Origin of the sequence: uncultured Senegalimassilia sp. (genome assembly GCF_934636665.1) — a bacterium.
GTDB lineage: Bacteria > Actinomycetota > Coriobacteriia > Coriobacteriales > Eggerthellaceae > Senegalimassilia.
The window spans coordinates 1-57,671 of sequence record NZ_CAKUAT010000013.1 but is presented as its reverse complement, the minus strand read 5'-3'; the positions used below and the strand labels follow the sequence as shown (position 1 = coordinate 57,671).

46 protein-coding genes, 1 tRNA gene, 1 other RNA gene and 1 riboswitch are annotated in these 57,671 nt (G+C 63.3%); of the genes, 41 read left to right on the top strand and 7 right to left on the bottom strand.

Annotation, left to right across the window (positions count from 1 at the left end; genetic code table 11):
* Nucleotides 1–13: 13 nt before the first annotated feature.
* Nucleotides 14–2,560, top strand: coding sequence for an ATP-dependent helicase (locus Q0G75_RS06575; protein ID WP_294416314.1), 2,547 nt, complete (start codon nucleotides 14–16; stop codon nucleotides 2,558–2,560).
* A gap of 251 nt (nucleotides 2,561–2,811) precedes the next feature.
* Here Q0G75_RS06575 and sdaAA read toward each other — a convergent pair whose 3' ends face one another.
* Nucleotides 2,812–4,437, bottom strand: a complete 1,626-nt coding sequence (gene sdaAA / locus Q0G75_RS06570) for an L-serine ammonia-lyase, iron-sulfur-dependent, subunit alpha (RefSeq protein WP_294416311.1) — start codon at nucleotides 4,435–4,437, stop codon at nucleotides 2,812–2,814.
* A 481-nt stretch (nucleotides 4,438–4,918) separates the two neighbouring features.
* Between sdaAA and Q0G75_RS06565 the strand changes: the two genes are divergently transcribed.
* Nucleotides 4,919–5,857: a manganese-dependent inorganic pyrophosphatase gene (locus Q0G75_RS06565; RefSeq protein WP_294416310.1), complete on the top strand. Its 939-nt coding sequence runs from the start codon at nucleotides 4,919–4,921 to the stop codon at nucleotides 5,855–5,857.
* 224 nt (nucleotides 5,858–6,081) lie between these two features.
* On the opposite strand, the gene Q0G75_RS06560 is transcribed toward Q0G75_RS06565, so the two are convergent.
* Nucleotides 6,082–6,957 (bottom strand): LysR family transcriptional regulator, encoded by an 876-nt coding sequence (locus tag Q0G75_RS06560; protein ID WP_294416309.1) that lies wholly within the window; start codon nucleotides 6,955–6,957, stop codon nucleotides 6,082–6,084.
* A gap of 146 nt (nucleotides 6,958–7,103) precedes the next feature.
* Here Q0G75_RS06560 and Q0G75_RS06555 point away from each other — a divergent pair, with 146 nt between their 5' ends.
* From Q0G75_RS06555 to Q0G75_RS06490, 14 genes are all read left to right on the top strand, one after another.
* A complete protein-coding gene (locus Q0G75_RS06555; RefSeq protein ID WP_294416306.1) occupies nucleotides 7,104–7,433 on the top strand; it encodes a hypothetical protein in 330 nt (109 codons plus the stop codon).
* Between the two features lie 172 nt (nucleotides 7,434–7,605).
* Nucleotides 7,606–8,718: a M20/M25/M40 family metallo-hydrolase gene (locus Q0G75_RS06550; RefSeq protein WP_294416304.1), complete on the top strand. Its 1,113-nt coding sequence runs from the start codon at nucleotides 7,606–7,608 to the stop codon at nucleotides 8,716–8,718.
* Nucleotides 8,719–9,087: 369 nt separating this feature from the next.
* Nucleotides 9,088–9,459: a 30S ribosomal protein S12 gene (gene rpsL / locus Q0G75_RS06545; protein WP_042433264.1), complete on the top strand. Its 372-nt coding sequence runs from the start codon at nucleotides 9,088–9,090 to the stop codon at nucleotides 9,457–9,459.
* Nucleotides 9,460–9,579: 120 nt separating this feature from the next.
* The gene (gene rpsG, locus Q0G75_RS06540; protein ID WP_042433267.1) at nucleotides 9,580–10,050 is read left to right on the top strand and encodes a 30S ribosomal protein S7; all 471 of its coding nucleotides are present in this window, start codon (nucleotides 9,580–9,582) and stop codon (nucleotides 10,048–10,050) included.
* Between the two features lie 13 nt (nucleotides 10,051–10,063).
* A complete protein-coding gene (gene fusA / locus Q0G75_RS06535; protein WP_294416302.1) occupies nucleotides 10,064–12,169 on the top strand; it encodes an elongation factor G in 2,106 nt (701 codons plus the stop codon).
* Between the two features lie 37 nt (nucleotides 12,170–12,206).
* Entirely contained in the window at nucleotides 12,207–12,515 is a 309-nt protein-coding gene (gene rpsJ / locus Q0G75_RS06530) for a 30S ribosomal protein S10 (RefSeq protein ID WP_042433704.1), read from the top strand.
* Nucleotides 12,516–12,530: 15 nt separating this feature from the next.
* Nucleotides 12,531–13,151 (top strand): 50S ribosomal protein L3, encoded by a 621-nt coding sequence (gene rplC / locus Q0G75_RS06525; protein ID WP_042433272.1) that lies wholly within the window; start codon nucleotides 12,531–12,533, stop codon nucleotides 13,149–13,151.
* A 31-nt stretch (nucleotides 13,152–13,182) separates the two neighbouring features.
* The gene (gene rplD / locus Q0G75_RS06520; RefSeq protein WP_042433275.1) at nucleotides 13,183–13,809 is read left to right on the top strand and encodes a 50S ribosomal protein L4; all 627 of its coding nucleotides are present in this window, start codon (nucleotides 13,183–13,185) and stop codon (nucleotides 13,807–13,809) included.
* The gene (rplW, locus tag Q0G75_RS06515) at nucleotides 13,809–14,096 is read left to right on the top strand and encodes a 50S ribosomal protein L23 (protein WP_042433278.1); all 288 of its coding nucleotides are present in this window, start codon (nucleotides 13,809–13,811) and stop codon (nucleotides 14,094–14,096) included. Before rplD ends, rplW begins: the two co-directional genes overlap by 1 nt.
* A 115-nt stretch (nucleotides 14,097–14,211) precedes the next feature.
* On the top strand, nucleotides 14,212–14,913 hold the full coding sequence (locus Q0G75_RS06510) for an ABC transporter ATP-binding protein (protein ID WP_294416301.1): 702 nt from the start codon (nucleotides 14,212–14,214) through the stop codon (nucleotides 14,911–14,913).
* 2 nt (nucleotides 14,914–14,915) lie between these two features.
* Entirely contained in the window at nucleotides 14,916–18,212 is a 3,297-nt protein-coding gene (locus tag Q0G75_RS06505) for an FtsX-like permease family protein (protein ID WP_294416299.1), read from the top strand.
* Between the two features lie 195 nt (nucleotides 18,213–18,407).
* A complete protein-coding gene (locus Q0G75_RS06500; protein ID WP_294416298.1) occupies nucleotides 18,408–19,709 on the top strand; it encodes a trigger factor in 1,302 nt (433 codons plus the stop codon).
* Nucleotides 19,710–19,928: 219 nt separating this feature from the next.
* Entirely contained in the window at nucleotides 19,929–20,384 is a 456-nt protein-coding gene (gene rpmE, locus Q0G75_RS06495) for a 50S ribosomal protein L31 (RefSeq protein WP_042433290.1), read from the top strand.
* 305 nt (nucleotides 20,385–20,689) lie between these two features.
* Nucleotides 20,690–21,367 (top strand): flavin reductase, encoded by a 678-nt coding sequence (locus Q0G75_RS06490; RefSeq protein WP_365910878.1) that lies wholly within the window; start codon nucleotides 20,690–20,692, stop codon nucleotides 21,365–21,367.
* Nucleotides 21,368–21,657: 290 nt separating this feature from the next.
* Here Q0G75_RS06490 and Q0G75_RS06480 read toward each other — a convergent pair whose 3' ends face one another.
* Nucleotides 21,658–22,545, bottom strand: coding sequence for an NAD(+)/NADH kinase (locus tag Q0G75_RS06480; protein ID WP_294416296.1), 888 nt, complete (start codon nucleotides 22,543–22,545; stop codon nucleotides 21,658–21,660).
* A gap of 63 nt (nucleotides 22,546–22,608) precedes the next feature.
* Here Q0G75_RS06480 and murJ point away from each other — a divergent pair, with 63 nt between their 5' ends.
* Nucleotides 22,609–24,345 (top strand): murein biosynthesis integral membrane protein MurJ, encoded by a 1,737-nt coding sequence (gene murJ, locus Q0G75_RS06475; RefSeq protein ID WP_294416294.1) that lies wholly within the window; start codon nucleotides 22,609–22,611, stop codon nucleotides 24,343–24,345.
* Nucleotides 24,346–25,415: 1,070 nt separating this feature from the next.
* On the opposite strand, the gene Q0G75_RS06470 is transcribed toward murJ, so the two are convergent.
* On the bottom strand, nucleotides 25,416–26,897 hold the full coding sequence (locus Q0G75_RS06470; protein ID WP_294416291.1) for a DUF1846 domain-containing protein: 1,482 nt from the start codon (nucleotides 26,895–26,897) through the stop codon (nucleotides 25,416–25,418).
* Nucleotides 26,898–27,323: 426 nt separating this feature from the next.
* Here Q0G75_RS06470 and Q0G75_RS06465 point away from each other — a divergent pair, with 426 nt between their 5' ends.
* The 21 genes from Q0G75_RS06465 (at nucleotide 27,324) to Q0G75_RS06365 (ending at nucleotide 51,228) form a co-directional block, all read left to right on the top strand.
* Nucleotides 27,324–28,925: a CTP synthase gene (locus tag Q0G75_RS06465; protein WP_294416289.1), complete on the top strand. Its 1,602-nt coding sequence runs from the start codon at nucleotides 27,324–27,326 to the stop codon at nucleotides 28,923–28,925.
* 137 nt (nucleotides 28,926–29,062) lie between these two features.
* The gene (locus Q0G75_RS06460) at nucleotides 29,063–29,986 is read left to right on the top strand and encodes a site-specific tyrosine recombinase (protein ID WP_294416287.1); all 924 of its coding nucleotides are present in this window, start codon (nucleotides 29,063–29,065) and stop codon (nucleotides 29,984–29,986) included.
* A 591-nt stretch (nucleotides 29,987–30,577) separates the two neighbouring features.
* Nucleotides 30,578–31,027 (top strand): division/cell wall cluster transcriptional repressor MraZ, encoded by a 450-nt coding sequence (locus Q0G75_RS06455; RefSeq protein WP_114620302.1) that lies wholly within the window; start codon nucleotides 30,578–30,580, stop codon nucleotides 31,025–31,027.
* An 18-nt stretch (nucleotides 31,028–31,045) separates the two neighbouring features.
* Nucleotides 31,046–32,005 carry a 16S rRNA (cytosine(1402)-N(4))-methyltransferase RsmH gene (rsmH, locus tag Q0G75_RS06450; RefSeq protein ID WP_294416285.1) on the top strand — a complete coding sequence of 320 codons (960 nt, stop codon included), beginning with the start codon at nucleotides 31,046–31,048 and terminating at the stop codon, nucleotides 32,003–32,005.
* Between the two features lie 95 nt (nucleotides 32,006–32,100).
* Complete coding sequence (locus Q0G75_RS06445) at nucleotides 32,101–32,565, top strand: hypothetical protein (RefSeq protein ID WP_294416283.1); 465 nt, start codon at nucleotides 32,101–32,103, stop codon at nucleotides 32,563–32,565.
* A 6-nt stretch (nucleotides 32,566–32,571) separates the two neighbouring features.
* A complete protein-coding gene (locus tag Q0G75_RS06440; RefSeq protein ID WP_294416282.1) occupies nucleotides 32,572–34,620 on the top strand; it encodes a penicillin-binding protein 2 in 2,049 nt (682 codons plus the stop codon).
* Between the two features lie 9 nt (nucleotides 34,621–34,629).
* A complete protein-coding gene (locus tag Q0G75_RS06435; RefSeq protein ID WP_294416280.1) occupies nucleotides 34,630–36,123 on the top strand; it encodes a UDP-N-acetylmuramoyl-L-alanyl-D-glutamate--2,6-diaminopimelate ligase in 1,494 nt (497 codons plus the stop codon).
* A gap of 3 nt (nucleotides 36,124–36,126) precedes the next feature.
* Nucleotides 36,127–37,608: a UDP-N-acetylmuramoyl-tripeptide--D-alanyl-D-alanine ligase gene (gene murF / locus Q0G75_RS06430; protein ID WP_294416278.1), complete on the top strand. Its 1,482-nt coding sequence runs from the start codon at nucleotides 36,127–36,129 to the stop codon at nucleotides 37,606–37,608.
* 2 nt (nucleotides 37,609–37,610) lie between these two features.
* Entirely contained in the window at nucleotides 37,611–38,648 is a 1,038-nt protein-coding gene (mraY, locus tag Q0G75_RS06425; RefSeq protein WP_294416277.1) for a phospho-N-acetylmuramoyl-pentapeptide-transferase, read from the top strand.
* 3 nt (nucleotides 38,649–38,651) lie between these two features.
* The gene (murD, locus tag Q0G75_RS06420; RefSeq protein WP_294416275.1) at nucleotides 38,652–40,166 is read left to right on the top strand and encodes a UDP-N-acetylmuramoyl-L-alanine--D-glutamate ligase; all 1,515 of its coding nucleotides are present in this window, start codon (nucleotides 38,652–38,654) and stop codon (nucleotides 40,164–40,166) included.
* A gap of 12 nt (nucleotides 40,167–40,178) precedes the next feature.
* Nucleotides 40,179–41,558: a putative peptidoglycan glycosyltransferase FtsW gene (locus Q0G75_RS06415; protein WP_294416274.1), complete on the top strand. Its 1,380-nt coding sequence runs from the start codon at nucleotides 40,179–40,181 to the stop codon at nucleotides 41,556–41,558.
* Between the two features lie 4 nt (nucleotides 41,559–41,562).
* Nucleotides 41,563–42,672, top strand: coding sequence for an undecaprenyldiphospho-muramoylpentapeptide beta-N-acetylglucosaminyltransferase (gene murG / locus Q0G75_RS06410; protein ID WP_294416273.1), 1,110 nt, complete (start codon nucleotides 41,563–41,565; stop codon nucleotides 42,670–42,672).
* Nucleotides 42,673–42,803: 131 nt separating this feature from the next.
* On the top strand, nucleotides 42,804–44,207 hold the full coding sequence (gene murC, locus Q0G75_RS06405; protein ID WP_294416270.1) for a UDP-N-acetylmuramate--L-alanine ligase: 1,404 nt from the start codon (nucleotides 42,804–42,806) through the stop codon (nucleotides 44,205–44,207).
* 6 nt (nucleotides 44,208–44,213) lie between these two features.
* Nucleotides 44,214–45,143 carry a UDP-N-acetylmuramate dehydrogenase gene (gene murB / locus Q0G75_RS06400; protein WP_294416267.1) on the top strand — a complete coding sequence of 310 codons (930 nt, stop codon included), beginning with the start codon at nucleotides 44,214–44,216 and terminating at the stop codon, nucleotides 45,141–45,143.
* Between the two features lie 88 nt (nucleotides 45,144–45,231).
* Nucleotides 45,232–46,056: an FtsQ-type POTRA domain-containing protein gene (locus tag Q0G75_RS06395; protein ID WP_294416266.1), complete on the top strand. Its 825-nt coding sequence runs from the start codon at nucleotides 45,232–45,234 to the stop codon at nucleotides 46,054–46,056.
* A 175-nt stretch (nucleotides 46,057–46,231) separates the two neighbouring features.
* On the top strand, nucleotides 46,232–47,353 hold the full coding sequence (gene ftsZ / locus Q0G75_RS06390; RefSeq protein ID WP_294416265.1) for a cell division protein FtsZ: 1,122 nt from the start codon (nucleotides 46,232–46,234) through the stop codon (nucleotides 47,351–47,353).
* Nucleotides 47,354–47,374: 21 nt separating this feature from the next.
* A complete protein-coding gene (locus tag Q0G75_RS06385; protein ID WP_294417908.1) occupies nucleotides 47,375–48,226 on the top strand; it encodes a polyphenol oxidase family protein in 852 nt (283 codons plus the stop codon).
* Between the two features lie 2 nt (nucleotides 48,227–48,228).
* Nucleotides 48,229–48,930, top strand: coding sequence for a YggS family pyridoxal phosphate-dependent enzyme (locus Q0G75_RS06380; RefSeq protein WP_294416261.1), 702 nt, complete (start codon nucleotides 48,229–48,231; stop codon nucleotides 48,928–48,930).
* Between the two features lie 75 nt (nucleotides 48,931–49,005).
* Entirely contained in the window at nucleotides 49,006–49,920 is a 915-nt protein-coding gene (locus Q0G75_RS06375; RefSeq protein WP_294416259.1) for a cell division protein SepF, read from the top strand.
* Between the two features lie 69 nt (nucleotides 49,921–49,989).
* Nucleotides 49,990–50,250, top strand: a complete 261-nt coding sequence (locus tag Q0G75_RS06370; RefSeq protein ID WP_042433343.1) for a YggT family protein — start codon at nucleotides 49,990–49,992, stop codon at nucleotides 50,248–50,250.
* A gap of 45 nt (nucleotides 50,251–50,295) precedes the next feature.
* Nucleotides 50,296–51,228: a DivIVA domain-containing protein gene (locus Q0G75_RS06365; RefSeq protein ID WP_294416257.1), complete on the top strand. Its 933-nt coding sequence runs from the start codon at nucleotides 50,296–50,298 to the stop codon at nucleotides 51,226–51,228.
* Nucleotides 51,229–51,710: 482 nt separating this feature from the next.
* Here the strand turns inward: Q0G75_RS06365 and rnpB are convergent.
* Nucleotides 51,711–52,058, bottom strand: an RNA gene (gene rnpB / locus Q0G75_RS06360) — RNase P RNA component class A.
* Between the two features lie 43 nt (nucleotides 52,059–52,101).
* On the opposite strand from rnpB, the gene Q0G75_RS06355 reads away from it, so the two are divergent.
* The 3 genes from Q0G75_RS06355 to thiD all read left to right on the top strand — a co-directional run bounded on the left by Q0G75_RS06355 (nucleotide 52,102) and on the right by thiD (nucleotide 55,054).
* Nucleotides 52,102–52,761 carry a thiamine diphosphokinase gene (locus tag Q0G75_RS06355; RefSeq protein ID WP_294416255.1) on the top strand — a complete coding sequence of 220 codons (660 nt, stop codon included), beginning with the start codon at nucleotides 52,102–52,104 and terminating at the stop codon, nucleotides 52,759–52,761.
* Between the two features lie 14 nt (nucleotides 52,762–52,775).
* Nucleotides 52,776–52,900: riboswitch (TPP riboswitch) on the top strand.
* Entirely contained in the window at nucleotides 52,889–54,211 is a 1,323-nt protein-coding gene (gene thiC, locus Q0G75_RS06350) for a phosphomethylpyrimidine synthase ThiC (protein WP_294416253.1), read from the top strand. (Overlaps the previous riboswitch by 12 nt.)
* 33 nt (nucleotides 54,212–54,244) lie before the next feature.
* A complete protein-coding gene (gene thiD / locus Q0G75_RS06345) occupies nucleotides 54,245–55,054 on the top strand; it encodes a bifunctional hydroxymethylpyrimidine kinase/phosphomethylpyrimidine kinase (protein ID WP_294416251.1) in 810 nt (269 codons plus the stop codon).
* A gap of 415 nt (nucleotides 55,055–55,469) precedes the next feature.
* Here thiD and Q0G75_RS06340 read toward each other — a convergent pair whose 3' ends face one another.
* Both Q0G75_RS06340 and Q0G75_RS06335 read right to left on the bottom strand, forming a co-directional pair.
* Nucleotides 55,470–57,110 (bottom strand): amidohydrolase, encoded by a 1,641-nt coding sequence (locus Q0G75_RS06340; RefSeq protein ID WP_294416250.1) that lies wholly within the window; start codon nucleotides 57,108–57,110, stop codon nucleotides 55,470–55,472.
* Between the two features lie 370 nt (nucleotides 57,111–57,480).
* Nucleotides 57,481–57,557, bottom strand: a tRNA-Glu gene (locus Q0G75_RS06335).
* Nucleotides 57,558–57,671: the final 114 nt, after the last annotated feature.

Genomic DNA, 57,671 nt, shown 5'->3' with positions numbered 1-57,671 from the left:
GTTAGGAAGCCCTATGCCCGTCGACATCACCACGCTCAACGGCCCCCAGCGTCAGGCCGTCGAATGCACCGAAGGCCCGCTTTTGGTCTTGGCTGGTGCTGGATCAGGCAAAACGCGCGTGCTCACGTACCGCATCGCGCACATCCTGGAGGATTTGAACGTGGCCCCGTGGGAGATCTTGGCCATCACGTTCACCAACAAGGCGGCCGCCGAGATGCGCGAGCGCCTGCAGGGCCTGGTCGGCCCGCGCAGCCGCGGCATGTGGGTGTCCACCTTCCACAGCATGTGTGTGCGCATGCTGCGCGCCGACGCCGAGCGCCTGGGATTCTCGAAGAGCTTCACCATCTACGACACCGACGACCAGAAGCGCCTGTACAAGGAAATCATGGCCGAGCTGGACATCGACCCGAAGCGCTTCCCCATAAACGCCCTGATGAACCGCATTTCCACGGCGAAAAACGAGCTGAAGGTGCCCGGCAACTTCGCGAAGGAGGCCAACGACCCGGTGGGCAAGGTGGCCGCGCGCGTCTACGAGAAGCTGCAGGAGCGCTTGAAGCAGGCCAACGCCTTCGACTTCGACGACCTGTTGCTGTACGCGTACCTGCTGCTGAAGAACCACCCCGACGTGCTCGAGGCTTACCAGCTGCGCTTCCGCTACATCATGGTGGACGAGTACCAGGACACCAACCACGCACAGTACGAGATCACGCGCCTTCTGGCCGAGCAGCACGGCAACATCATGGTGGTGGGCGACGACGACCAGTCCATTTATAGCTGGCGTGGCGCCGACATCCGCAACATCCTGGAGTTCGAGAAGGACTATCCGCAGTGCACCACGGTGAAGCTGGAGCAGAACTACCGCAGCGTGGGCAACGTTCTGGCCGCGGCCAACGCTGTTATCGCGAACAACCAGCATCGCAAGGTGAAGAAGCTGTTCACCGACCAGGAAGACGGCGAGAAGATCCACGTGTACATGGCCTCCGACGAGCGCGACGAGGGCCGCTGGATCGCCGGCGAGATCGAGAAGCAGCGCCAGAAGGGGCTGTCCTACAACCAGGTGGCGGTGTTCTACCGCACCAACGCCCAGTCGCGCATGCTTGAAGATATGCTGCTGCGCGCCGGCGTGCCGTACCGCATCGTCGGCGGCACGCGATTCTTCGACCGCGCCGAGATCCGCGACGTCATGGCCTACCTCACGTTGGTGGTCAACCCCGCTGACGACATCGCCGCCAAGCGCGTCATCAACACGCCGCGCCGCGGCATCGGCAAGTCCACGGTGGAGCGCATCGAGCAGTTCGCGCGCGAGATGGACATGACGTTCATGGAGGGCGCCGAGATCGCCATCGCCGACCCCGAGCTGCGTGCCGCCACGCGCCGCAGCGTGGGGGAGTTCGTGCAGATCATCAAGGACGCGCAGTCCTACTCGGGCGATCTGCGCAAGTGTATCGAGGCCGTCATCGACAAGTCCGGCCTGATCAGCGCCTTGCAGGCCGAGAACACCGACGAGGCGCGCGGGCGCGTGGAGAACATCCAGGAGTTCCTGTCCGTAGTCGACGAGTTCGTGGACACCCACGAAGAGGAGGACGCCGATTACGCGGCACCTCGGCCTTCCGCCGTTCTGCCGAACGGCGGCGTACTCGACGCTGCGGCTTCCCCCAGTACCCAATCCGCGGCCGCTGACGAAGGCTTGCGTACCGAAGTACGCGGCGCCTTCGCCATCGACCACGGCTCGGGCACTGGGGAAACCCTCGCTGACTCTGCGCTACCTGCGGCGAGTTTGCAAGGATCTGAAGAGCCTGTGCGCGTGCTGCGCGGCGATTCGCTGGCTGACTTCCTGGAGTGGGTGCGCCTGCGCACCGACCTCGACACCATGGACGAGGATGGTCAGGCGGTCACCATGATGACGGTGCATGCCTCGAAGGGCCTGGAATTCGATTGCGTGTTCGTGGCGGGCATGGAGGAGACGCTGTTCCCGCACATGAACAGCGTCGGCGACGCCGCCGGCATCGAGGAGGAGCGCCGCCTGGCCTACGTCGCCATCACGCGCGCCCGCAAGGTGCTGTTCCTCACCTGCGCCTACACGCGCCAGATTTTCGGCCAGACGCAGGCTAACCCGGTGTCGCGCTTCATCCATGAGATCCCCGGCGAGCTTCGCCAGACCATGGGCGTGGGCAGCCAGGGCTTCTCCGGCACCGGTTGGGAGAAGCGCGGCAGCCGCAAGGGCATTTCCGGCAGCGGCGTGGAGGCCGGTGGCGGCCGCGTGTTCGGCCGCTCAAGCGCCAGCGCCCCCGGCGGAAGGTCCGAGCGCGAGCGCCGCGAGGTGCGAACGAATCGCATCGGGGCAGGTCGTTCGGTATCGGGCGCCTACGTGCGCCCCGGGGCGGAGAAGAAGGCGGCAGCCAAGATGACCTTCGCCGCCGGCGACACCGTCGACCACAAGACGTTCGGCCGCGGCAAGGTGACGAAGGTGGACGGCGACACGCTCTACGTCCGCTTCTCCAAGTCCGGTCAAACGAAGAAGCTGCTGAAAGACTACGCACCCATCGTCAAGATCGGGTAGGGCGCAAGCGGCTACGATCGGGTCGCTTGGTGCAGCCTGCATATGGAAGCGCCCCGCAAACCTCGGTGGTTTGCGGGGCGCTTCGTTCATTAAGCAGGGTTGAACGGGGGACGGGGGTGTGTTCACGCTTGGGCCCCGCGGGGCGGCCGGGCAAGCGGCCGGTGGCGTTGACGTGGGTCGCTGCGCCGGCGCATGAACAGGGGATGGAGGTGTGTTCACGCTTCGCCGCGGAAAGCCGGTGTCGCAGCCCCTTACTTCCCGCACATGTGCGATTCGCACCAGGCGCAGGCGTCGGGGGTTGCCGCTAGGCCGCCCAGGGCCGATTCGCGTAGCTCGAAGGGAAGGCTGCGGCCGACCTTGTACATGGCCTCCACCGTTTGGTCGAAGCCCACCAAATTGCCGATGCCCGCAAGCGAAGTTTGAGCGCTCACCAGCGCCGTTGCCGCGCCGGCGGCGTTGCGTTTCTGGCAGGGCACCTCCACCAGGCCCGCAACAGGGTCGCACACCAGGCCCATCATGTTGGTGAGCGCGTTGCCAGCGGCGTTCAAGCACTGCTCGGGCGTGCCGCCCTCAAGCTCCACGCATGCCGCCGCGGCCATTGCGGCCGCCGACCCGATCTCGGCTTGACAACCGCCTTCGGCGCCGGAGACCGTGGCGTTGCGGGTGATCAGGTAGCCCACGGCGGCGGCGCAAGCCAGTGCACGCTGAAGCTGCTCGTCGGAATACCCCTTCGCCTTCTGCAGGGATAGCAGCACGCCGGGGATGACGCCGGCCGATCCGGCAGTGGGGGCTGCCACGATGCGGCCCATGGAGGCGTTGGTCTCAAGCACGGCCATGGCATAGGCGCAGGCGCTGGCGATGGGCTCGCCGAGCACGTCGGCGCCCGAGTCGCGCACCTTCGCGATGCGCTGCGCCTCGCCGCCCAAAAGCCCGCCCATGGATGCGGCCGGCGCGTCGAGCGGCAGGAACGCGGCGTCTTTCATGACGCGCAGCGCGTAGGCAAGGTATGCGCTCGTGCCGTCGGCATGCCCGCCGGCTTGCTGCACGGCGGCTTCGCGGCGTAGGAACACCTCGGAGATGCCGGCTTTTTGCGCGGCGCAAAGCGCGAGCAGCTGCGTCCCGTTCGTAAAATCAAGCGTGCGCAGGCGTTCGAGCGCCGCTGCCTGCTCGGCTTCCCCGACGGTTGCCTGGGCCTGGCCGAGCGAGGCGGCGGGGATGACTCGTACGCCGCGGATCAGGGGATTTTCCAAAATGGTTGCCTGCGCATCGTCGTTGATGCGCTGGTCGGTCTCAAGCACGGTCCATGCCGTGTCGCCGCGCTGCTCGCGGTACATGCGGGCCGTGGCGATGTTGACGCCGTGCGCCGAAAGGCTGGTGGCGATATGCGCGAGCACGCCCGGCAGGTCGCGCTGCTGCACCACGATCGAGTGGTTCTCGCCGGTGATGTAGACGTCCACCCCGTCGATCTTGCGGATGACGGCAGCGCCGCCGCCCACGCTCTCGCCGCGCACCTCCATGCGCCCGCCCTCGGCGGTTTCGATGACGATGTCGATGGTGTTGGGATGCTCGTAATCGTCGCAGTCCGGCAGGGGAGTGAAGGTGAAGTCGAGTCCCGCCTCGCGCGCGTGCGCGAACGAGTTGCGGATGCGTAGGTCATCGGGTGCGAAGCCGAGCATGCCGGCGACGAGCGCCTTGTCCGTGCCGTGGCCGGTCAGCGTATGCGCGAAGCTGCCGAGCAGGCGGAACTCCACGTGCGCCGGCAACGCGCCGGCCAGCTTGCGCGCCATGTACGCGATGCGCAGCGCGCCGGCGGTGTGGCTGCTCGACGGCCCCACCATCACCGGCCCGATGATATCGGTCAACCCAATCGTCTCCATGTTCGCTCCTTCGCGCATCGCCGCCTCATGCGGTCGTTTCCGTTTCCGTACACTATACCGGCTTGCCGCCGGCGCGCGTAGCGGTTTACGCACGGTTAACGGTTCCAGCATGTAGAGGAAACCGTGCCTGCGGGCATCAGGGCTGCATGATGGCAGCCGTCGTTCCCGGCTCCGCTCGGCCGTTCGGCATGGTTTTCCGCGTCAGGCACTGTTTCCCGACCTTCGTTTGCGCTGCATGACGGCGGGGGTTGTCTTGTTCGATGCTGTATCGGCGCGATATAGGGGCGGCGCATGCTACGTTCGAATGCTGCTTTCGCCGGCCGTTTGCGCCCGGTTCGTGGCAGTTCCCTAGGGTTTTGAACATGTTCGGCAAGCGAGGTTATAATGAATGGTCGGCGTCGCGTCATTTTGCGAACGCTTCGCCGAAAAGGGTAGGACGATGAAGGGCCGGGCGCGACCCGGCTAGCGAAGGAGCGATCACATGGCGGCACCCATCCTGGTGTTCGGTCACAAAAACCCCGACAACGATGCCATCAGCGCAGCTGTTGGCTATGCGTACCTGAAAAACGAGCTGGCCAAGCGCGCCGGTTCCGACGCCGTCTACGAGGCGTGCCGTCTGGGCGGCTTTCCGCCGGAGACCGAGTGGATCCTGGGCGAGAACGGCATCGAGGCTCCGCGTCTGATCGAGTCCCTTTCCGAGGGCCAGCAGGTCATCCTCGTCGACCACAACGAGGCTCTGCAGTCCGCCGACGGCCTTGACTCTGCCGAGATCGTCGAGATCGTCGACCATCATCGCCTGGGTGGCCTGGTCACCGCGCAGCCGCTGCGTTTCAACGCCAAGCCCGTCGGCTCCACCGCCGCCATCGTGGCGCGCGAGTTCGAGATCGAAGGCGTGGAGCTGCCGCGTGGCATCGCCGCGCTGCTGCTCGGCGCCATGCTCACCGACACCGTCATCATGAAGTCGCCCACCACCACCGACTTCGACCGCGACATCATCGCCCGCACGGCAGCCGCCGTGGGCGTTGACCCGGTCGAGTACGGCATGTCCATCTTCAAGTGCCGCTCCAACCCCGCAGAGCTCCCCGTCGACAAGCTGGTCAACGCCGACGCCAAGGAGTTCGAGCTGTCCAACGGCAACAAGGTCTACATCGGCCAGTACGAAACGGTCGACCTGCAGGCCGTGCTCGGCCGCGAGGTCGAGATCCGCGAGGCCATCAAGGGCCTGGTCGCGGACAAGGGCTACCAGTTCGTGCTGTTCTTCGCCACCGACATCCTGGCCGAGGGCAGCCAGTTCATCTGCGAGGGCGACACCGACTTCGTCAACCGCGCCTTCGATATCGACTGCACCGGCAAGTCCGTCTGGATGCCCGGCGTGCTCTCCCGCAAGAAGCAGGTCGCCGCACCCATCTTGTCGCTCTAGTCTCGCGTAAGCAAACGTCAACGCACAAGAAAGCCCTCGCGCAACCGCGCGAGGGCTTTCTCTCGTTTCCGGGCGCTTTGCATGCCCGCTCGCTGACGTTTCGGGGACGTAGCGCTATCTGTCAGGCCCGGTTCCGTTCGGTCTTCGCCAGCCGGCTGCCTATATCATGCTACGCGATTCTCGTCTCCCGGCGCCCGCTTCTTCTTGCGAAGCCCCATTCCGCCTTACGCGCTCGCTTCGCCCATGCGCCGCCGTATGAAGTCGAGCAAAAAAGCGTGGAACTCGGCGGCTTTCTGCCCAAGCGGGTGCTTGGCCGTCTCCACCACGATATCTCGTTCGAACCCCGCATCCGCGATCGGCGCCAGCACCACATCCGATCCTTCCAGCGCACCCCAGCTGCGCTCGGGCCAAAACCCCACGCCAAGCCCTAGCGCGATGAACTTGCGCACCACATCGGGGCTGTCCGACTCGAACACCACGTTCGGTGCGAACCCCGCCTTCAGGCACAGCTCGTCGCACACCCCGCGGAATCCGCGCGTCCCCGCCAGGCATACGAACGGTGCGTCGGCGAAATCCGCCAAAGACGCCGCGTTGCCTTTCGCCTGCTCCTTGGGGATGGCCAGGCATATGCGTTCTCGGAACAGCTGCGATGTGCGTGCATCCGGCTTGCCGGCGCCTCCGGGAGTCACCGTGCGCACCCGCACGTCCCAGCGAGCTTCGCTGTTGGCTTGGTTGATGGTGAAGGCTGCCTGCGGAACCGTTGCGCGAAACGCTGCGATGGCGTCGACGGTCATGGACGTTGCGGCCTCGACGTCGATGCGCACCGTGTTGCGCTCCTGGCCCTTTGTCTGGGCAATGACCTGGGGAATCTCGTCGAACGCGGCAAGCAGCGGGGCGGCCTTGCTCTCAAGCGCCTCGCCGCAGGGGGTGAGGCGTATGTTGCGTCCGACGCGCTCGAACAGCTTCGCGTCCAGCTCGCCCTCAAGGCGCCGGATCGCTTGCGTCAGCGCGGGTTGGGCCACGCCCAGCCGCTTGGCCGAGTTCGTCATATGCTGGGTTTGCGCCACCTCGTGAAAATAGCGCAGCTGCAAAAGCTCCATGCGCACCTCCTTGGCGTCAATGTGACGATAACGCGCAGATTATGGAAAACGCTTAACCTATAACGTAGACAGTTTTACCATAGCGAATCGCCGAGGGCATGCGTCCGCGGCGAACCTGCAGAATACCACCAAGGGAGATGACGGAAATGGCAGAGGCGCTTGAGGCGATCATGCTCATTTGCTTCGGGCTTTCGTGGCCTATGAACGCGTACAAGAACTTCAAGGCCCGTACGGCCGCGGGTACCAGCTGGCAGTTCATCCTGCTGATCACGCTGGGCTATTTCGCGGGCATCGCCGCGAAGTTCGTGTCCGGCAACATCAACTGGGTGCTCGCCGTGTACTTCATCAACGTGGTCTGCATTGCCGCTAACTGGTTCGTCTACTTCCGCAACTGCGCCATCGACCGCGAACGCGATCGCCTGCGCCAGGAGGAGGACGCGCAGGACGCCATGGCGCAAGCGCGCGCCGCACGCTAACGGCGGCTGCCTGCATCGACATGGTCGTTTCGAGCATTCCTTGCGTTGCCGCGGTCGCTGCCCTATATCTATATATATGAACCATTTCGGAAAGCCGCCCGAGCGCGGCTTTTCGCTTATCCCGGCGAATCAACATCCCGATGAACCGACATCCCGACTGAAAGGGGAACCTGTGAAGCCCGACCGTCTGCTCGATCTGTTCTGCGAACTTGCGCGCATCGAAAGCCCGTCGCGTCATGAGGCCCCTTTGGCGAAACGGTGCAAAGCCGAGCTGGAGGGCTTGGGGTTTTCCGTTCGTTTCGATGATTCCGCCGAACAGACCGGTTCCGATACGGGCAACCTCATCGCCTTCCGAGCCGGAAGCGTCCCCGGTGCTGTGGCGTTGTGCGGGCATATGGACACCGTGCGTCCATGCAAGGGAATCGAACCCGTGGTGGAAGACGGCGTGATCCGCAGCGCGGGCGACACCATCTTGTCAGCCGATGATAAGGCCGGCGTGGCCGCCATCTTCGAGGGGCTGCGTAGCCTCATCGAAGCGGGGGAGGTGCTTCCCGATGTGCACGTCATCCTGACCACCTGCGAGGAGATGCACCTGCTGGGGGCCGGCGCGTTGGATACGTCGTTCTTGCCTGAAGGTACGCCCTGCTACGTGCTCGACGCCGACGGCGATCCGGGCACCATCATCAACCAAGCGCCGTGCCACTGCACGTTCACGGCGACCTTCCGCGGAAAGTCGGCGCACGCCGGCGTCGAGCCCGAGCGCGGCATCTCGGCGCTCGCCATGGCGGCGCAAGCGGTGTGCCATATGCCCCTGGGACGCATTTCCGCGCATACCACATCGAACGTCGGCGTCATCGAGTGCGACGGCGCCACGAACGTGGTGCCCGGTACCTGCTGGCTGTCGGGCGAATGCCGTTCCACCTCGCTTGAGCGCGCCCGTGCCGAGCGCGCCGCCATGGACGAGGCCATGCGCGCAGCCGCCGCGCAGGCCGGCGGCAGCGTGGACATCGAGTGGCGCACCGACTACCTGCCCATCTCCTATGCCGCCGATCATCCGGTGGTCGAAGGCGTCGTGCGCGCAGCCCAGGCAGCCGGGCTTCGCCCCAGCCTTGCCTCATCGGGCGGCGGCGCGGATGCCAACATCCTGGCCGGGCGCGGCGTGTCGGCGATCACGCTTGCCACGGGCATGGCCAACTACCATTCGTGCGACGAATACATCACCGTCGACAACTTGAACGGCTGCGCGCGATTGGTCGAGCAGCTGGTGCTCGAGGCCCGCAAATAACCCTTTGGCGGCGCAAATACGTTGATTTCGACGGCAGGGAAGGGCTTGGGGCTTGCTCGCTCCGACTGGCAAAACCAACCGGCGCACCGTTTCGCAACTTTTGCAACAACTTTTTGCGAATTTGTGTGCAAAACGTGCATCGCGGAAGGGCAAAACGTTGCATGACCTGCCAAAACGCGGTAGAATACCAATAGACACACCCGGGTGCGTGGCGTTTGACAGCCCCTATACCCGGTGATAAAGTTCCAACTCGCGCTCCGAAAGGGGCAGGGTTTTCGCGTGCGTATCAGCTGAACGCACTTGGAAACCCGAGAGTAATGCGGCGGTGGTCTCGTACACCGCCGGAGGCAAATATAGAAGGAGAAGATTTTGCCTACCATCAACCAGCTGGTCCGCAAGGGCCGCAAGAAGTCGGTCGACAAGAAGAAGACGCCGGCTCTGAAGGGCAACCCGCAGAAGCGTGGCGTGTGCACCCGCGTGTACACCACCACCCCCAAGAAGCCGAACTCGGCTCTGCGTAAGGTCTGCCGCGTGCGCCTGGTCAACGGCATGGAGGTCACGGCCTACATCCCCGGCATCGGCCACAACCTGCAGGAGCACTCCATGGTGCTCATCCGCGGCGGTCGTGTTAAGGACCTCCCCGGTGTGCGCTACAAGGTCATCCGCGCTGCGCTGGACTGCGCCGCCGTGGACAACCGCAAGCAGGCTCGCAGCCGCTACGGTGCCAAGCGCCCGAAATAAGTAACCGTTAAGACGCGCGGGTTGCATGAAAGCGCCTCTCCCGAAAGGGTCGGGAAGGCGGCAACCTAATGGGAAGGAGAAAGCTTCCCCGAAGCGCGCAGGAATCAGAAGGAGTTTTACATGCCGCGTCGTGCAGCAGCAGTCCGCCGTGAAGTTCAGCCGGACGCCGTCTACAACAACCGCCTTGTCACCCAGTTGATCAACAAGATCCTGCTGGACGGCAAGAAGTCCACCGCCGAGGGCATCGTCTACGGTGCTTTCGAGCTGGTCCAGGCCAAGACGGGCGAGGATCCGCTGGCTATCTTCAAGAAGGCCATGGACAACGTCCGCCCCACCCTCGAGGTCAAGCCGAAGCGTGTCGGCGGCGCCACCTACCAGGTGCCGATGGAGGTCAACTCCCGTCGCGCCACCACGCTGGCCATCCGCTGGATCGTGGACTTCTCCCGTAAGCGCAAGGAGCACACCATGAAGCAGCGCCTGGCCGCTGAGATCATGGACGCCGCCGAGAACACCGGCGCCTCCGTGAAGAAGCGCGAGGACCTGTACAAGATGGCCGAGTCCAACCGTGCGTTCTCGCACTACCGCTTCTAGGGCGTGACCTAACATGGCTAAAGCTAACGATCTGAAACTCACGCGTAACTTCGGCATCATGGCCCACATCGATGCCGGTAAGACCACCACTACCGAGCGCATCCTGTACTACACGGGCAAGACGCACAAGATCGGTGAGGTGCACGACGGCGCCGCTACCATGGACTGGATGGTTCAGGAGCAGGAGCGCGGCGTAACCATCACCGCCGCCGCCACCACGTGCTTCTGGAAGAAGGACGACGAGACGTACCGCTTCCAGATCATCGACACCCCCGGCCACGTGGACTTCACCGCCGAGGTCGAGCGCTCCCTGCGCGTCCTCGACGGCACCGTCGCCGTCTTCGACGCCGTTGCAGGCGTGCAGCCGCAGTCCGAGACCGTGTGGCGTCAGGCCGAGAACTACGGCGTGCCGCGCATCGCGTTCATCAACAAGTACGACCGCGTCGGCGCAGACTTCGAGCATGCTATCCAGACCATGAAGGATCGCCTGCATGCCAACGCCGTCGCCGCTCAGCTGCCCATGGGCGCCGAGGACAACTTCTGGGGCGTCATCGACCTGGTCACCATGACCGCTTGGGACTTCAAGGCCGACGACAAGGGCATGACCTACCCCGAGCCCATGGATGCCATCCCCGCCGAGTTCGTCGATGAGGCCGAGCTGGCTCACCAGGAGCTGGTCGAGGCCGCCGCAGACTGCGACGACGAGCTCATGGAGAAGGTCCTCATGGAGGAGGAAGTCTCCGTCGAGGAGTTGAAGGCCGCTCTGCGCAAGGGCGTCATCTCCTGCAAGATCAATCCCGTGTTCGTGGGCTCCGCCTACAAGAACAAGGGCGTCCAGGAGCTGCTCGACGCCGTCGTCGACTACCTGCCGGCTCCCGTCGACGTTCCCGCCATCAAGGGCACCACGCCCGGCACCGGCGAGGAGGACGAGCGTCCTTCCGACCCGAAGGCCCCGTTCAGCGCCCTGGCGTTCAAGATCATGACCGACCCGTTCGTGGGTAAGCTGACTTACCTGCGCGTGTACTCGGGCTCTCTGGACGCCGGTTCCTACGTGACCAACGCCACGAAGGACAAGAAGGAGCGCGTCGGCCGTCTGCTGCAGATGCACTCCAACCAGCGCGTCGACATCGACTCCTGCTCCGCTGGCGACATCGTCGCCGTCGTCGGCCTGAAGAACACCACCACCGGCGACACCCTGTGCGACGACAACGCTCCGATCATCCTGGAGTCCATGGAGTTCGCCGACCCGGTTATCGACATCGCCGTCGAGCCGAAGACCAAGGCTGACCAGACCAAGATGGAGATCGCCCTGCAGAAGCTGGCCGAGGAGGACCCGACGTTCCGCGTGTCCACCAACCACGAGACCGGCCAGACCATCATCGCCGGCATGGGCGAGCTGCACCTGGAGATCATCGTCGACCGCCTGATGCGCGAGTTCAAGGTCGAGGCTAACGTGGGCAAGCCGCAGGTTGCTTACCGCGAGCGTCCGGGCCACGAGGTCCTCTCCGCCGAGGGCAAGTTCGTCCGCCAGTCCGGCGGTCGCGGCCAGTACGGCCACGCGGTCATCAACATGTACCCGCAGGAGGCCGGCAAGGGCTACGAGTTCGAGAACAAGATCGTCGGCGGCGTCGTGCCGAAGGAATACATTCCTTCCATCGACAAGGGTATCCAGGAAGCCCTCAACACGGGTGTTCTGGCCGGTTACCCCGTCGAGGACGTCCGCGTCGAGCTCATCGACGGTTCTTACCACGACGTCGACTCTTCGGAAGCTGCCTTCAAGGTTGCCGGTTCCATGGCCATCAAGGAAGCTCTGCGCAAGTCCGATCCGGTCATCCTCGAGCCTGTCATGGCCGTCGAGGTCGAGACCCCGGAGGAGTACACGGGCTTCGTCATGGGCGACATCCCGTCTCGCCGTGGCATGATCCAGGGTCAGGAGCAGCGCACCGGTTCCGTCGCCATCTCCGCGAAGGTGCCGCTGGGCATGATGTTCGGCTACGCAACCGATCTGCGTTCCGGTACGCAGGGTCGCGCTACCTACACCATGCAGTTCGACTCTTACGAGCCGGTTCCCAAGAACGTCGCTGCAGAGATTATCAGCAAGGCCGGCGGCAACGCTTAAGCGTTGAACGTCCGAAAGCTTAACGGAGGAAATGAAAGTGGCTAATCAGAAGATTCGCATCCGCCTCAAGGGATACGATCATGAGATCGTGGACCAGTCCACGAAGCTCATCGTCGATACCGCTCAGAAGACGGGTGCCAAGGTGTCCGGTCCCATCCCGCTGCCGACGGAGCGCAACCTGTTCACCGTCGTCAAGGGCCCCCATGTGGACAAGGATTCGCGCGAGCAGTTCGAGATGCGCACCCATAAGCGCCTGATCGACATCCTGGAGCCCACCCCCAACACGGTGGATTCCCTGATGCGTCTGGACCTCCCTGCCGGCGTCGACATCGAGATCAAGCTGTAAGGGGTGTCAATTAGCATGATTAACGCTATTTTTGGTAAGAAGATCGGCATGACCCAGATCTTCAACGAGGAGGACAAGCTCATCCCCGTGACCGTGATCCAGGCTGAGCCGAACACGGTGTGCCAGGTCAAGACGAAGGCCACCGACGGCTACGAGGCCGTGCAGCTGGGCTTCGGCGAGATCAAGGCCAAGAAGGTCAACAAGCCCATGGGCGGCCATTTCGCCAAGCAGGGCATCGAGCCTACCCGCTACCTGCGCGAGGTGCGCGTCGAGGACGCCGCCGAGTACAAGGCCGGCGACCAGCAGACCGTGGCGGCTTTCGCTGAGGTCAAGAAGGTCGACGTCACCGGTACCTCCAAGGGTAAGGGCTTCGCCGGCGTTATGAAGCGCTACGGCTTCGCCGGCGGTCCGGGCGGCCATGGTGCTCACTTCCACCGCGCTCCCGGTTCGGTGGGCATGTGCGCCACGCCTTCCCGCGTGCTCAAGGGCATGCGCCTGCCTGGTCACATGGGCTGCGACACCGTCACCGTCAAGAACCTGACCGTGATGCGCGTCGACGAGGAGCAGAACCTGATCCTGGTCAAGGGCGCCATCCCCGGCGGCAAGAACGGCATCGTGCGCGTGCGCATGGCGTAACCTGGACTATCTATAAGGAGTTTTCACTACCATGACGACTATCGAGATCAAGGACGCAAGCGGTAAGAAGGCCGGCGACGCCGAGCTTTCCGCTTCCGTGTTCGGCATCGAGCCGAACGTGCCCGTCATGCACCAGGTTGTGCGCGCTCAGCGTGCGTCTTGGCGTGCCGGCACCAGCAATACCCTCACCCGCGGCCAGGTCCGCGGCGGCGGCAAGAAGCCGTGGCGCCAGAAGGGCACCGGTCGTGCTCGCCAGGGCTCCATCCGCTCCCCTCAGTGGGCTGGCGGCGGTACCGTGTTCGGTCCGCATCCCCGCAGCTACGCCTTCCGCGTGAACAACAAGGAAGTCAAGCTGGCCATGCGCTCCGCTCTGTCCGCCAAGGTGGCTGACGGTCAGTTCACCGTTGTCGACGAGTTCAAGTTCGAGAAGCCCTGCACCAAGGACGCCAAGGCGTTCATCAAGGCTATGGGCTTCGAGGGTCAGCGCACCACGCTGGTCATCGGCAACGACGACGTCACCACGTGGCTGTCCTTCCGCAACCTGGAGAAGGTCAACATCCTGCCCGTCGCCGAGGCCAACACCTACGAGCTGCTCGACAACAAGCAGCTGGTGTTCACCGCTGAGGCCCTGAAGCGCATCGAGGAGGTGCTCGCATAATGAAGGATCCCCGCGAGGTCATCATCCGTCCTATCGTGACGGAGCACAGCTACGACCAGATGGAGAACAACGTGTACACCTTCGAGGTGGCCAAGGACTCCAACAAGGTTGAGATCCGCCAGGCCATCGAGGCTATCTTCAACGTCTCCGTGGTCAAGGTGAACACCCTGAACGTCAAGCCGAAGCCCAAGCGCGTGCGTTATCAGGTCGGCCAGACCCGTACGTGGAAGAAGGCCATGGTCACGCTGAAGGAAGGCGATACCATCGAGCTGTTCGGCGCCAACTAAGGTTGACGTTACACCAAGCTAACGCTTGAGCCGCTTAGAGCGCCCCGGCATCTATGCCGGGGCGCTCTTTTGTATAATCAGGGGAAGGAAAGCACCCGAAGAGCAAGGTGGGAACATGGCGTTCGTGGAATTCAACAATGTTCGCAAGGTGTACAAGATGGGCGAGGTGGAGGTTGCCGCTGCCGATGGCATGACCTTCACTGCCGAAGCCGGCGAGTTCGTGGTGGTCGTCGGTCCTTCGGGCGCTGGCAAGACCACGCTTTTGAACATGCTCGGCGGCATGGACTCGTGCACGTCCGGCACCATCATGCTTGATGGGCGCGACATCAGCCGTTTCTCCGAGCGTCAACTCACGCAGTACCGCCGCCTGGACATCGGCTTCGTTTTCCAGTTCTACAATTTGGTACAGAATCTCACAGCGCTCGAGAACGTCGAGCTTGCCAGCCAGATTTGCCCGCATCCGCTGGATGCGGCGCAGGTGCTTGCCGAGGTGGGCCTGGGGCATCGCGTGGATAACTTCCCCGCACAGCTTTCCGGCGGCGAGCAGCAGCGCGTAGCCATTGCCCGAGCGCTTGCGAAAAACCCCAAGCTGCTGCTGTGCGACGAGCCCACCGGCGCCCTGGATTACAAAACGGGCAAGGCTATCCTGAAGTTGCTGCAGGACACGTGCCGCAACACCGGCAAGACGGTGGTCCTCATCACCCACAACTCCGCATTCGCCGATATAGCCGATCGCGTCATCCATGTACGCGAAGGTCGCGTTGCCAGCTGCTTCGTCAACCCGAGCCCGGGCAACGCCGAAGATTTGGAGTGGTAGCCATGGGAGCCTTTCGCAAAGAGGTTCTGCGCTCCATCACGCATTCGTGGGGGAGGTTTCTGGCCATCGCCGTGATGGCGGCGCTCGGTTGCGGCTTCTATGCCGGCTTGCGCATGACCGGCCCCGATATGCGTTTGGCGGGGGATGAATATTATGACGCCACCGAGCTGTGCGACCTTCGAGTAGTGTCGTCTTTGGGCATGTCCGATGAGCAGGTCGACATGCTGCGCGGCGTCGAGGGCGTATCAGGAGTCATGCCCGCCTACGAGGCGGATGCCATATCGCAGCTGGCGGGAACGCAGTACACGCTTCGCTATCATTCGCTCGATATGGATGCGGCGAAGGCGAGCAGCTGCGACGATGGCCTGCACGTGGATTCCGATAACGCCGATTACGTGAACCGGCCTATCTTGGTGGAGGGCACCTGGCCGGAATCGGACGACGAGTGCTTGCTTTCCGCCGACAACGTGTGGACGTCCCCGGTGCATATCGGCGACACCGTCGAGCTGCTCGAGGGCACGCAGGATCTTGACGGCGTGTTCACCACCCACACCTTCATCGTCACGGGTTTCGTGCGGTCCTCGTATTACACGTGCACCACCAATACCGGCGCCACATCCCTTGGGTCGGGCGAGCTTTCGTCCTTCGTGTTCGTGCCCGAAGGGGCGTTTGCGGCTGATTACCCCTATACGGAAGCATTCCTCACCGTCGACGGGGCGGCTGGGGAAGCGTGGCCCGAGGATGCTTATCAGCAGCGCGTCGACGCAGTGGCGCAGCGGTTGAACGACCTTTCCCCGCAGTTTTCCGCATCGCGCATCGAGCAGCTGCAGCGCGACGCGCAGGCCGAGCTCGACGATAAACGTGCGGAGTTCGAGCGCGAGAAGGCCGACGCCGTCGCGCAGATGGACGACGCCCAAGCGCAGTTGGATGACGCGAGCGCGCAGCTGGATAGCGCTGCGGCGCAGCTTTCCTCCGCGGCGGCTCGGCTCTCCAGCAGTCAAGCGCAGCTTGCCCAGGGCGAAGCGGAGATTGCAAGCGGTCGGGCGCAGCATGAGAGCGGCACGGCTCAGCTTGCCGAGCAACGCGAACAGGCTCAGTCGGCCATAGCGCAGGCCCAGGCCCAGCTCGACGCCGCACAGGCGCAATACGATCAGGCCATGGCGCAGCGCAGTCAACTTGAGACGCAGCTTGAGCAGGCCCGTGCGGCCCAGCTTGCCGATGTTGCCGCTCAGCTGGAGGCCGCCATCGCGCAAATCGACGCGCAAACCGCCGGCGCGTCTGATCAGATTGCTGCCGGTCGGGCTGAGCTCGACGCGCAGCGCGAACAGGCGGCGGCGCAGCTTTCCGCGGCACAGGCTCAACTTGACGCCGCGCAGGCCCAGCTCGATGACGCCGCGGCGCGTCTGGCTTCGGGGCGCGCGCAATATGCTGCGGGGCAGCAAAGCTATGAGCAGGGTCGCGCCGAGTACGAAAGCGGCTTGGCTGAGCAGCGAAGCGGCCAATCCGAGCTTGACGGGAGGCGTGCCGAGGCACAACAGCGCTTCGCTGATGCCGAACAGCAGCTGGCCGATGCCCAGGCCGAGATCGACGCCATCGCCGACAAGGATGCCAACGTGTACGTGCTCGATCGCTCGAAGAACCTGGGCGCGGAGAGCTTCCGCAGCGATGCGGGCCGCATGGACCAGATCGCCGCGGTGTTCCCGCTTATGTTCTTCCTGGTTGCTGCGCTGGTGTCGCTGACCACCATGACCCGCATGGTGGAGGAGGAGCGCGTGCTCATCGGCACGTACAAAGCGCTGGGTTACTCCAATGCGCGCATCACATCGAAGTACCTTGTTTACGCGGTGGTGGCATCGGGCGTGGGCGCGGCCGTGGGCATCGCGCTGCTTTCCCAGTTCCTGCCATGGTTCATCATGAAAGCGTATTCCATCATGTACATGGTGCCTTGCATGCCTACTCCCGTGAACCCGGGCGTGGCCGCAAGCGCCGCTGCCTTGGGCGTGGGCATCACCGTTGCTGCAACGTGGTTCGCAGCGGCGGCCACCTTGCGCGAGTGCCCGGCGTCGCTCATGTTGCCGCGTGCGCCGAAGGCCGGCAAGCGCATCCTGCTTGAGCGAATCCGCCCGCTGTGGAGCAGGATGACGTTCAGCTGGAAGGTGACGGCGCGAAACCTGTTCCGCTACAAGCGTCGCTTCTTCATGGCCATCATCGGCATCGCCGGCTGCACTGCGCTGTTGCTCACGGGCCTGGGGCTGCAAAACGCCATCAACGACATCATCGACAAGCAGTACGGCGAAGTGTACAGCTTCAACACCATCGTGCGCATGGATGCCGACGAGGCCGACCAGAAAGCAAAGGATGCGGTTTCGAATGCGGTGGGCTCGGATGGGCAGCAATTCGTCTGGGTTTCCACCGAGAACAAGATCGCGTGCGCCCCTGATGACGGTGCGGAGCATCGCTTTGAGTTGGTATGCGCTCAGGATCCCGAGCAGCTGCAGCGCTTCGTGCAGATGCGCGAGCGCGTCGGGGGCCGGGCCCTCACGCTCGACGGGAGCGGTGCCATCATCAGCGAGAAGCTTGCCAGCCAGCTGGGGGTTTCCGTTGGCGATACCCTGACGTTCTACGACGAGGACGACATCGGCAACCTGGTGGGGGATGGGCGCGCGGTGACCGTCGCCGGCATCATGGAGAACTACGTGGCGCAGTACGCCTACGTCACCGCCGATGTGTACAAGCAGGCTATGGGCCAGCCGGCCGAGTTCGCCACCGTCTACGCCGATCTTGGGAACGGCGTAGACCGTGATGCGTTCTCCGACCAGCTGCTTTCCATGGACGGCGTGAAAACCGTCACCTACAGCGATGAGACCATCGACAGCTATCGCACCATGCTCAAGTCGGTCAATAGCGTGGTGGTGGTGCTCGTGGTCGCCGCGGCGCTGCTGGCGTTCGTGGTGCTGTATAACCTCACGAACATCAACATCACCGAACGCGCTCGCGAGATCGCCACGCTCAAGGTGCTCGGCTTCACCTCGCGCGAGGTGGATGCGTACATCTTCCGCGAAACCATCCTGTTGTCGATTATCGGCGCCGCGATCGGCCTGGTGCTCGGCATCTTCATGGAGGGTTTCGTCATCACCACTGCAGAGGTCGACCAGGTCATGTTCGGCCGCGATATCCATGCGGCAAGCTTCGCCATCGCGTTCGCGCTCACCATGGTGTTCTCGGGCATCGTGGCCCTTGCCATGCGCGGCAAGCTGCGCCGCATCGATATGGTGGAAAGCCTGAAGTCCAACGAGTAGCGGACGGTACCGCGGGTGCCATGCCTTGCGCGCCGGTTGCTTGGCGCGACGATGCGGGGGGGGGCGTGGGGTTAACCGAGCCGGTTTGCGCGCCCTGCGCGGCACGACGGCTTGCGGCCTTGCCGCATCAGGGGTCGCATGCCGCCGGGTTGCGTTACAATGTGAGCGTTTCATCATCAATCAGAAGGGGATCCCATGAAGGTTACCGAGAAGAAGCTCGAGGACGGTCTTATCGAGCTCACCGCCGCCGCCGCAACCGCCGAGGTGGCGCAGGCGTTCAACGTGGCGCACTATTCGTTCTGCGCGAGCATGGGCGTGGAAGTGCCGCAGGGTCAGACGCCGGCCCAGGCCGCTGAGGACAAGCTCGGCATCAAGGACCTGGATTCCGTTTCCCAGCAGATGGCCATCGACTACCTCGTGCCGTTCGCCGTGGACAAGCGCAACCTGTGCCCGGCGTTCCCGCCCACGCCCATCATCGACCAGCCCATCAAGCGCGGCCAGGTCTTCGAGTTCAAGGTGCAGGTGACCCCCAAGCCCGATTACGAGCTGACCAGCTACGAGCCGGTTTCCATCACCGTGCCGCCGCTGAACTTCGACGAGTCCATGGTCGACCAGCAGATTCAGCAGCTCGCCGAGAGCTTCGCCACCTATGAGAAGTGCGACGCCAAGCCGCTCGACGCCTCCGGTGCCGCCAAGATCGCCCTCGAGGTCTCCCAGGCCGGCAAGCGCCTGGACAACCTGTGCACCGACGGACGCACCTATATCCTGGGTATGGGTCTTATGCCCGACGAGTTCGAGAAGAACCTCATCGGCATGAACGAGGGCGACGTCAAGGAGTTCGCTTTCGATATGCCCGGCGCGCCCGAGGGCGAGGCGCCGCTTGACTGCAAGGTCACGGTGATCGAGTGCCAGGAGAAGCGCGTGCCGGAGGTGGACCAGGAGTTCATCGAGAAGAACATGCCCATGGCCCGCGACGTGGAATCCCTGCGTCAGGTTGTTTCCGAGCGCCTGCAGGCCGAGCAGCGCGCCCAGTACCAGGAGATGCAGCTGACCATGGTGGCCGACGAGCTTTCCCGCCGCTTCCAGGGCACCATCTCCGACGAGGTGTACGAGTCCATGCGCGACACGCTTATGCAGAACGTGCGCGGTTCCCTTGCCCAGCAGGGCATCCCCTTCGAGCAGTTCGTCGAGTCGCAGGGCGGTGAGCAGCAGTTCGGCATGATGCTCATGATACAGGCCCGTCAGATGCTCGTGCAGGGCTACGCGTTCGACGCGGTGTTCCGTCACGAGAAGATGACGCTCGACGACGAGGACATCATGGCCGCCTGCCGCGCCATGAACCCCGCCGATCCCACCACGGCGCGCCGTCAGATGGAGGGCAACGGCCAGGCCTTCGTGCTGCGCGAGACTGCTGGCCGCCTGAAGGCAAACCGCTGGCTGCTCGAGCATGCCGACATCACCGTGTCTGAGGAGCCTGCCGCCGAGAAGGGCGAATAGGGCGCAACATCGGTCACGGGCGAGGCTATGCGGGGGAGCGTTGACTTGGTGCCGGCCTGCGGTTGGCATGGGCAATCTTTCCCTGAGGCTCTCATTCGCGGAAAACATGTGAACGCCGCGCGCGAACGTCATCGTGTGCGGCGTTTTCCGTGCTATAATGCAAAGGCTTGTCTTCCGCCTTGGTCGGAAACCAAGGCACGGTAAAAGGAGTACCAGACTATGAAACAAGGAATCCATCCGGAGTACGTGGAGTGCACCGTCAAGTGCAGCTGCGGCAACACCTTCACCACCCGCTCGACGAAGTCCGAGCTGAAGGTCGACATCTGCAACGTGTGCCATCCGTTCTACACCGGCCAGCAGCGCTTCGTCGACACCGGCGGACGCGTCCAGCGCTTCGCCGACAAGTTCGGTTCCGCCAAGGAGCAGGTGGCTGCTCGCGAGGCCGCCAAGAAGGCCGAGCGCGCCGCTAAGGCCGCCGAGATCGAGGCCGCCAAGAAGGCCGAGCGCGAGGCTAAGGCCGCCGCTAAGGCCAAGCGTGCCGAGGAGTTCGCCAAGAAGGCTGCTGCCGAGGCTGAGAAGGCTGCCGAGATCGAGGCCGCTACCGCCGCTGCCGAGGCCGTCGAGGCTCCCGCAGAGGCCGAGGTTGAGGCTGCTGCCGAGACCGCTGCCGAATAGCACCACAGCGTTAAGCACAAAAAGCACTGCACAAAAAGCAACAGGGAGGCCCGCGAAAGCGGGTCTCCCTGCATTTTGGGGCGTTCTCGTATGCAGCATGTCGGTAACGCTTTGCTTTTGCGCCGCAATCGGGACGCTGAGCGGCGTATAGTCGAAGGCGTGGAGGGGTGAAGAGCGCTGTGCGGCGTGTAGTTGATTTTCGTCATCCCGCCCTTCCCGTCAATGGTACAGGAGTGATAAGCTAACGCTACTAGGATACATTATCATTTATCATAAACGAGTAACGCGGGACTAAGGAGGCTCTTATGTTCGACAAGCAGGCATTCCATTCGCTCAGCTACGGCATGTATGTCATCGGCACGCGTTTCGATGGCAGGGACTACGGATGCGTAGCAAACACGTTCGCCCAGGTCACTTCATCTCCGTTGCAGGTGAGCGTGGCGCTCAACAAGGAAAACGCCACTACAGCAGCCGTGCGTCAAGCTGGTCGGTTCACGGCTTCTTGCTTGTCCGAGCAGGCCGACATGCAGTTGGTTGGCACGTTCGGATTCCATACTTCCACTGAGCTTGACAAGTTTGCCCAACATGCCAGCGCGCGCGATGAAGCCGGCATGCCCTATGTGGCCGAGCAGTGCTGCGCTTGGTTTTCCGCGAAGGTGGTCTCCGAGCTTGATTTAGGCACGCATGTGCTGTTCGTGGGGGAGGTGCAGGAGTGCGCCAAGATCGCCAATGCGGGTTCCCCGATGACGTATGCGTTCTATCATCAGGTCAAGGGCGGCAAAACGCCTCCAAAGGCATCCAGCTATCTGGGGGACGATCAACCTGCTTCAGCGCCCGTCGTATCGAATGGCGCCGAACAGCCTAAGGTTGCCTGGCGTTGCACTATCTGCGGGCATATGGAGTACGTCGACGAACTGCCCGATGATTTCGTTTGCCCCGTGTGCGGTGTCGGCAAGGAGTTCTTCGAGCGCGTTGAACTGTAAGGTTCCGGGTTCGTTTTTCTGTTTGCAGCAAGCGCTGTTGTCGTCTTCCCTAGTAAAGCGCTTGACTGCATCGTGCCAGCTGGTTGGTTGCCGCAGAATCGCGGACGTTCGTTTGCGCGCTCTTCTGCATATGCCTGCTCAGGATGTTTCCGTGCGCTATTGCGAAAGCCTTTTACGGAATCCGTCAACGGTATGGGGTTCGCTTCTGGCGTTTCCGCATGCTATGGCAAAGGGCTCGCAAGCCTATTCGAGGCCTGCGAGCCCTTTGCCCTTTTCACCGGGTGTGTTTCCTAGAAGAACACCTTTGCTGCGTGGTTGTAGAACCCTTCGTCCTTGTAGCGCAGCAGGGTGGTGGGTACATCCCCGCGTCGCACGTATAGGCGGCGCAAAGGTCGGTCGAGCTCCACCAGCTCGCCGTCTATGAACAGGGTGGCGTCGCGATCGTCCTGGTTTTCGGACAGGTCCATTTCAACCACGTCGGAAGGTGCCGTGACCACTGCGCGGGAGTGCAGCGTGTGCGGCGCTATGGGAACGGCAACCAGGCCTGTGAAGCCCGGTGCCACCAGCGGTCCGCCTGCCGACAGCGCATAGGCCGTGGAGCCCGTGGCGCTTGCCACCACCAAGCCGTCGCCGCGCATGTTCGCCAGGTGCGACCCCGAAACGCCCAACCCGAAATCGATGATGCGGCCGTTGGCGCCGCGGGTGACCGCCACCTCGTTCAACGCGAAGAATTCACGCGGCTCGTCGGGCTCGACGCCGGCGCCGTCATCGGCGTAGGGGTCGGCTTCGCCTTCGCACACCACCCGTATGTCAAGGTTGGTGCGCACCTCGTGGGCCGCGTCGCCGGAAAGCGCCGCAACCAGCGGTTCCATGACCCCTGATTCGTTCGGGTTCGCCAAAAAGCCCAGGCGACCGTAGTTGATGCCCAGGATGGGAGTGCCGTGGAAGCCCACCTGACGGGCCGTTCGCAGGATGGTGCCGTCCCCGCCTAAGGCCACCGCCATGTCCACGCCGTGCTCGAACAGCTCGGAAAGCTCCGGGGCTGCCAGGGGGGAGGCAAGCTTCGAGGAATCGACCACGGTATAATCGATTCCCTGCGTGGCCAGGTACGTTACCAGCAGCAACGATGCGTCGATCGCCTGCGAGTTGGAATTATTACGCACGATGAGGATGTGCATGCGGGGCCTCTTTCCGTGTTTGCTATGATGAGCAATCATACCATCACGAGAAAGCGCATTTTCATGTCCGACAAGCTCGCACGAGCTCGACACACTCGTTCTGCCGATCTCGCGGCCTCTGCCGCTTCCCCGCAAACCCAGCAAGCCATGCATGAAGAGGGTTCCGCGCCCGGCGATCCTCGCCCTTCTCAGGGCGGCGCCGACCAAGGCTCCACCGCCGCCATCGGCGGGTCTGCGGCCCTTATCAGCATCTGCACCATCGTCTCCCGCATCACCGGTTTCGTGCGTACTTGGGCCATGGCCTTCGCGCTGGGTTCTACGCTGCTGTCAAGCTCCTACCAGGTGGCGAATAACCTTCCCAATCAGCTCTACGAGCTGGTGTGCGGCGGCATGATCGTCACCGCGTTTTTGCCGGTGTACGTTTCGGTGAAGAAGAAGCTGGGGCAGCGTGCCGGCAACGAATACGCGTCAAACTTGCTTACGTTGGTGGTGCTGTTGCTTGGAGCGGTTTCGCTTCTGTGCATGCTGTTCCCCTCGGCGGTCATCTACACGCAAAGCTTCTATTCCGATCAGTCGCAGATGGCCACTTCGGTGTTCTTCTTCCAGTTCTTCGCCATACAGATCGTGTTCTATGGCTGTTCGGCTATTGTGTCGGGCTTGCTTAACGCGAGCCGTGACTATCTGTGGTCCTCTATCGCTCCGGTGGCGAACAACCTGATTGTTATCGTCACGTTCTTGGTATACTCGTTCGTGGCTCCGTATGATCAGCAGCTTGCCTTGTACATCATCGCTATCGGCAATCCCGCCGGTGTGTTCATTCAGATGGCCATTCAGCTGCCCGCGCTCAAGCGCAATGGCATTCGTATCCGCCCGCGTGTGAACCTGCGCGACCCGGCGCTTCGCGAGACGTTGGGCATCGGCGTTCCTGCGGTGCTTGTCATGCTGTGCTCCTTCGCCATCGTATCGGTGCAAAACGCTGCTTCTTACAACTTCGCCGATAACGGTCCTTCCATTCTGGCGTATGCGCGCCTGTGGTTCACGCTGCCGTATTCGTTTTTGGCCGTGCCCATCACCACCGCTATGTTCACCGAGCTTTCGGATATGCAGGCGGAAGGGAATATGGATGGTGTTAAGCGCGGTATCGTTTCGGGCACCAACCAGATCCTGTTCTTCATGATCCCGTTCGCCATGTACCTGGCCGTGTTCAGCATGCCGCTGGTCACCCTGTATCATGCCGGCGCCTTCACCATGGAGAACGTGTCCGCTATCGCCACGTACTTGGCCGTGTGGGCTGTTGCCTTGCCTCTGTACGGCGTGAACACCTACTTGCAGAAGACGTTCTCCAGCCTTCGCCGCATGGGCGTGTTCGCTGGCTTTAATTTCGTTGCAGGCGCTGTGCAGATCGGCTTGACCATGTTCGCCGCAAGCCATTCCGACGTTATGCCTATCAGCTCCATTGCCGTTGCCGAGGCGCTGTTCTATTTGGTTTTGGACGTGTGCCTGTTTGGATATCTGCGACGCACCTTGGGGCCGTTCGGTTTGCGCTCTGTGGCGCGTGCTTTGGCTACGGCGGTGGTTCTCGGCGGTGTCGGTGCCGCTGCCGGCGGTGCCGTGCTTTGGCTGCTGCAGACGATGGTGTCCCCGCTTTCCGGATCTATCGTGCAAGCCCTGGCGTATGTTGTGGCGGGCGGCCTTGTTGCCCTGGCGGTGACGTTCGTGCCGGCTTGCAAGCTCAACGTTCCCGAGGCCGCTTTCGTCAACACTATCGTTCGCAAGATCGGCGGGAAGCTGGGCCGGTAGCGCTTGCCGCGTACGGTAGGGCTCGCTGCGTACGGTAGGGCACGCCGCTTGCAGTGGGATGCTCTGCATTCAACAGGGCGGTGCGCTTGCCGTGTGCAGCAGGGCTTACCGCTTTCGGTAGGATGTTCTGCAAGCAATTGGGTGGCGTGCTCTCCGTCTGCTTGGTTTTTCAATTAGTTTTGTTTACGCCCCTGCGCTCATAAGAGTGCGGGGGCGTTTGCTTTGCGACCCGCTTCTGATGGTTTGGCTCGAATTCTCGTAGCTTCGTTTTGCGGCCCTGCGCCCGCCTTCTTCTCTTGCGAGTAAGCGGTTCGTTCCGCGCTCCCTGTGCTTGTGGAAGGGTTAGGGTACTTGTGCAGCGCGCAGTCGGTCTCGCGCAGCATTCCGTCCTTACTGCGGAAGCGCGGGATGATCTGTTTGGACCTTCTAGGAAGGCGCTAAGACGACATCGTCGTTCGCGTGGGCTTGCCATTCCTGGCGTCTCGTAGCTCGTCTCAGAAACGATTCCATGGGCTATGCGGACCCTTACGATTTCTCTGATATCAGCTTTAGATGCGTGGTTTGCACATGAGCCTAGCGTTTCAGATGCGGCTTGCTTGCGGTGCTCGGTTTTCCGAATCCCTTTCTCTGATGCTCTCTTTTTCCTATAGACGCTAACGGTATTTCGTCTATTCAGCTGTGTATCAGAAACTTAAGCATCTATCTGGGAAAATAGGAAATATCGAACCAATACGAATATCCATAGAAGCACCCGATATACACCAGGTAAAGCATGCATTCAAGCTAAGAAATGCTGGAGTGCATTACGCGCTTTGCAACCACATATGAAGTCTTGCCAACGCGCTTGTCTTCGCGTTCGTTGCGGCGCCTTGCGGGCGTTTACGGCATAGGCTATGTGCTCGCCTTCGCATATGTTGTCGCGCCTTGTCGCCATCTGCGATTGCTCACGTGCTTGATTCCCTGGATGCTGCAGTTTGAGTAAATGGTTGATGACGCAAAAAGCCCCGCGAGATTCTCGCGGGGCTTCGATGGCTTGGCGCATCTACGCCAAGCAAATATGTAGCAAGGTCCTACTTGTGGAAGTACCTGCGCTGCTCGTACTTCGGCTCGCAGCAGATGTTGATGCCGAGCGTGCGGTAGAGCTTCTCGTCGGTGGGGCTCAAGATCACGCTGAAGAACGCGTCGCAACCGCGCAGCTGGTCGGCTGCATCCACCAGCTGTTTGGCAACCGGGTCGGTGGCGCTGGACACGGAAAGCGCCAGCAGCGTCTCGTCGGAATGCAGGCGCGGGTTCTTCGCGTGCAGCGTGGAAGTCTTCAGGTCGCAGATGGGCTCGATGACCTCGTCGGAGATGACGAACAGGTCCTCGTCGACGCCCGCCACGCCCTTGAGCGCGTTCATGAGCAGCGAGGAGGCTGCGCCCAGCAGGTCCGACGTTTTGCCGGTGACCACGCGGCCATCGGGCAGCACCATAGCGCCGGCAGGCGCGCCGGTTGCCTCGGCCTTGAGCAAAGCGGCCGAGCGTGCGGGCGAGAAGTTCGTGTCCACGCCAACCTGGTTCATCAGCAGCTCAAGGTGCTCCACGTACTCGTGATGCAGACCGGTGCGGCGTTCGTCGACCGCGGCCTGGAAATAGCGGCGCACGATCTCCATCTTCGCGGCCTCGCGGCACGCGTCGTCGTCAACAATGGCCATACCCGCCATGTTCACGCCCATGTCGGTGGGAGACTGATAGGGGCTCGTGCCCAGGATGCGCTCCATCATGGCCTTGAGCACCGGGAAGATCTCAACGTCGCGGTTGTAATTGACGGTGGTTTCCCCATATGCCTCAAGATGGAAGGGGTCGATGGTGTTGGCATCGTCCAAGTCAACGGTTGCAGCCTCGTACGCCACGTTCACCGGGTGCTTGAGCGGAAGGTTCCAAATGGGGAAGGTCTCGTACTTCGCGTAGCCCGCCTCGACGCCGCGCTCGTGCTCATGGTAGAGCTGGGAGAGGCACGTGGCCATCTTGCCCGAACCGGGGCCGGGGGCGGTGACCACTACCAAGGGATGCGTGGTCTCCACGAACTCGTTCTTGCCGTAGCCCTCCGACGACACGATGCGCGCCGTGTCGTAGGGATACCCGGCGATGGGGTAGTGCAGGTAGCTTTTGATGCCCAGGCTGTCCAGACGATGGCGGAACGCCAGCGCGTTAGGCTGGTTCTCGAAGCGGGTGATCACCACGCCGGCCGTGGCGAAGCCCATGGACCGGAAGATGTCCAGCAGACGCAGCACGTCCTCGTCGTAGGTGATGCCCAGATCGCCGCGCACCTTGTTCTTCTCGATATCGTTGGCGTTGATGGCGATGATGATCTCAACGTCCTCGGCCATCTGCTGCAGCATGCGGATCTTGCTGTCGGGCTGGAAGCCGGGCAGCACGCGGGAGGCATGGTAGTCGTCGAACAGCTTGCCGCCGAACTCCAGATACAGCTTGCCGCCGAACTGGCCGATCCTTTCGCGGATATGCTCGGCTTGCAAAGCCAGGTATTTATCGTTGTCGAAACCGATGCGCATGGGCGCAACCCCTTTCCATGACGGTAGGTTTAACCGAACCAGTATAAGGCTCGCGCGCGAAAGCGTGAAGACAAGCGCACATCATCACGCGAAAAGCGAACGAAGTCCTATCGACTGCGCCCGACGAAGAAGGCGAAGGGGAGCACCCGGCGGCATGTCCTTGGGCCCGGTTTGCCGCCGTTGGGCTCCGTTGCGCCGGTTCCGCAAAAGCAGGCGAAACGACGCCGTCGCCCTTGCCGTCCATCTCGTTTCAGTTTCGTTTCCCCTCTGTTAAAAGGCTCGCGCGGGGCTGGGGAAGAAGTTGCGTGGCGCGTACAATAAACCAACGTTTGGAGTTTGCCGTTGGCGTGCTGCAGGCGTATCGGCCTGGGCGCAGCGCGATCGGCGGTGGGGAAATACACCGGTTTCTAAGCGCGAAGGAGAACTATGGCCAAGCATATTTTCGTAACCGGCGGCGTCGTGTCGTCTTTGGGCAAGGGCATCACGGCCGCCTCCCTTGGACATCTGCTGAAGGCCCGCGGCTACAAGGTGACCATGCAGAAGATGGACCCGTACCTCAACGTCGACCCGGGCACCATGAGCCCGTTTCAGCATGGCGAGGTCTTCGTCACCGAAGACGGCCACGAAGGCGACCTTGACCTGGGGCATTACGAGCGCTTCATTGACGAGAACCTGTCCCGCGAATCAAACTTCACGCAGGGCTCCATTTACAAAACCCTGATCGCCCGCGAGCGCCGCGGCGACTTCCTCGGCGGCACCGTGCAGGTTATCCCGCACGTCACCGAGGCCATCAAGGAGCGTCTGCGCCGCATTGCCGACCAGTCCGGAGCCGACATCGTCATCTCCGAGATCGGCGGCACCATCGGCGACATCGAGTCGCAGCCCTTCATCGAGGCCGCGCGTCAGTTCAGGAAGGAAAAGGAGCGCGGTGACGTGCTGTTCATCCACGTCACGCTGGTCCCGTACATCGCCGCAGCCCATGAGGTCAAGACCAAGCCCACGCAGCATTCCGTCAAGGAGCTGCGCTCCATCGGCGTGCAGCCCGACTTCATCGTATGCCGCAGCGATCACGAGATCTCGGATAAGGTGCGCGAGAAGATCGCCCTGTTCTGCGACGTGCGACCCGACGAGGTGCTCGCATGCACCGACAGCCCCTCCATCTACGAGGTGCCCTTCGGCTTGTACGACCAGCACTTCGATGTGAAGGTGCTCGAGCGCCTGGGTCTTCCCGAGCGTCAGATCGACCTGAGCCCCCTGCGCTCGTTCGTGGATGCGGCCGCCCATGTGGAGCATGACTGCGATGTGGCCATCGTGGGCAAGTACACCAGCCTGCCCGACGCGTACCTTTCGGTCATCGAGGCGCTGCATCATGCGGGCGTGTACAACAACACCCAGGTCAACGTGCATCTTATCGATGGCGAGGAGCTCAACGACAGCAATGTCGAAGAGGTCCTGGGATCCATGGACGGCATCCTGGTGCCCGGCGGCTTCGGCCAGCGCGCCTTCGAGGGCAAGATCTGCGCGGTGCGCTACGCCCGCACGCACGACGTGCCGTTTTTGGGCATCTGCCTGGGCATGCAGGCGGCGGTGTGCGAGTTCGCGCGCGATGTGGCGGGCATGCCCGGAGCGACGTCGGCGGAGTTCGACGAGAACGCCGAGTTCCCCGTGATCGACCTGATGCCCGAGCAGGAAGACGTCGAGGACAAGGGCGGCACCATGCGACTGGGCGCCTACCCGTGCAAGGTCGCTCCTGCATCCATGGCCTTCAAGGCCTACGGCGAGGAGCTCATCTACGAGCGTCATCGCCATCGCTATGAGGTGAACAACGCGTTCCGCGACCGTTTGGCAGAGGCGGGTCTGGTCATCTCCGGTGTTTCCCCTGATAGTCGCCTGGTGGAGATGGTCGAGCTGCCCGACCATCCGTGGTTCGTGGCAAGCCAGGGCCACCCCGAGTTCAAAAGCCGTCCCACCAGGCCGCATCCCCTGTTCCGCGACTTCGTCGCCGCAGCCCTCGATCATCGCGAGTAGTTCGGCAGCTTCCGGGGTTCGGACTAAACCGGTTAAAGGTTTACATAATGTTGTTGTTGCGAAAAGGCCGCCGCATCGGGCGGCCTTTTCCGTATGGTGGGATATATAAGGATAAGCCGATAGGGAAGGGAGCGCTCGTGGACGAGAGCATCGATACCGACGATCTGATCGATTTGGCAGCGGAATACATCGCCTACCTGCGCATCGAGCGCGGCAGCTCGCCGCGCACCATCGAGGCCTACGAGGCCGATCTGGAAACCTATCGGGATTTCCTGTTCTCGCAGGGCATCGAGAAGCTCTCGCAGGTGTCGCGCGAGTCCATCGTGGCGTATCAGGAGCATCTGTTCGCGCAGGGCTATGCCGCTTCCACGGTGTGCCGAAGGGCGTCGGTGGTGAAGGGGTTTCACCGGTTTTGCGTGGCCGAGGATTACACCGAAAGCAACCCTGCGGCGGGGCTGCCGCTGCCGAAAACCCCGGAGCGCCTTCCCGACGTTCTGTCCATTGATCAGGTGCAACGCCTGTTCGAAGAGCTTGAGGGGCAGGAAGGCGGCCCTACGGCCCTGCGCAACCGCGCCATGCTCGAGGTGCTCTACGGATGCGGCCTGCGCGTCAGCGAACTGTGCGGCCTGGACCTGTCAGATGTGGTGCTCGACCAGGGGTATCTGCTCGTGCTCGGCAAAGGCGGCAAGCAGCGCATCTCCCCGATATCGGGTGCGGCGGCAACCGCGTTGGCTGACTATCTGGAAAACGCGCGCCCGCAGCTGTGCAAGCCTTACGCCAAGCCTACCGACGCCGTGTTCCTGAACGCCCGCGGCGGTCGCTTGACGCGCCAAAGCGTGTTCAAGGTGGTGTCGCGCGCGGGCCTTGCCATCGGCGTGGACAACCTGCACCCGCACACGCTGCGCCATTCGTTCGCCACGCATATGCTGCAGGGCGGGGCGGATTTGCGCGTCATCCAGGATATCCTCGGCCATTCCGACATCTCCACCACCCAGGTCTACACCCACGTCGATCGCAGCCATCTGCGTGAGGAATACCTGCACGCGCACCCGCGCGCCTAAAGGTCGGGGAGCGAAGGCGCGAGCGCCGACCAGCATAGCGGGTCGGTTCTCATCGCGCCCAGGTGAGCTTTGCCTGCGCGGGGTAAGCCTATGCGCCCAAATGCTGTCCGGGCAGCGGCCCCTGGCGCCTATCTTTGCGACTCTAACGCCGTAAACCGCCTGCAACCGTTTGTAACCGGTTCCGGCATCGGTTAAAGACGGTAACCGGTATCATCTTTCGCAATGAACCGATGGACGACGGGCAACGTCTCCCGCGGCGCGGTGGCAACCGCTGCGCCAACGTCTCCCACTTCGCCCCACCCATCCCACATCGCCCCACGCCACCGAATCCGCACAAATGCAATCCCACTTCATCCCACCCGATTTTCGCCCAAACGTAAATCTATATATTGTGGTTGGCGAACCACCTTGCGCACCATATGGAAACCACCCCTGAAACTGCCTGTTTTACGAATGAATCAGGCAGGTTACAAGGGGTCAACGCCTGTGCAAAACCGCCCAAAACGTGCCGCAAGATGTTGCGAAGTGGGATGAAGTGGGGTAGAATCCCAAACACCGAACGGAACAAACGGAAAGCAGCGGAAGGAAGGCATGGCAGAAGGCGTCGACAAGCCGATCGACATGAACGGCTCCTACCGACACAAGGTAGACGCCAAGGGCCGTATGTCCCTGCCCGCCGCGTTTCGCAAAGTCCTTTCGGAAGATCTGGTGGTAACCCTCAGCCCCGATGACGAGTGCCTGTACGCATTCGAGCCTCAGGCGTTCGAGGACTGGATCGTGTCGCTGTTCGATAGCAAGTTCGGCGGTTACGACCCCACGTCCAAAGCCCACGTCGGCTTGCGCCGCAAGCTGAAGAGCCGCGCCAACAACGTCAGCGTCGACAACGCCGGGCGCATCGGCATCCCCGCCGAGCTGCGTCAGAAGGCCGGCATCGACAAGGACGTCGTCGCATTGGGCAACACGGGCTACTTCGAGATCTGGGACGCAAAGCGCTTCGATGAGCAGGATGACGACATCGACTTGAGCGTGTTGTTCAGCTAATCGGAAGGCGTGAGCGAATTGGCAAACCAAGAGTTTCGGCATATACCGGTCCTGCTCCCCGAGTGCCTCGAGCACTTGAACCTCAAACCGCAGCAGACGTTCGTGGACGCAACGCTCGGCGGGGCAGGGCATTCCTTCGAAGTTGCCCAGCGCATCGGATGCGGGGGCACCCTCATCGGCATCGATCAGGACGACGTGGCGCTTGCCGCGGCCGCCCGCAAACTCGGCTCGCTGCCCGATGAGTTGCGCCCGCATCTGGAACTGGTGCGCAACAACTTCGGCAACATGGACGAAGCGCTTCTGAGCGTGGATGTTCCCGGTGTGGACGCGTTCTTGTTCGACATCGGCGTATCCTCCGTTCAGATTGACACGCCATCACGGGGCTTCTCCTTCAAGGAGGACGGCCCGCTTGATATGAGGATGGATCCGGGGAAAAACACCCTAACCGCAGCAGAGGTCGTGAACACCTACAACGCAGCAGACCTCACTCGGATCATCCGCTCCTACTCCGATGAGCGGTGGGCCAGCCGCATCGCGGACTTCATCGTCCGCGCCCGTGAGAAGGCCCCGCTTGAAACGAGCGCGCAGCTGGTCGACGTCATCAAGGCGTCCATCCCGGCAAGCGCGCGCCGCGCTGGCGGACATCCTGCCAAACGCACGTTTCAAGCTCTGCGCATCGAGGTCAACGGCGAGCTCGACGTTCTGAAAAGCGGCCTGGAAGCTGCCATCCGCTGGGCGAACCCCGGCGGGCGCATCTGCGTGATCAGCTACCACTCGCTTGAGGACCGCATCGTGAAGGATATGTTCCAAAGCTTCGCGAACCGTTGCACCTGCCCGCCCGATCTTCCGGTGTGCATGTGCGGCAAGGAGCCGATACTCAAGGTGCTTACCCGAAAGCCCATCGTCCCCACGGCCGATGAGATAGCGCGCAACCCCCGCGCCCGCAGCGCCAAGCTGCGCGTGGCGCAGAAGCTGTAGCGCAGCACGACGACAGCAACAACACGACAACCGAGCGAACCCGTTCGCGCAACGTGCCACCGTAAACGAAGCAGAAACACGAAAGGAGGTGGAGCATGAGCGCCCAGCCTGCGTATTCCCTGTATCCCGAACGCGCCGTCGAGCGCGCCCCACGCACGCGCATCTCCGTCGTGCCTGGCCAGCGCACCCGCTCCGCCGCTCCCGCCTCCACCGTCACGCCCGGCCTCGTGCTGAAGGCGGCGATCATCGTCATGGCGGTTTTGGCCCTGGTGGGCATCGCAAGCCTCACCCTTTCGGCGGCCACCGTGACCACCTCCATGCAATCCCAGGCGCTTTCCAGCCAGATCGACGATGCCCGCGCCGAGGGCAGCTCGCTCGAGGTCACGCAAAGCCTGCTTTCCAACTCCACCCGCGTGCGCATGCAGGCCGAGAAGCTCGGCATGGCGGCGCCTGCGGAAGTGGGTACCATCAACATGCCCGAAGACGTGGTTTCCACCAACGACGATGGGTCGCTTTCCCTGTCCCGCAGCGTGGAGACCGCCACCAACGCCGGGGAGTAGCCCGTTATGCAGAATCGAAACCGCCCGCCTCGCAACGACGGCGGCGCCCGCGATGCCCAGCGTCGCGCGAACAACAGCAGATCCGGCCGTTCGTCAGGCCAACACGCAAGCCGCACCGACGCCCGCAGCGCATACCGCTCCGGGCGTCACGGCGCTTCGGGGCAGGGCCGTTCCCGCAACGCGCGCTCCGAGCGCGATGCGCGCACGTCCCGCTCGCGAAACGGAGCATCCCACCGCCAGCCCGTCCAGCCCAAATCGGGCATTGCGGGCTTCCTCGCGTTCCTCAATGCCGAGCGCGCGCTTGCGCCCCTGTTCCTGTTCGGCCTTGTCGTGGCGCTGTTCTTCGGCAAGCTCGTGTGGCTGCAGGTCATCAAGGCCCCCGAGTTCACCGAGCAGTCCCAGGCGCAGCGCACGTCCAAGATCGTGCTCGAGCCGCGCCGCGGCACCATATACGACCGCAACGGCGTGGTGCTCGCCACCAGCGTCGACGCGACCACCATCTACGTCAACCCCGTCGAGGTGAGCGACCCCAACCTGACCGCGGGCATCCTGGCGCAGGTGCTCGGCGGCGAGGCGAAGGACTATCTGGAAAAGGTCACCGCCAGCGACACGTACTATTCGATCATCAAGCGCAAGGCTGACACCTCCGTCGGCGACGAGGTCAGGCAGCTGGCCTCCGAGCGCGTCGAGGAGGCGCAGAACAAGGAGACGGCCGACGCCAAAGCGGCAGGCCGCAAGGCCGAAACCATCGCCTCGGGCATCCACTACGTTTCCGAAAGCCGTCGCGAGTACCCGAACGCCCAGGTGGGCGGTCAGGTGGTCGGTGCGTGCAGCATCGGCGTGGATTCGGACACGAACCGCGAATACTATTACGGCATCTGCGGCCTTGAGGCTCAGTACAACGACGTGCTCTCCGGTACGCCGGGCTATATGGAGCAGGAATACGGCCAGACCGGCCAGCTCATTCCCAGCGGCACGCACGAGAAGGTGGACGCCATCGACGGGCAGGACATCGTCGTGTCCATCGACATCGAGCTGCAGCGCCAGGTGGAGGATTCCCTGACGTCGGGTTGCAAGGGTCTTAACGCCACGGGCGGCTCCGCCGTGCTCATGGACGGCTCCACCGGCGAGATCTACGCCGCCGCATCCCTTCCGCTGTTCAACCCCGCCGACCGAAGCGAGGTCAAGGAAGGCGCCATGCAGCTCAAGTGCGTCACCGACCTGTTCGAACCCGGCTCCATCTTCAAGTCGGTCTCGGCCATGGCCATCTTGGAGACGGGCACGCTCACGCCCGATTCCGAGCTGTTCTGCCCGGCCTCGATCACCGCGGACGGCTACACCATCTCCGACGCACACGAGCGCGGCGACGCCACGTTCACGTTGCGCCAGATCCTCGACCAATCCTCCAACATCGGCATCTCGCTTGCCACGGAGAAGATGGGCTTCGAGGAGTTGTACAACCACATCGTCCGCTACAACCTCCACTCCGACACCGGCGTGGACTATCCCGGCGAAGGGGAGGAGGGCACCGACGTGCTCGGCATGCTCGCGCCCTATGACCAGTGGTCGGCCGTGCAGGCGTACAACGTCTCGTTCGGTCAGGGCGTGTCGGTCACCCCGCTGCAGATGACGCGATTCTACGGCGCCATCGTGAACAACGGCGTCGAGTGCGTGCCGCACTTCCTCATCGGCATGCCGCAAAGCGGCACCACGCCCACTTACGACACCACGCAGGTCATCGAAAACACCGATGCCCTCGGCGACATGCAATCGATGCTCAAAACCGTCGTTACCGATGGCACGGGTCAAAAGGCCGCCATCGACGGGTTCAACGTGGCCGGCAAGACCTCCACGGCCGAGATCTACGATGAGGAGAACGGCGGCTACCGCAAGAACGTGTACAACTTGGCGTTCACGGGCTTTTTGGCGGATTCGTCAAGCAAACTCGTGTGCTTTGTGGGCGCAAATGAGGTTCCTGGGGACGGTGTCGTCACGCCTATCTTTAAGGATATAATGACTGCAGCAATCGATCGATTCGGGATTACGTCTGAGTGAGGTATCCAAATGGGTAAGACCTGCACCGAACTGTTTGAAGGCATGGACTGCACCATCATCGGCAACGCGCAAGATGAGGTTGAGGGCATCGCCTATCGAAGTGATAAAGTCAAGCCCGGCGACGCGTTCTTCTGCATCGTCGGCATGAAAACCGACGGCCACACCTTCGCCCAGGACGCCATCGACCATGGCGCGAAGGTGCTCGTGGTGGAGCGCAAGGTCTACCTGGCCGACGCCACTGACGTCACGGAAGTGGTCGTTTCCGACACGCGCAAGGCCATGGCCGAGGCGTCGGCGCGCTTCTACGACGATCCGTCGCGCGCGCTTTCGCTGGTGGGCGTCACGGGCACTAACGGCAAAACCACTACCACCTACCTGGTAGAGCATATCGCCCGCGTGGCGGGCAAGCGAACGGGCGTCATCGGCACCGTGGGCACCGTCATCGGCGATGTACATGAGAAATCTTCGCACACCACGCCGGAATCGCCCGACCTGCAGCATCTGCTCGCCCGCATGCGCGACGCGCGCTGCGACGTGGTGGCCATGGAGGTCTCCAGCCACGCGCTCGACCTTGAGCGCACGTACGCCTCGTCGTTCGCGGTCACGGCGTTCTCCAACCTGACGCAGGACCACCTCGACTACCATCACACCTTCGAGGCGTACTTCGAGGCGAAGGCGCGCCTGTTCAGCAAAGATTACCCTGCCCGCCGCGTCATCTGCATCGATGACAAGTGGGGCAAGGAGCTGCTGCGCCGATGCTCGGAGGCCGGCGACAGCGTGGTCACCACGGGCTTTGACCGCTCGGCGCTCATCCATCCCAAGGATGTCCAGTACTATCCCACGCACACCTCCATCACGCTCAACGTGCGCGGCTCCTACTATGAGTTCGACTACCCGCTCGTGGGCAAGTTCAACGTCGAGAACATCATGTGCGCGTTCGGCATCGGCATCCAGCTGGGCATCGGCGTGTCCACCATCATCGACGCGCTTCGCGAGGCCCCGCAGATCCCGGGTCGCCTCGAGCGCGTGCACACGCTGCATGACGGCGGCGTGTCGGTGTTCGTGGACTATGCGCACACCCCCGATGCCTTGGAGAAGGCCCTCGGGTCCATCATGACGCTCACGCCCGGCCGTACCATCTGCGTGTTCGGCTGCGGCGGCGACCGCGATGCATCCAAGCGCCCCATCATGGGCCGCGCCGCGCTTGCGGCCGACCATGCCGTGGTCACGTCCGACAACCCTCGCACCGAGGATCCCGATGCCATCATCGCCGATATCGTGGCGGGCATGGGGCAGGGCGAGGGCCGCTTCGACGTGCAGCCCGATCGCCGCGCCGCTATCGCGCACGCCATCCAGCTTGCAAAGCCCGGCGATTCCGTCCTGGTGGCCGGCAAGGGCCACGAGGACTATCAGCTGGTAGGCAAGGAAGTGCTCTCCTTCGACGACCGCGTCGTCGCCCGCGAGGAGCTTGAACGTGCATTCGGCGAAGGAGCTTGTGAGTAACCAATGCGTTTCACCATCGACGAAGCCGCCCGTGCCACGGGTGGCTCCTTTTCCATCGACCCCGTAAACCATCAGAGCGAGATTACCAGCTTGACCTGGGATTCCCGTAACGTCGAACCTGGAGCGCTGTACGTAGCGCTGCCCGGCGAGCGGGTGGACGGGCATGCGTTCGCCGCTGCAGCCGTGGCTGCGGGCGCGGTGTGCGTGCTCGCGCAGCATGCGCTCGACCAGGATTCGGCCGACGAAATCGCAGCCGCCGGGGCCGCCGTCATCGAAGTTCCCGATACCCAGGCCGCCGTTACAGCGCTTGCGCGCGCATGGCGCGACCGCCTTGAAGGCCGCGTTATCGGTATCACCGGGTCCACGGGCAAGACCACCACGAAGAACCTCGTGCGCGACGTGCTCGCCGCAGCCGGCAGCGTGTGCGCCACGAAGGGCAACCAGAACAACGAGCTCGGCGTCCCCAACACCGTGCTGGCAGCCCAGGCCGACACGCGAAACGTCATCGTCGAGATGGGCATGCGCGGTCTGCACCAGCTCGAGGAGTTGTGTGGTTTCGTGCGCCCGCAATGGGGCCTTGTCACCAACGTCGGCGAAAGCCACATCGAGCTTCTCGGCAGCCGACGCAACATCGCGCGTGCCAAGGCCGAGCTTCTCGAGGCGCTGCCCGCAGGCGGCATGGCGTTCGTAAACGCCGCAAACGATATGACGCCTGAGCTGCTCGAGTTCGCCGATCTGGATTCCCGCGGCGTCACGTGCGTGCTCTACGACGGCACTGCTCAGGCCGCCGATCGCCGCGCGGCCCTTTCCGCCGTCGATGCGGAGCGTCCGGCCGTGTGGTCCGAGGACGTGTGCCTCGATGCGGCTGGTTGCCCGCGCTTCGCGCTGTGCGCCTGCGGGTTCGACGGCATGCCCGAGCCCGTGCGCGTGGATTGCGCCCTTGAGCTGCGCGGTATGCACAACGTGTCCAACGCCTGCTCCGCTGCCGCCGTCGGATTCGCCGCCGGTATGGAGGCCGCGCAGGTCGCCGAAGCGCTCTCGGGCGCCAAGCCCGAGGCGGGACGCCAAGAGGTCATCGAGGCTCCGGGCGGCTTCACCGTCATCAACGACGCCTACAATGCGAACCCCGATTCCATGCGCGCGTCGCTTTCCACGTTCGCCGCGCTCGATGTCGCTGGAGCGCGCATCGCGGTGCTCGGCGACATGGGCGAGCTCGGCTCGTTCGCGCCGCAGCTGCATGAGGAAGTGGGCGCCTTCGCCGCTGAATGCGGCCTTGACCGCCTCGTGTGCGTCGGGCAGCTTGCCCAGGGCATCGCGGCCGGTGCGCAAAAGGCCGGCATGCCGGCTGACCGCATCGCGATGGTCGCCGACGGCGCCGCCGCTCTTGCGGACGTTCGCGAGCATGCGGCTTCCGGCAGCGCGGTGCTCGTGAAGGCCTCGCATTTCATGGGCCTTGAGAAAGTGGTAGAAGGATTGGTTGAATAGCTATGTTGCATATATTCGCGTCATACCCCACGTTTTTGGTGTTCGTGGCCATCGTGGTCGCCATCGCGGTCACCATGGTGCTCATGCCCGCGTGGATCAAGTTCCTCAAATCAAGCCATATCGGCCAGCAGGTGCGCGCCGACGGCCCTGAAAGCCATTTGGTGAAACAGGGCACGCCCACCATGGGCGGCGTCATCATGCTCGTTTCCGTCATCCTCACGGCGTTGGTCGTGGGCCATCCCACCCCTGAAACGTTCGCGCTGCTCATCGCCACCGTCCTCACGGGCTGCTTGGGCCTCATCGACGACGCCGAGAAGGTGGTCAAGGAGCGCAGCCTGGGCCTCACCCCGAAGGCCAAGCTGGTCGGCCAGTTCCTCATCGCCACGGTGTTCGGCCTGGTTGCCGTCAATGTTATGGGCATCGCCCCCACGGTCGAGATCCCGTTCATCTACACGTTTGACCTGGGCGTGCTCACCACGCATTTCGGTGCCGTGGAGGTGCCGTGGCTGTATATCCTGTTCGTGGACATCCTGCTTATGGGCATGTGCAACGCCGTCAACCTCACCGACGGCCTTGACGGCCTGGCCGCGGGCACGGTCATGATCGTCATGATCGTCATGGCGGCCATCGCATACCGCTCCGACATGCTCGACTCCGCCATCTTCGCGGCCGCGCTCGCCGGCGCCTGCGTGGGCTTTCTGTGGTTCAACTCGTTTCCCGCCGACATCTTCATGGGCGACACGGGCTCCCTTGCCCTCGGCATGGCGCTCGGCTGCCTGGCGGTGTTCACCAAGTCCGAGTTCATCGTGCTCGTCATCGGCGGCCTGTTCGTGGCCGAGGCCCTATCGGTCATGATCCAGGTGTTCTACTACAAGAAAACCCATAAGCGCATCTTCCTCATGGCCCCGCTTCATCATCACTTCGAGAAGAAGGGCTGGTCCGAGACGAAGGTCGTCGTGCGCTTCTGGATCGTCTCCGGCGTGCTGGCCGCGCTCGGCTTCGCCGTGTACTTCGCAGAAACTTTGATGGCGGTGGCATAGGGTATGGAGAACCAGAAGATGCTTGTAGGCAAAAAACACGCTCCCGAAAGCTTGGGCCGCGTCCTTGTGCTCGGCCTGGGCAAGTCCGGCCATGACGCCGTGGACTACCTTATGACGCAGCTCGGCAGCCGCGTGGCCCAGCTGGCCGTGTTCGGCGGGCAGTCCAATGTCGCCTCCGACGCGTATGCGGTCAAGGCTCGCGGCTGCGGCGCCGTCGTCGAGTTCGGCGAAGGTGCCGTTGATCGTCTGGCCAAGGCCTGCGGCGGGCATTTCGAGCTGTGCATCGCAAGCCCGGGCATCTCCGAGTTCTCCGATCTGTACCGCTCTGCCGCCGCTGTAAGCGACGAGGTCGTCAGCGAGGTCGAGCTCGCGTGGCGCGAGTCCGACAAGTCCAGCACGTGGGTGGCCGTCACGGGCACCAACGGCAAGACCACCGTCACCGCTCTGACGAACCACCTGCTTCGCGCCGCGGGCATGGCAAGCGCCGCCGTCGGCAACATCGGCGACACGTGCATTTCCGCCGTGGCAGCCGGCGAAACCGACGTCTACGTGGCAGAGGTGTCGTCGTATCAACTCGCATCCACGAAGCTGTTCGCGCCCAACGTGGCCGTGCTGCTCAACATCACGCCCGATCATCTGCATTGGCACCGTACGCTGGAAAACTACGCCGCCGCGAAGATGAAGGTGCTCGACAACCTTGCCCAGGTTCCCGGATCGGTCGCGGTCATGGACGCTTCCAACGACGTCGTGCGCGCCGAGGTTCGCCGCCTGCGCGGCATCGACGGCGGTTGCGGCTTTGCCGTGGTCCCTATGGGCACGGCCGATGGCCTGCAGGGCGACATGCGCGCCCGTTGCGGTGCCGAAAACGCCGCGTTCATCAACGGCGACGGCGTGCTCACCGTAGCCCTGAAAGGGCAGGAGCATGCCCTCATCAACGCCGATAGCCTGCTGATCAAGGGCGCGCACAACGCCGGCAACGCCCTTGCCGCCGCAGCGGCGGCATTGGCCGCCGGCGCTTCCGATGAGGCCGTGCGTGAAGCGCTTGCCATATTCAGCCCGCTCGAGCATCGCATCGAGCCTTGCGGCACCGTGCGCGGCGCCGAATGCTACAACGATTCGAAGGCCACCAACGTCGACGCCACGCTCAAGGCGCTGGCGGCGTTCCCGCATACCCGTCCCATCGTGCTGCTCGGCGGCGACGACAAGGGCACCGATTTGGCCGACCTGGTCGCGGCGGCCCATGTCCACACGCGCGCCGTGGTGTGCTTCGGCGCGGCGGGCGATCGCTTCTTCCAGGCGTTCCAAGAGCGCGCAGCGCAGGCGCCGGCGGATTTCCAGCTGCTCACGGCGAAGAATATGGAAGCCGCGCTCGACGTCGCCCTCGAACGGGCCAAGGCCGGGGAAGTGGTGCTGCTCTCGCCTGCCTGCGCATCGTTCGACGAGTTCCATTCCTTCGAGGAGCGCGGCGAGGTATTCAAGAAGCTCGTGGCCGCTCGCGCTGCCGTGCTTGGCGCGTAAGGGCGGTTTTGCATGGCTTCCGCGCGCAATAGGCGCTCCGATGCAGAATCGGTCATCTGGCCCCAGGTGCTGCTTTTGGTGGCCGTGGTGGCCCTTACGCTCATTGGCTTCGTCATGATCTACTCGGCCTCGCAGGTCACCATCCTTTCCGAGGCCGCCACGAACTACTATGCCGACACCGAGGCGGGCCAGTATCTGCGCGATACCATCTCGTATTCGGACTACATCGCGCAGCAGAACCCCTCGGCGAAGCTCATCAGCCAGTTCATCTATTCCCTGGCCGGCATCGTCATCGCCGTGGCCATCTGGTTCATGCTCCCGCGCAGCGGCTGGAAGAGCGCTATCGTCAAAGGCTATTGGGCGGTATGCGTGGCGCTGCTCGTCATCACGTTCCTCTTCGGAGCCGCCGCTCTCGGCGCCCAGCGCTGGATCGTCATCGGCCCCTTCTCGCTGCAGCCCTCCGAGTTCGCCAAGATAGCCATCGTGCTCATGGCCGCCAACCTCATGGACGATCTCAACGAAGGCGCCGAGTTCAACGCCACCATGATCAGGGCGGCCATATACGTGGCCGTTCCCACGTTGTTTTTGCTGTTCACGCAGTCGGACCTGGGAACCACCATCATCATCTTCGTGGGCGTGTACGCGGTGCTGTGGTTCGGCGGCGCCCCTGCGAAGCTCATGCTCGCCATCGCCGGCGCGGCAGTCGTCGCGGTCGTCGCCATCGTCTTGTTCGGCTCGGGCTACCGCCAGGACCGCTTCGTGGTGTACAACCCCTGGAACGACGGTGAAGGCGGCAGGGGAAACGGTTACCAGACCATCCACTCGTTCTACGCGTTCGCCGAGGGCGGCCTGTTCGGCGTGGGCCTGGGCAACTCCAGCGAGAAGTACGACTACCTCCCCGAGGCCGAGACCGACTTCGTGTTCTCCATCATCGGTGAGGAGTTCGGCATGCTCGGCGCGCTCGTGGTCATCGCGCTGTTCTGCTGCATCCTGTTCGCCGGCATGCGCATCGCGCGCGCCGCGGCAACGCCCAACGAGCGCATCGTGGCGGGCAGCGTCACCGTCATGCTCGTGTTCCAGGCGTTTTTGAACATGGGCTGCGTTATCGGACTCGTGCCCACCACGGGCAAGCCTCTGCCGTTCGTGTCCGCAGGCGGCTCGTCGCTCATCGCATCGCTCATGATGGTCGGCATCATCATGGCCGTCGCGCGAAACGCCGACAACACCACCGTCTACGATCGACGCCGCGCGAACCTGCGCGTCGTGCGCGCGGTCGACGACGACCCCCGCAGCTTCGACGACGCGCCGCGCAGCCGTGGCCGCGCCGATTCGCGCACGCGCGCCCCGCAAAGCGCGCGACGCCGTCAAACGCATTCTTCATCCCGGAGGTGACATCATGCGCATAGTCCTTTCCGGCGGCGGTACCGCCGGCCACATCAATCCGGCCCTCGCGCTCGCCGACGTGCTGCGCGAACGCGGGCATGAGGTGCTGTTCGCCGGCACGCCCGGCGGCATCGAGTCGCGCCTCGTCCCCGCGGCGGGCATTCCGTACCAGGCCTTCGAAGCCGCCGGCTTCAACCGCAACCACCCGCTCACGCTTCCCAAGGCCATCATGAAGATCCAGCGTTCCACGAAGCTGGCGCGCAAGTGGTTCGCGGAGGTCCATCCCGACTGCGTGGTGGGCTTCGGCGGCTACGTGTGCATCCCCGTGGCCCGCGCCGCCGAGCAATGCGGCATCCCCGTGGTGGTCCACGAGCAGAACTCGGTCATGGGCATGGCGAACAAGTACCTGGCTCGTAGGGCCCGCGCCGTGTGCCTGACCTACGAACATGCCGCCCAAGCGCTTTCCGACAAAAGCCGCGTCGTGCTCACCGGCAACCCCGTGCGCGCAAGCGTGTTCGCCGCAACGCGCGCCGAGGGCCGTGCGGCTTTCGGCATCCCCGAGGATGCGCGCATGCTCCTCGTCACCGGGGGCAGCTTGGGCGCTCGCCATCTCAACGCGGCCATCGTGCAACGCAAGGATATGCTGCTTGGCTATCCCGATCTGCATGTCGTGCACGTCACGGGCCCCAAGGAGCTCGATAGCGTCGCCGAGCAGCTTTCCCTGACAGACGAGCAGGCCAAGCGCTGGCGCCTCATGGGCTACACCGACCAGATGGGCCTTGCCATGGCCGCCGCCGACGCCATCGTCAGCCGTGCGGGCGCCACGTCGCTCGCCGAGATCTCGGCACGCCATATCCCGGCGCTGCTCGTGCCGTTCCCGTATGCCACCGAAGATCATCAGACCATGAACGCCCGCGCATGCGTGGAGGCGGGCGCGGCCTTCCTCGTGGCCGACGCCGACGTCGAGGGCGCGCAGTTCACCGAGCACCTTAAAACCCTCGTCGAGGACGAAGCGGCCCGTCAGCGCATGTCGGATGCTGCGGCCGCCGCGAAGACCCGCGATGCGGCGGGGCTGCTCGCTGATGTAGTCCTTAAGGCGTGCGAATCCAAGACGGCGCAATAGGGTAAGATAATAGAGTTTGAGCAATCACGGGCGGCCTTCGCGCCGCCCGTTTCCCGGGTGCGCCCGGGTTCCACATCATCGCGCCGCAAGCATCTAAGGCTTCGGCGCATAGGCTTCAGGAGGCAGGCAACATGAGCGAAGAGCGCATCAAGCAGGTGCACTTCATCGGCGTCGGCGGCGTGGGCATGAGCGGCATCGCCCGCGTGGCCCACGACCAGGGCATGCAGGTGTCGGGCTCCGATATCAAGGAAAGCCGTTACACCAAGCAGCTGCGCGAGGCCGGCATCACCGTGTTCATCGGCCAGAAGGCGGAGAACATCCCCGAGGGCAATCCGGTCGTCGTCATCTCCACGGCCATCCTCGAGAACAACCCCGAGCTCATCGAGGCACGACGTCGCGGTCTTGAGATCTGGCATCGCGCCCAGATGCTCGCGCATCTCGGCGTGGGCCTCGATACGCTCGCCGTGGCGGGCACGCACGGCAAGACCACCACGTCGTCCATGCTCGCCAGCGCGCTCGACGCGCTGGGCGCCGACCCCACCTTCCTCATCGGCGGCATCGTGCGCGCCTACGGCACCAACGCCCACTCCGGCACCGGCGCCCATTACGTGGTCGAGGCCGACGAATCCGACAAGTCCTTCACGTACCTGTCTCCCAAGGCGGTGCTCGTCACCAACATCGAGGCCGATCACCTCGACCACTATAAGGACCTTGACGAGATCTACGACAAGTTCCACGACTTCATGGGTCTGGTCCCCGCAGACGGCGTCATCGTGGCGTGCGGCGAAGATCCCCACGTGGTCGACATCGCCCGCTCCGAGGGCCGACGCATGTACACCTACGGCTTCAACGAGGGCTGCGACGTGCGCATCACCGCCTACGAGCCCCACGGCATCGGCAGCCGCTACACGGCGGTCATGCCCGATGGCACGCAGGTCGAGGGCACCATCAAGCAGAATCCCGGCCGTCATAACGTCCTGAACGCCACGGGCGTCATCACGCTGCTGTGGGCGCTCGGCTTCGACGCGGCCAAGGTCGCCCAGGCGCTTTCGGGCTTCGCCGGCGTCCGCCGTCGCTTCGACCTGGTCGGTGAAGTGGGCGGCGTCACCGTCGTCGACGACTACGCGCATCACCCCACTGAAATCGCCGCCACCATCTCCGCCGCTGCGGGGCTTGGCTATAAGCACGTCCATGTGCTCTTCCAGCCGCATCGCTACTCCCGTGCGCCCCTGTTCACGCAGGTGTTGCACGACGAGTTCGGCGCTGCCTTCGATAAGGCCGACAGCGTCACATTCATGGACGTTTACCCGGCGGGAGAGGCCCCCGTGCCCGGCGTCTCCGGCAAGACGTTCCTCAACGTCGTGCTCGAGCACGAAGGCCATCCGCAGGCGGATTTCGTGGCCCATCGCGTCGACGTCGTCCCGCATCTCATGAATAAGCTCCAGCCGGGCGACCTGGTCATCACCATGGGCGCCGGCGACGTGACGGCCATGGGCCCGCAGATCATCGACGCGCTCCTCAAGGCGCGAGGCTAGGCTGCCATGTGCGCGCGTCACGCATGCTCGCCGCTTGAGGCGCTGCTCGTCGACAGCGCCTTCGATGCCGACGTCTATCCCGACGAGCCCATGCGCCGCCATACCATGTACCGCATCGGCGGGCCTGCGCGCTTCTACGTGCAGGTCGGCTCCATCGGCGCGCTCAAGCGCTTGGTGGCCGCCTGCCAAGAGTGCGCCATCCCGTGGGTGGCGGTCGGCCGCGGCTCGAACCTGCTCGTCTCCGACGAGGGCTTCCCGGGCGTCGTCATCGCCCTCGGGCGCGATTTTCGCGCGTGCCGCTTCGACGAGGAAACCTGCAGCTTCATCGTGGGAGCGGGGGTGCCGCTGTCAAGCGTCGTGCAGGAGGCGTTCCGTCGCAGCCTTTCGGGGCTTGAGTTCGCAGTGGGAACGCCGGGCACCGTCGGCGGCGCCGTGCGCATGAACGCCGGCACCCGCGAGCAGGGGATAGCGGACAGGGTGGTCTCGGTCACCACGTTGTCGCCGCGCTCGGGGCTCGTTCGCCGCGAGGCGGCGGATATCCAATGGGGTTACCGCTCAAGCTCGTTCGCGTCCGACGAGGTCATCGTCGAGTGCGAGCTTGCGGTCAAGCTCGCCGACCCCTATCTGCTGCGGGGCAAGATGGAGGCCGCCCACGCCCGTCGCAAGAAGACGCAACCGCTCACGCTTCCGAGCTGCGGAAGCGTGTTCAAGAACCCCGAAGGGTCGTCTGCGGGCCAGCTCATCGAGCAGGTGGGGCTCAAAGGGGAGCGAGTAGGCGGCGCGCAGATATCCGAGGTTCACGCGAACTTCATCGTGAACAGGGATAATGCAACCGCTCAGGACGTGTTGGAACTCATTAACATGGCAAGGTCGAAGGTATACGAGGCGTATGGCATCGAATTACAACCGGAAGTCCGCTTCCTCGGGTTCGCATAGGCACGCTCAGGCGCCCCGCGGCGGGTCGCGCCCTCCGCGGGGCCCGCAGCGTCCATACAACCCGGCGCCCGGCTCGCGGCTCACATCGGTGCGCGTAGGCGACCTTCCCCACAGCGACCACGGCTCACGGGCGCGGCGAACCTACCAGCGTTACCTGGTGCGCCTCGGCGCCATCGCCGCCGCGGTGGCGGCGATGGCCATCGCCGCCGTCATCGTGTACAACTCCAGCATGTTCACCATCGAAAGCGTTTCGGTTTCGGGAGCCGATCACCTTACCGCCTCCGACATGCAGCAGCTCGCCGGCGTGCCCGCCGGCACCACGCTTCTGCGTGTGGACGCCGCGGGCATCAAGGAGAACCTGAAAAAGGACGCATGGGTCGCCGATGCGAAAATCAAGCGGGTGTTCCCCAACACCCTGCAGATCGACATCACCGAACGCACCATCACGGCGGTGGTGGAGGTCCCCAACGAGAACGCGCAGAACTCCACGCAGTGGGCTATCGCGTCGGACGGCATGTGGCTCATGCCCATCCCCGATCGCGATTCCGAGGCGGGGCGTCGCACCAACTCGAAGGTATACGAGGACGCCGAATCGGTGCTGCACATCACCGACGTGCCCTACGGCACCAAGCCCGCCGTCGGCTCGTACTGCACCGACGCCAACGTCAACAACGCGCTTGCTATCGTGGCCGGCATGACCACCGAGCTCGCCGACCGCGTCACCTCGGTGAAGGCCACGGAAACCGCATCCACCACGCTCACCATCAAAGACGGTCCCGACATCGTCTTCGGCACGGCGGACAACATCCGCGAGAAGGAGCGCGTGTGCCTGCAGATCATGAAGGAGCATCCCGAGGGCGTCACGTACATCAACGTGCGCACGCCCGACAGGCCCACGTGGCGTTCTTTGTAACCTCAAGCGGCCCGTGCGTGCAGGCGTGCGGGCCGCTCTGATATGTGCATGTGGTTGCCGTTGGGGGGCGAAGCGTTGCAAACCCACCCTCTTTGTGTAAAATAATCCCACGTGAATACAACCACGAGTGTGTGAAACGCAGCTCAAAGCAAGCGTAATAGTGTGGAGGAATACAATGCCAAACAATACGGGCGAGCATCTGGCGGTCATCAAGGTCGTCGGCGTCGGCGGCGGCGGCACCAATGCCGTTAACCGCATGGTCGAGGCGGGCGTCAAGGGCGTGGAGTTCATCGCCGTCAACACCGACCGTCAGGCCCTTCTGATGTCGGATGCCGATAAGACCATCCACATCGGCGAGGAGCTCACGCGCGGCCTGGGCGCCGGCGCGAACCCCGAGGTCGGCTGCCAGGCCGCCGAGGAGTCCCGCGCGGAGATCCGCGAGGCGCTGGCCGAGGCCGACATGGTCTTCGTCACCGCCGGCGAAGGCGGCGGCACCGGCACGGGCGCCGCACCCATCATCGCCGAGATCGCCCGCGAGGAAATCGGCGCGCTGACGGTGGGCATCGTCACCAAGCCGTTCTCCTTCGAGGGCCGCACCCGCCGCAACCAGGCGGAGCAGGGCATCGATCTGCTGTCCCAGAAGGTGGACACGCTCATCGTCATCCCCAACGACCGTCTGCTCGAGATCGTCGATAAGAAGACCAGCATGCTCGACGCGTTCCGCATCGCCGACGATACGCTTCGCCAGGGCATCCAGGGCGTCACCGACCTGATCACCATCCCGGGTCTGATCAACCTTGACTTCGCCGACATCCGCACCGTCATGAAGGACGCCGGCACCGCTATGATGGGCATCGGCCTGTCCTCCGGCGAGAACCGCGCCCTCGACGCCGCGCAGCAGGCTACCAACTCCGCGCTGCTCGAGGCCTCCATCGCCGGCGCTTCCCGCGTGCTGTTCTCCATCTCCGGCGGTCCCGACCTCACCCTTACCGAGGTCGACGAGGCTGCCCGCACCGTCGAGGCCTGCGCCGATGAGAACGCCAACATCATCTACGGCCAGATCATCGACGAGAGCATGGGCGACAGCGTGCGCATCACCGTCATCGCCACCGGCTTCAAGGTCAATGCGCCGCAGCAGTCCGCCATGGATTTCAACCGTAAGGACCTGTTCGCCTCCACCGCCGCTCCCGAGCCGGCTCCGGCGCCTCAGCCGTCCACGTATTCCACGCTCACCAGCACGCCCGGCCGCTTCGCTGACGAGGATTACATCCCCGATTTTCTGAAGCGCCAGCGCTAAGGAGTAAAAGCTTTGCATACCGTGTGCGAAACATTGCCTGCACCGACACTCGACGCGCGCCCTTGCGGCGCGCGTCGCATTTCCATGCTCACCGATGATGCGCTGTTCGAAGCGTGCGGCGTTCGCATCGCCTTCACCGGGCGCGATGGGGGAGCAAGCCAGGGGCCTTTCGCCTCACTGAACCTTGGTGCCCATGTGCAGGACAACCTTGATCACGTCATGGAAAACCGCCGCCTAGCCATGCAGGCGCTCGATGGCGAAGGCGTTCCGGTCGTCGTGCCCAACCAGGTGCACGGCACGGAAATCGTCTGCATCGACTCGTGCGAAACCGCCAGCGTCGTTGCCGCCCAGCAGCGAGCGCAAGCCGCTGCCGATGCGCTCGTGGTCACCGTGCCCAACGTGGCTGCCATGCTGTGCTTCGCCGATTGCACGCCCGTCATTGCGGTGTCGCCCACGGGGCGCATCGCCGTGGCCCATGCGGGCTGGCGCGGGGTGGTCGGCGGCATCGCGGCATCCTGCATTGAGCGCCTAGCACGCGAAGACGGTGCGAAAGCCCCTGATCAGCAGCGCGAAATTGCTGCTGGCTGCAACGTTTACATCGGCCCGCACATCCACGATTGCTGCTTCGAGGTGGGAGCTGAGGTGGAGCAGCGCTTCGCCGAGCTGTTCGGGCAGAGCTGCGTTCGCCCGTCGCGCCACGTCAGCATGCTCGAGGCGCTGCGCGTCCAGCTTGCAGCGGTAGGCGTCGATCCTGCGCGCATCTGCGATGCGGGCATTTGCACGCAATGCAATCCGCAGCAGTACTTCTCATATAGGGCATCCGGCGGCACCTGCGGTCGTCACGGCGCCATCGCGTTTCGAAAGGAAGCATAGCCATGCCATTCGCTCAGCATTATCAGGAAACGCTCGAAGAGCTTGCCCGCGTGTGCGCCTCGTGCGGGCGCGACCCGCGCGAAGTGAAGGTCATCGCCGTTTCCAAGACGGTCGATGCGCCCGCTATCTCTGCGGCCATCGCCGCGGGCGCCCATGATTTCGGCGAGAACCGCCCCGACGTGCTTGCCGCCAAGGTGGCGCAGCTGCCGGAGCAAACCTGGCATTTCATCGGAAACGTCCAGTCGCGCAAGATCCCCGAGATCGTCGCCTGCGCAACGCTCGTCCACTCCGTGTGCAAAGAAGAGCATTTCGCTAAATTCGACCAGGCGGCCGAGCGTCTTGACAAGGTGCAGGACATCCTGCTCGAGGTCAACGTGTCGGGGGAGGAAAGCAAAAGCGGTTTCGCCCCTGACCAGGCGCTTCATGCGCTCAAGCTTGCCGAAACGTTCCCTCATATCGCTGTACGTGGCCTTATGACCATGGCCCCGCAGGGTAACCTGGATGTGGCGCGCAAGTGTTTTGATGATCTAGCGGCTTTGCGCGACACGCTGCGCAGCCAGCTTCCCTCTGAGCAGGCCGCACGCTTCAATGAACTTTCCATGGGCATGAGCGAGGACTGGCGCGAGGCCGTTTGCGCGGGTGCTACCATGGTGCGGATAGGCCGAGCTCTGTTCAGCGACTCCTTCGAGTCCGTTCAGGCATAAGGCTCGCGTCCGCAATACCGAACATGCAGCGGCGGCGTCGACCGCCGTCCTAAAGAAACGAAGCAGGAGAGCGGTATGGCAATGCCCAAGTTCAACAAGCCCGAAGGCATGCTCGACAGCATCAAGTCCAAGCTCGGGTTCTCCGATGGCGGCGATTACTACGATCGCGGCCGCAAGGACTACGACGATTACGATTCCGGCGACTACGACGATTACGACGACGATTACGAAGAGGACGATGCTGCCCCTAGCTCGAACTACGATCCGTACGATTCGGTCACCACGCGTCCTGCGCGCGGCAATCATGCCCGTACCTCGGTCGGTTCGGGCGGATATCGTCCTGCCAAGCTCGTCTCCATCGACGACGTGCGCGCGCATACCACCGTGCCCGACAGCCTGAACCGCGACCCGCTGCCCCCGCGCAAGGTCAGCTCCGCATCCTTCGGCAACCGCACCATGGTCGATCCGGCGTTCACCGCTCCGGCCAACACGCCCAACGCCAGGGCCGCGGCAGCCGCTAGCCAGGAGCGTTCGGAAAGCCTGAACGCCCTGTTCAGCACCACTGCCGCCGAGGCTGCCGAATCCAGTGCCGCGCCGGCCGCCCAAACGGCCGCGAAGCCCATCGAGGGTGCGTTCACGGCAGCAGCCAAGGCCGCGTCCGCCGCTTCCTCGTTCGACCCGTACAAGGCCTACGAGGGCACCGCAACGGGCACGCACAGCCCCACGCGATCGGTCACCATCGTCAAGCCCACCAGCTACGGTGAGTGCGAGAAGGTCGCAAAAGCCCTTAAGGCCGGCGACGCCGTGGTGCTCGCGCTCAAGGAAACCCCCGATGCGCTCGCAAAGCGCGTGCTCGACTTCTCGTTCGGCGTTTCTAGCGCACTCGATGCCAGCGTCGACTGCATCGCGGACAAGGTGTTTGTCATCGCCCGCGGGGCGGCTCTCAGCGAAGCCGAGCGTGCAAGCCTGCGCTCGCAGGGCATCCTGTAACCTTTACGTATTGAAACCTACCCCCCGGGCTTGGCGCCCGGGGCGTTAGCAAGGAGCGAAACAGCCCGCATGCTCAGCTTGAAGTACCTTATCGTGTCGCTTTCCGATGCGTACAGCATGATCATCTTCGTATACGTCATGCTGTCATGGTTCCCGACCGATCGGGGCATCCTCGCAGACATCAACAACGTGCTCGCACGCATATGCGACCCGTATTTGAACCTGTTCAAGCGCCTGATTCCCCCTATTGGAGGTATGGTGGACGTAACGCCCATCGTGGCGCTGCTTGTACTACAATTCGGTGTACGTTTGTTGGTAAACTTGTTCTAGGTGCGCACCTGCGCATTCCCGCACATCAGATGAAGGGATACAAAGATGGCTATCACCTCTGCTGAAATCCATAACCAAAGCTTCTCCATCGATCGCAAGGGCTATGATGTCGACGAGGTCGATGTCTTCCTCGAGCACGTCGCCGATGAGATCGACGGCCTGAATCAGCAGATCGCCTCGCTGCAAAGCCAGATCGGCGAGGACACGTTCGCCGGTTTCGACCGCCCGGCTACTTTCGACGACGAGGTTTTCGACGAGCCCGAGCCCGAGCCCGCCGCCGAGCAGGACGACCAGCCCGCAGCTTCCGTCGACCCGGCCATCCTGGCCGAGAAGGATGCCGCCATCGCCGAGCGCGACGCCCGCATCGCCGAGCTTGAGAAGCAGCTCGAGTCCAAGAAGGCCGACGGCAACGCCATCGCCCAGGCGCTCATCATCGCCCAGCGCTCCGCCGACGAGATCTTGGCCAACGCCAAGGCCGATGCTGCCGCCACGATCAAGGACGCCGAGGACGAGTCCGACCGCATCCTCGACAAGGCTGAGAACGATCGCCAGAAGGTTATCGATGCTATCCATAAGCTCGAGAACGATCGTGAGGAGGCTCGCGAGGATTATCGCGACCTGCTCAACGATTTCATCACCGACGCCTCTCGCAGGCTTGCCGAGATCGGCGAGAAGGCTCCGAAGACCGCCGGCGCCCTTACGTCCGGCCAGCATGGCCGCTATGCCACGCACGTCGACTCCGAGCCGGCCGTGAAAGAGGCTGCCGCAACTGCGCCGCAGGCTCCGCTCACCGTCGATGGCTCCGATGCCTATGACGACGCCCCGGCCGTTCCGGTCGCCGTCCCGGCTGCTGCTGCGGTAACTGCCGCATCGCCCGCAGTTACCGGTTCGGTCGCTCCTGTGGCTTCCAGCGTCGAGAAGGACTTCTCCGGCTTCGGCGATGCCGCCGATGATTTCGAGATCGACGATCTGGACTAATCTGCAGCGGGAAATGCCTGCGGGTTTGCCGAAAGGCGGACTGCGGCTGTTTACATGACTGCTAGGGACATTCGTTCTCATGCAGCGTTTTTGCGCAATGCGTACCATAAAGCGGGGATCAAGCATATGCTTGATCCCCGCTTTCGGCTTATAGAAGGGAAATGCAGCTTATAGCGTTGAATACGCGTCTGGCTTGTTAGGCGAAGGCGGAGCGCGAGTCCAAATAAAAGGCATCGGCGCTGTTCGGCGCTTGATGCATTTCAAGCTGTCTGCATTCGACCGCTAGAAGATCGCGTTCAGGTGGATTGCTCGTTCGGCTCAGGGATATGAGAGTAGCCAGCAGATGGTCCGTCTCGACCTACCCGCATTCGCCTGTCCAATGGGGCTTGGCTAGATACGCGCGTCCAGGCATCCTTCGTCGCCGGACATCGATAGGCGCGATGCTCGTGAAAGAAAAAGCTCCCAAACGGGAGCCTTTTGAAACCGCGAGCGAGTCGATAAGCCGGGTTCTGTCGTTGGACGACCATTTATCTCGAACGCGCGTCACCGCGCGTCTCAAGCACGCAACCCGAATGCACGGAAGGGCGGCCGTATGGCATTCCTATTTGCGCTTGCTCCAGATGGGGTTTTCCAAGCCACGTTGTTGCCAACGCGCTGGTGCGCTCTTACCGCACCGTTTCAGCTTTTCTCCCGCTTGCGCGGGGGAGTTTACTTTTCTGTGGCACTTTCCGTCGGGTCGCCCCGCCCAGCCGTTAGCTGGCATCTTGCCCTTTGGAGCCCGGACTTTCCTCACGCCGCTCAAGGCGACGCGCGATCGTCTGGCCCGCTCGCAGTGTGGTATTCTACCATATCGGAACCGAAACAAGGAGCATCATGACAACCTGTGCACTGGTTGGCGCCACATATTTCAACGAACAAGATTTCATGACACGCTACAACGAAGGGTTTTTCGACTTCGTGATCGCCGTCGACGGCGGTTTCGCCCCGCTCGATCGGCTCGGCGTTGCGCCCGATATGGCCGTGGGCGATTTCGACTCCCTCGGCTACGTTCCCCGTGCGAAGCGGGTCTCGCGCCACCCCGTGAACAAGGATGCCTCGGATATGGAGCTCGCTCTTCAAAGGGCGGCAAACTATCATCACAGCGACATCTACATATACGGAGGCATCGGCGGCAGGCTCGACCACACGTTGGCCAACCTGCAGCTGTTCGCCGCGTATTCCGAGCGAGGGTTCTACGTCACCGGCATCGCCGAGGGCTTCGCCATTCGATGCGTCACCGGTCCTGACGTGTTCACCTTGCCAGACAACGTGGAAAAAGGCACGGTCTCGGTCTTCGCGGCAAATGATCGCGCCGAGGGCGTTATCGAGCGCGGCCTGGAGTACTCGCTTGACGATGAGCCTCTCACCAACCGAACCAGCCTCGGCCTTTCCAACGAGCTCATCGGCCAGGAGGCCACCATCGCCGTGGAGTCTGGCACGCTTTATGTCTTTTATCCTTTGCCTTGGGAAACATCTGAGCAGCCGGGGATATAATAGCGGCCACATCAACCGTATATCGGGGGAGCTTGCTAGCGCCGTGCGCCGGGCAGGCTGAGAGGAGGCCCCGCATAAGCCTCGACCCGCCGAACCTGCATGGGTAATGCCAACGAAGGGAGCATCTATGGGTAACGAACCCTCGAACCTCATCACGCAAATCGATTTCGCGCGCGCGGGGCAGATCACGCCCGCCATGCGCGTGGTCGCCGAGAAGGAAGGCCGCAGCCCCGAGTTCATCCGCGAGGGCGTCGCTGCCGGCCGCATCGCCATCCCGGCCAACATCCACCACACGTCGCTGTCGCCCGAAGGCGTTGGCGAGGGCTTGCGCACCAAAGTCAACGTCAATCTCGGCATCTCAGGCGACCTTGCCGACGAATCCGTTGAGTGGCAGAAGGTCGATACGGCCATCGAGCTTGGCGCCGAGGCCATTATGGACCTTTCCAACAGCGGCAAAACCCAGGCGTTCCGTACCAAGCTCATCGAAAAGTCGCCGGCCATGATCGGCACCGTGCCCATGTACGACGCCATCGGCTATCTGGAGAAGGCCCTTATCGCCATCAAGGCGGAAGACTTCCTCGACGTGGTGCGCCGCCATGCCGAAGACGGCGTCGACTTCGTCACCATCCACGCTGGCATGAACCGCCGCACTATCGAGTCCTTCAAGGAAACCGGCCGACTCATGAACATCGTCAGCCGCGGCGGCTCGCTCATCTTCGCCTGGATGGAGGCCACCGGCAACGAGAACCCGTTCTACGAGCACTACGATGAGGTGCTTGAGATTCTGCATGAGCATGATGTGACCATCTCCATCGGCGATGCCATGCGTCCTGGCTGCACCTACGACGCAACCGACGCCGGTCAGATCGCCGAGCTTATCGAGATCGGCAAGCTCACCAAGCGCGCTTGGGACGCCGGCGTGCAGGTCATGGTTGAGGGTCCCGGCCATATGGCCCTCAACGAGATCGAGGCGAACATGCGTCTGGAGAAGCGCCTGTGCCACAATGCGCCCTTCTACGTGCTCGGCCCGCTGGTCACCGATATCGCCCCGGGCTACGATCACATCACCGCCGCTATCGGCGGCGCCGTGGCGGCCTCCTCGGGCGCCGACTTCCTGTGCTACGTCACGCCCGCCGAGCATCTGCGCCTACCCGATGCGCAGGATGTGCGCGACGGCCTGGTCGCCACGAAGATCGCAGCGCATGCCGCCGATATCGCCAAGGGCATCCCCGGCGCCCGCGACCGCGACAACCGCATGAGCGATGCTCGCCGTCGTATGGATTGGGAAGAGCAGTTCGGCCTTGCCATCGATCCGGTTCGCCCGCGCAAGGTCTTCGAAAGCGCCCCGCCGAGCAACGAGGGTACCTGCACCATGTGCGGCAAGATGTGCGCGGTGCGCACCGTCAACACCATCATGGACGGCCTCGTCATCGACCTCGATAACGAGTAAACCGGTAGCGCTGGCGTCAAGGGGAGGTTTCCGATGAAAGCAGTGCTTAGCATCGCAGGCTCCGACTCAAGCGGCGGAGCGGGCATCCAAGCCGATATCAAAACTATCGCATCGTATGGTCTATACGCGGAAACAGTCATCACCGCCATCACGGCGCAAAACACCTGCGGCGTCCGCGCCGTGCAGGATATCTCGCCTGAAGTGGTCGGCGCGCAGATCGATGCGGTGTTCGAGGACATCCGTCCCGATGCGGTGAAGATCGGCATGGTATCCTCCGCCCAGATCATCAACGTCATCGCCGAGCGTCTGCGCTTCCATCAGGCGCGAAACGTGGTGCTCGACCCGGTCATGGTGGCCACCAGTGGCTCGCGTCTTATCGAGCAGCAGGCCGTCGATGCGCTGGTTTCGAACCTGGTGCCCTTGGCCGACGTCATCACTCCGAACATGCCCGAGGCGGAGGTGCTGTGCGGTTTTCCCGTCGTCGACGACGAGGGCATGATGCAGGCGGCGAAGCTGCTTTCCGGGGAAACCAAAGGAGCCGTGCTCATCAAGGGCGGCCATCGTGCCGATACCGCCGACGACCTGCTCGTCCTGTCCGATGGCCGTCACGCTTGGCTGAGGGCGAAGCGCATCGCTACCGGTAACACCCACGGAACCGGCTGTACGCTCTCCAGCGCCATCGCAAGCGGTTTGGCGCAGGGAAACGGCATCGAGCAGGCGGTTCGCCGTGCGAAAGGCTTCGTGCGAGGCGCTCTGTCCACCGGCCTTGACCTTGGGCAGGGTAGCGGCCCCCTCGATCACATGTGGTGCCACGGAAAGCCGCACCTGCCGTACAACGCCTAAGCAACGGCGTCTCCGGCGCCACACCTATGCTCACCGCCACGCCGAAGGCGATCGATCGCGTTCGACGTGGCGGTTGTTGTCGAAGGCGATTAGCCGAGTACCCTCGCTGCCGCTGCCGAGGCGCACAGGCTGGCAATAACGGCGAAGGCGATCCGTCGCGTGCCTTCGCTGCCCGGTAACTGCCGAAGCACGCAGGCTGGAAGCAACTCCGAGACGATCAATCGCGTGCCCATGCGGTCCGGCGGCTGTCCGGCGTGGTCGGCGATAGACGTGCGCAGCGCAGCCCGTCATCGCCGTTTTGCTGTGGCGTCGAATCGCTCCAAACGCAAAGCGCCCCAAGAGGCTTACCGAGTCCCCTTCTTTTCGCAGAAACGGAAAGGGGCTCACTGGCCATCTTGGGGCGCTTTCGGTTTTTCTAGGCTTCGAACACGCAGCGCCCGCCCATCCAGGTGGCGGTAACGCGCGCATCCGAGATCTCGTCGTCGGCGCATGCGAGCAGGTCGGTGTCGAGCACCGCTATGTCCGCCAGCTTGCCTGCCGCCAGCACGCCCGCTTCACCGTTGCGCTGGGCAGCGGCGTCGCTTCCTGCGGTGTATGCGCGGATAGCCTCCGCGCGGCTGATAAGCTGCTCGGGTCGCCAGCCGCCTTCGGGTTCGCGCGTTTGCGGGTCGCGGCGCGTGGCGGCGCTGTACAGCACGCCCATGGAGTTCACGTCCACCACCGGCGAGTCCGTGCCGAACGCCAGCGTCTCGCCCTCGTCCAGCATGGTCCTGAACGGCCACATCAGCCTCACGCGCTCGTCTCCCAAGTCGCGCTCGGGGCCGCCCGGGTCAAGCGTCATATGCGGCGGCTGCACCGCGGCGATCACATCAAGCTCGGCCAGGCGCTCCACGTCGCCGGGCAGGAAGTTCTCCAAGTGCTCAAGGCAGTTATGGCGCCCCTCGGGAAGCGGGCCGAATTGCGCACGGGCATCCTCAAAGATGTTCAACGCCTCATGAATCGCAGCATCGCCGATGGTGTGGATGCGCACAGGGTAGCCCTTCTCGGCTGCTTTCATCACTAGCGCACGCATCTTGTCGGGCTCGATGGTGGGCCTGCCGCAGTCGTTATTGCATCGGGCATTGCTATAAGGCTCGGTCACCCATGCGGTGTGCTGGCTGGATACGCCATCGAAGAACTGCTTGAAGCCGGCGCAGCGCAGGACAGAGCCGGTATAGCGTTCGGACATCGCCTCGAACCTGCTCATATCCTCAAGCAGGGTGGGGAAAAGGTTCACGCGGCACGTCAGCTCGTCGGAGTCCAGCAGGCGCGCATGCACGTCGTCTCGGATGAAGTCCAGGCCGGGGTTGGCCATAAGCGACATGTCGCACACGCTCGTGATGCCGTTTTGCGCCAACGTGCGCAAGAAGCCCCGGTAAGCATCGGCTATCTCGTCATCGGAAAACGCGTTCATGATGCGCGGCATCAGCTCCATGGCGGCCGCTTCGCGTACGATGCCCGTCAGCTCGCCGTCGGCATCCCTGTCGTAGCTTCCTCCCGCAGGGGGCACGCTGTCGCGATCGATTCCCAGTTCGGCCAGCGCGCAGCTGTTGAGCCACAGCGTGTGCGCGTCGCCGGAGTACAGCGCCACGGGGCGGTTGGGGAAGGCCTCGTCAAGCGAGTGCTTCGACGGCAGCACTGGCGGGTCCCATCGATATTCGCGCCAGCCCTGGGCCAGCAGCCATCCTTCGGGACGGCCCTCGGCGAAGCGCTTCATGCGCTCAACGCAATCGGCTTCGTTCTTACCCAGGAAGTTCGTGGCAAGCGGGGAAGAGTACACCGCGGAGTGGAAGAAGTGCACATGGGAGTCATGGAAGCCGGGGGTGATGAAGGCGTCACCGTAGTCGATTACCTCGGGCTCGGCGCTCGCGTCGGTCTCGTGGGCTAACGCAAGCGCGTCTTCCTTTGATCCGACGAACGCGATCGTATCCCCGGAAACGGCGATGGCAAGCTCCTCGGCGTTATCGGTCAAACCGGTGAATACGCGTTTGCTGCAAAGAATGCGGTCGATTCGCATGTTGGCCAACCTTTCCTCAAAACGTTGAAGGCCCGATTGCCGCATCGTCCCCAGCGACGCGCCTGTCGGCCTTTCGGTTTCGTCACATGCCAGCGAGGATATATCCAATCAACCCATCATGTCCAGTGCGATCACCCGGGTATCCAGAAGAGGCGCCGCCTAATCGAGCATCGGGAACGCTATGTTGCACTCCTCGAGAGTCTTCGGCCCATGATGGCCAGCGACGTGTTGCATTGTGCTCGCACCGACATGGGCCGCCGATGCCCCAGACCCAGACCCAGACTCACGTTTGTCCTATAACTCCATAACCCGAGCAGGGCAGTGCTCGTTGATAACAAAAAAGCCGAGGCAAAAGCCTCGGCTCTACATTTGGTAGCTCCGACCGGATTCGAACCGGCGACCTTCGCCTTGAGAGGGCGACGTCCTAAACCGCTAGACGACGGAGCCATTAAAAAGGCCGCGAAACACGTGGCCTGGGTAAAGCTTGGTAGCTCCGACCGGATTCGAACCGGCGACCTTCGCCTTGAGAGGGCGACGTCCTAAACCGCTAGACGACGGAGC

Excerpts from the sequence above, each read along its gene's own strand:
- Q0G75_RS06440 (WP_294416282.1), top strand. The coding sequence starts at position 32,572 with ATGCAGAATCGAAACCGCCCGCCTCGCAACGACGGCGGCGCCCGCGAT.
- murG (WP_294416273.1), top strand. The coding sequence starts at position 41,563 with ATGCGCATAGTCCTTTCCGGCGGCGGTACCGCCGGCCACATCAATCCG.
- murF (WP_294416278.1), top strand. The coding sequence starts at position 36,127 with ATGCGTTTCACCATCGACGAAGCCGCCCGTGCCACGGGTGGCTCCTTT.
- Q0G75_RS06455 (WP_114620302.1), top strand. The coding sequence starts at position 30,578 with ATGGCAGAAGGCGTCGACAAGCCGATCGACATGAACGGCTCCTACCGA.
- Q0G75_RS06555 (WP_294416306.1), top strand. The coding sequence starts at position 7,104 with ATGGCAGAGGCGCTTGAGGCGATCATGCTCATTTGCTTCGGGCTTTCG.
- Q0G75_RS06505 (WP_294416299.1), top strand. The coding sequence starts at position 14,916 with ATGGGAGCCTTTCGCAAAGAGGTTCTGCGCTCCATCACGCATTCGTGG.
- rplC (WP_042433272.1), top strand. The coding sequence starts at position 12,531 with ATGATTAACGCTATTTTTGGTAAGAAGATCGGCATGACCCAGATCTTC.
- ftsZ (WP_294416265.1), top strand. The coding sequence starts at position 46,232 with ATGCCAAACAATACGGGCGAGCATCTGGCGGTCATCAAGGTCGTCGGC.
- Q0G75_RS06560 (WP_294416309.1), bottom strand. The coding sequence starts at position 6,957 with ATGGAGCTTTTGCAGCTGCGCTATTTTCACGAGGTGGCGCAAACCCAG.
- rplD (WP_042433275.1), top strand. The coding sequence starts at position 13,183 with ATGACGACTATCGAGATCAAGGACGCAAGCGGTAAGAAGGCCGGCGAC.
- murC (WP_294416270.1), top strand. The coding sequence starts at position 42,804 with ATGAGCGAAGAGCGCATCAAGCAGGTGCACTTCATCGGCGTCGGCGGC.
- murJ (WP_294416294.1), top strand. The coding sequence starts at position 22,609 with ATGTCCGACAAGCTCGCACGAGCTCGACACACTCGTTCTGCCGATCTC.
- Q0G75_RS06470 (WP_294416291.1), bottom strand. The coding sequence starts at position 26,897 with ATGCGCATCGGTTTCGACAACGATAAATACCTGGCTTTGCAAGCCGAG.
- Q0G75_RS06565 (WP_294416310.1), top strand. The coding sequence starts at position 4,919 with ATGGCGGCACCCATCCTGGTGTTCGGTCACAAAAACCCCGACAACGAT.
- Q0G75_RS06510 (WP_294416301.1), top strand. The coding sequence starts at position 14,212 with ATGGCGTTCGTGGAATTCAACAATGTTCGCAAGGTGTACAAGATGGGC.
- Q0G75_RS06365 (WP_294416257.1), top strand. The coding sequence starts at position 50,296 with ATGGCTATCACCTCTGCTGAAATCCATAACCAAAGCTTCTCCATCGAT.
- rplW (WP_042433278.1), top strand. The coding sequence starts at position 13,809 with ATGAAGGATCCCCGCGAGGTCATCATCCGTCCTATCGTGACGGAGCAC.
- fusA (WP_294416302.1), top strand. The coding sequence starts at position 10,064 with ATGGCTAAAGCTAACGATCTGAAACTCACGCGTAACTTCGGCATCATG.
- Q0G75_RS06435 (WP_294416280.1), top strand. The coding sequence starts at position 34,630 with ATGGGTAAGACCTGCACCGAACTGTTTGAAGGCATGGACTGCACCATC.
- Q0G75_RS06380 (WP_294416261.1), top strand. The coding sequence starts at position 48,229 with ATGCCATTCGCTCAGCATTATCAGGAAACGCTCGAAGAGCTTGCCCGC.
- murD (WP_294416275.1), top strand. The coding sequence starts at position 38,652 with ATGGAGAACCAGAAGATGCTTGTAGGCAAAAAACACGCTCCCGAAAGC.
- rpsG (WP_042433267.1), top strand. The coding sequence starts at position 9,580 with ATGCCGCGTCGTGCAGCAGCAGTCCGCCGTGAAGTTCAGCCGGACGCC.
- sdaAA (WP_294416311.1), bottom strand. The coding sequence starts at position 4,437 with ATGGAGACGATTGGGTTGACCGATATCATCGGGCCGGTGATGGTGGGG.
- Q0G75_RS06465 (WP_294416289.1), top strand. The coding sequence starts at position 27,324 with ATGGCCAAGCATATTTTCGTAACCGGCGGCGTCGTGTCGTCTTTGGGC.
- Q0G75_RS06480 (WP_294416296.1), bottom strand. The coding sequence starts at position 22,545 with ATGCACATCCTCATCGTGCGTAATAATTCCAACTCGCAGGCGATCGAC.
- mraY (WP_294416277.1), top strand. The coding sequence starts at position 37,611 with ATGTTGCATATATTCGCGTCATACCCCACGTTTTTGGTGTTCGTGGCC.
- Q0G75_RS06340 (WP_294416250.1), bottom strand. The coding sequence starts at position 57,110 with ATGCGAATCGACCGCATTCTTTGCAGCAAACGCGTATTCACCGGTTTG.
- murB (WP_294416267.1), top strand. The coding sequence starts at position 44,214 with ATGTGCGCGCGTCACGCATGCTCGCCGCTTGAGGCGCTGCTCGTCGAC.
- Q0G75_RS06445 (WP_294416283.1), top strand. The coding sequence starts at position 32,101 with ATGAGCGCCCAGCCTGCGTATTCCCTGTATCCCGAACGCGCCGTCGAG.
- Q0G75_RS06490 (WP_365910878.1), top strand. The coding sequence starts at position 20,690 with ATGTTCGACAAGCAGGCATTCCATTCGCTCAGCTACGGCATGTATGTC.
- thiC (WP_294416253.1), top strand. The coding sequence starts at position 52,889 with ATGGGTAACGAACCCTCGAACCTCATCACGCAAATCGATTTCGCGCGC.
- Q0G75_RS06375 (WP_294416259.1), top strand. The coding sequence starts at position 49,006 with ATGGCAATGCCCAAGTTCAACAAGCCCGAAGGCATGCTCGACAGCATC.
- Q0G75_RS06415 (WP_294416274.1), top strand. The coding sequence starts at position 40,179 with ATGGCTTCCGCGCGCAATAGGCGCTCCGATGCAGAATCGGTCATCTGG.
- Q0G75_RS06370 (WP_042433343.1), top strand. The coding sequence starts at position 49,990 with ATGCTCAGCTTGAAGTACCTTATCGTGTCGCTTTCCGATGCGTACAGC.
- rpmE (WP_042433290.1), top strand. The coding sequence starts at position 19,929 with ATGAAACAAGGAATCCATCCGGAGTACGTGGAGTGCACCGTCAAGTGC.
- Q0G75_RS06500 (WP_294416298.1), top strand. The coding sequence starts at position 18,408 with ATGAAGGTTACCGAGAAGAAGCTCGAGGACGGTCTTATCGAGCTCACC.
- Q0G75_RS06575 (WP_294416314.1), top strand. The coding sequence starts at position 14 with ATGCCCGTCGACATCACCACGCTCAACGGCCCCCAGCGTCAGGCCGTC.
- Q0G75_RS06355 (WP_294416255.1), top strand. The coding sequence starts at position 52,102 with ATGACAACCTGTGCACTGGTTGGCGCCACATATTTCAACGAACAAGAT.
- thiD (WP_294416251.1), top strand. The coding sequence starts at position 54,245 with ATGAAAGCAGTGCTTAGCATCGCAGGCTCCGACTCAAGCGGCGGAGCG.